General features: G+C 59.8%; 48 protein-coding genes and 1 tRNA gene (1 of these 49 running past the window's edge). 30 read left to right on the top strand and 19 right to left on the bottom strand.

The annotated features are described in order from the left end of the window. Positions 1-918: the 5' portion of an isocitrate lyase gene (gene aceA, locus AC1DF8_RS29145; RefSeq protein ID WP_113211406.1), read on the bottom strand. 372 nt of this gene lie to the left of the window's left edge; the window shows 918 of its 1,290 coding nt (coding positions 1-918); its start codon is at positions 916-918; the stop codon falls past the left edge of the window. A 180-nt stretch (positions 919-1,098) separates the two neighbouring features. Between aceA and AC1DF8_RS29140 the strand changes: the two genes are divergently transcribed. The 5 genes from AC1DF8_RS29140 to AC1DF8_RS29120 all read left to right on the top strand — a co-directional run bounded on the left by AC1DF8_RS29140 (position 1,099) and on the right by AC1DF8_RS29120 (position 6,689). Beyond that, positions 1,099-2,493, top strand: coding sequence for a helix-turn-helix domain-containing protein (locus tag AC1DF8_RS29140; RefSeq protein WP_478156030.1), 1,395 nt, complete (start codon positions 1,099-1,101; stop codon positions 2,491-2,493). A 127-nt stretch (positions 2,494-2,620) separates the two neighbouring features. Next, on the top strand, positions 2,621-3,718 hold the full coding sequence (locus tag AC1DF8_RS29135; protein ID WP_018115090.1) for a polyamine ABC transporter substrate-binding protein: 1,098 nt from the start codon (positions 2,621-2,623) through the stop codon (positions 3,716-3,718). A 90-nt stretch (positions 3,719-3,808) separates the two neighbouring features. Beyond that, complete coding sequence (locus AC1DF8_RS29130; RefSeq protein ID WP_183848018.1) at positions 3,809-4,951, top strand: ABC transporter ATP-binding protein; 1,143 nt, start codon at positions 3,809-3,811, stop codon at positions 4,949-4,951. A gap of 4 nt (positions 4,952-4,955) precedes the next feature. Beyond that, on the top strand, positions 4,956-5,867 hold the full coding sequence (locus AC1DF8_RS29125; RefSeq protein WP_018115088.1) for an ABC transporter permease subunit: 912 nt from the start codon (positions 4,956-4,958) through the stop codon (positions 5,865-5,867). 3 nt (positions 5,868-5,870) lie between these two features. Beyond that, entirely contained in the window at positions 5,871-6,689 is an 819-nt protein-coding gene (locus tag AC1DF8_RS29120; protein ID WP_018115087.1) for an ABC transporter permease, read from the top strand. A gap of 12 nt (positions 6,690-6,701) precedes the next feature. Here AC1DF8_RS29120 and AC1DF8_RS29115 read toward each other — a convergent pair whose 3' ends face one another. After that, on the bottom strand, positions 6,702-8,600 hold the full coding sequence (locus tag AC1DF8_RS29115) for an AsmA family protein (protein ID WP_183848020.1): 1,899 nt from the start codon (positions 8,598-8,600) through the stop codon (positions 6,702-6,704). Positions 8,601-8,762: 162 nt separating this feature from the next. Here AC1DF8_RS29115 and AC1DF8_RS29110 point away from each other — a divergent pair, with 162 nt between their 5' ends. Further along, positions 8,763-10,715, top strand: coding sequence for an acetoacetate--CoA ligase (locus AC1DF8_RS29110; protein ID WP_183848022.1), 1,953 nt, complete (start codon positions 8,763-8,765; stop codon positions 10,713-10,715). 277 nt (positions 10,716-10,992) lie between these two features. On the opposite strand, the gene AC1DF8_RS29105 is transcribed toward AC1DF8_RS29110, so the two are convergent. After that, on the bottom strand, positions 10,993-14,715 hold the full coding sequence (locus AC1DF8_RS29105) for an ATP-binding protein (protein WP_478156025.1): 3,723 nt from the start codon (positions 14,713-14,715) through the stop codon (positions 10,993-10,995). Between the two features lie 215 nt (positions 14,716-14,930). On the opposite strand from AC1DF8_RS29105, the gene AC1DF8_RS29100 reads away from it, so the two are divergent. The 5 genes from AC1DF8_RS29100 (at position 14,931) to AC1DF8_RS29080 (ending at position 16,856) form a co-directional block, all read left to right on the top strand. Then, positions 14,931-15,380: a phasin gene (locus AC1DF8_RS29100; RefSeq protein ID WP_018115083.1), complete on the top strand. Its 450-nt coding sequence runs from the start codon at positions 14,931-14,933 to the stop codon at positions 15,378-15,380. Positions 15,381-15,511: 131 nt separating this feature from the next. Further along, positions 15,512-15,588: transfer RNA gene (locus AC1DF8_RS29095), tRNA-His, on the top strand. Positions 15,589-15,812: 224 nt separating this feature from the next. Then, positions 15,813-16,052, top strand: a complete 240-nt coding sequence (locus AC1DF8_RS29090; protein ID WP_018115082.1) for a helix-turn-helix domain-containing protein — start codon at positions 15,813-15,815, stop codon at positions 16,050-16,052. Positions 16,053-16,163: 111 nt separating this feature from the next. Further along, positions 16,164-16,601 (top strand): DUF4174 domain-containing protein, encoded by a 438-nt coding sequence (locus tag AC1DF8_RS29085; protein ID WP_478156023.1) that lies wholly within the window; start codon positions 16,164-16,166, stop codon positions 16,599-16,601. A 30-nt stretch (positions 16,602-16,631) separates the two neighbouring features. Continuing rightward, positions 16,632-16,856 (top strand): hypothetical protein, encoded by a 225-nt coding sequence (locus AC1DF8_RS29080; RefSeq protein WP_478156021.1) that lies wholly within the window; start codon positions 16,632-16,634, stop codon positions 16,854-16,856. Here the strand turns inward: AC1DF8_RS29080 and AC1DF8_RS29075 are convergent. Then, positions 16,804-17,685, bottom strand: coding sequence for a LysR family transcriptional regulator (locus AC1DF8_RS29075; protein ID WP_478156019.1), 882 nt, complete (start codon positions 17,683-17,685; stop codon positions 16,804-16,806). The two genes, AC1DF8_RS29080 and AC1DF8_RS29075, sit on opposite strands and share 53 nt — an antisense overlap. Continuing rightward, complete coding sequence (locus AC1DF8_RS29070; protein ID WP_112969822.1) at positions 17,682-17,996, bottom strand: putative quinol monooxygenase; 315 nt, start codon at positions 17,994-17,996, stop codon at positions 17,682-17,684. Before AC1DF8_RS29070 ends, AC1DF8_RS29075 begins: the two co-directional genes overlap by 4 nt. 172 nt (positions 17,997-18,168) lie before the next feature. Between AC1DF8_RS29070 and AC1DF8_RS29065 the strand changes: the two genes are divergently transcribed. From AC1DF8_RS29065 to AC1DF8_RS29030, 8 genes are all read left to right on the top strand, one after another. Beyond that, complete coding sequence (locus tag AC1DF8_RS29065) at positions 18,169-19,665, top strand: CoA-acylating methylmalonate-semialdehyde dehydrogenase (protein ID WP_113015372.1); 1,497 nt, start codon at positions 18,169-18,171, stop codon at positions 19,663-19,665. A gap of 197 nt (positions 19,666-19,862) precedes the next feature. Then, positions 19,863-20,336, top strand: coding sequence for an iron-responsive transcriptional regulator RirA (rirA, locus tag AC1DF8_RS29060; protein WP_018115077.1), 474 nt, complete (start codon positions 19,863-19,865; stop codon positions 20,334-20,336). Positions 20,337-20,686: 350 nt separating this feature from the next. Next, the gene (locus AC1DF8_RS29055) at positions 20,687-22,282 is read left to right on the top strand and encodes an ABC transporter substrate-binding protein (protein WP_018115076.1); all 1,596 of its coding nucleotides are present in this window, start codon (positions 20,687-20,689) and stop codon (positions 22,280-22,282) included. A gap of 85 nt (positions 22,283-22,367) precedes the next feature. Further along, positions 22,368-23,372: an ABC transporter permease subunit gene (locus AC1DF8_RS29050; protein ID WP_112541478.1), complete on the top strand. Its 1,005-nt coding sequence runs from the start codon at positions 22,368-22,370 to the stop codon at positions 23,370-23,372. A 9-nt stretch (positions 23,373-23,381) separates the two neighbouring features. Continuing rightward, the gene (locus AC1DF8_RS29045; protein ID WP_112541477.1) at positions 23,382-24,272 is read left to right on the top strand and encodes an ABC transporter permease subunit; all 891 of its coding nucleotides are present in this window, start codon (positions 23,382-23,384) and stop codon (positions 24,270-24,272) included. Position 24,273: 1 nt separating this feature from the next. Further along, the gene (locus tag AC1DF8_RS29040) at positions 24,274-25,125 is read left to right on the top strand and encodes an ABC transporter ATP-binding protein (protein ID WP_112541476.1); all 852 of its coding nucleotides are present in this window, start codon (positions 24,274-24,276) and stop codon (positions 25,123-25,125) included. Continuing rightward, a complete protein-coding gene (locus AC1DF8_RS29035) occupies positions 25,125-25,967 on the top strand; it encodes a dipeptide ABC transporter ATP-binding protein (protein ID WP_478156015.1) in 843 nt (280 codons plus the stop codon). Before AC1DF8_RS29040 ends, AC1DF8_RS29035 begins: the two co-directional genes overlap by 1 nt. Before the next feature lie 42 nt (positions 25,968-26,009). After that, positions 26,010-26,546 (top strand): gluconokinase, encoded by a 537-nt coding sequence (locus AC1DF8_RS29030; protein WP_478156013.1) that lies wholly within the window; start codon positions 26,010-26,012, stop codon positions 26,544-26,546. Here the strand turns inward: AC1DF8_RS29030 and AC1DF8_RS29025 are convergent. The 3 genes from AC1DF8_RS29025 to AC1DF8_RS29015 form a co-directional block, all read right to left on the bottom strand. Next, the gene (locus AC1DF8_RS29025; protein ID WP_478156012.1) at positions 26,536-27,783 is read right to left on the bottom strand and encodes an NAD(P)/FAD-dependent oxidoreductase; all 1,248 of its coding nucleotides are present in this window, start codon (positions 27,781-27,783) and stop codon (positions 26,536-26,538) included. The genes AC1DF8_RS29030 and AC1DF8_RS29025 overlap by 11 nt on opposite strands. A gap of 76 nt (positions 27,784-27,859) precedes the next feature. Then, positions 27,860-28,363: an isoprenylcysteine carboxyl methyltransferase family protein gene (locus AC1DF8_RS29020; RefSeq protein WP_478156010.1), complete on the bottom strand. Its 504-nt coding sequence runs from the start codon at positions 28,361-28,363 to the stop codon at positions 27,860-27,862. Next, positions 28,360-29,412 (bottom strand): type III polyketide synthase, encoded by a 1,053-nt coding sequence (locus AC1DF8_RS29015; protein ID WP_112541472.1) that lies wholly within the window; start codon positions 29,410-29,412, stop codon positions 28,360-28,362. Before AC1DF8_RS29015 ends, AC1DF8_RS29020 begins: the two co-directional genes overlap by 4 nt. Positions 29,413-29,586: 174 nt before the next feature. Here AC1DF8_RS29015 and AC1DF8_RS29010 point away from each other — a divergent pair, with 174 nt between their 5' ends. Genes AC1DF8_RS29010 through AC1DF8_RS29000 form a run of 3 tightly spaced genes read left to right on the top strand, consistent with a single transcriptional unit; the run spans position 29,587 to position 31,570 of the window. Continuing rightward, on the top strand, positions 29,587-30,123 hold the full coding sequence (locus AC1DF8_RS29010) for a tetratricopeptide repeat protein (protein WP_113015368.1): 537 nt from the start codon (positions 29,587-29,589) through the stop codon (positions 30,121-30,123). A 49-nt stretch (positions 30,124-30,172) separates the two neighbouring features. Further along, complete coding sequence (locus AC1DF8_RS29005) at positions 30,173-30,775, top strand: RNA polymerase sigma factor (protein WP_478156007.1); 603 nt, start codon at positions 30,173-30,175, stop codon at positions 30,773-30,775. Then, on the top strand, positions 30,776-31,570 hold the full coding sequence (locus tag AC1DF8_RS29000; protein WP_112969813.1) for an anti-sigma factor family protein: 795 nt from the start codon (positions 30,776-30,778) through the stop codon (positions 31,568-31,570). It abuts the gene before it with no gap. 31 nt (positions 31,571-31,601) lie between these two features. Here AC1DF8_RS29000 and AC1DF8_RS28995 read toward each other — a convergent pair whose 3' ends face one another. The 6 genes from AC1DF8_RS28995 to AC1DF8_RS28970 all read right to left on the bottom strand — a co-directional run bounded on the left by AC1DF8_RS28995 (position 31,602) and on the right by AC1DF8_RS28970 (position 37,428). Continuing rightward, positions 31,602-32,249, bottom strand: a complete 648-nt coding sequence (locus tag AC1DF8_RS28995) for a hypothetical protein (RefSeq protein WP_478156004.1) — start codon at positions 32,247-32,249, stop codon at positions 31,602-31,604. A gap of 232 nt (positions 32,250-32,481) precedes the next feature. Beyond that, positions 32,482-33,039, bottom strand: a complete 558-nt coding sequence (locus AC1DF8_RS28990) for a hypothetical protein (protein WP_478156002.1) — start codon at positions 33,037-33,039, stop codon at positions 32,482-32,484. 371 nt (positions 33,040-33,410) lie between these two features. Then, complete coding sequence (locus AC1DF8_RS28985) at positions 33,411-34,604, bottom strand: (R)-mandelonitrile lyase (protein WP_478156000.1); 1,194 nt, start codon at positions 34,602-34,604, stop codon at positions 33,411-33,413. 69 nt (positions 34,605-34,673) lie between these two features. Then, complete coding sequence (locus AC1DF8_RS28980) at positions 34,674-35,753, bottom strand: alpha/beta hydrolase (protein ID WP_478155998.1); 1,080 nt, start codon at positions 35,751-35,753, stop codon at positions 34,674-34,676. A 29-nt stretch (positions 35,754-35,782) separates the two neighbouring features. Then, complete coding sequence (locus AC1DF8_RS28975; protein WP_478155996.1) at positions 35,783-36,250, bottom strand: cyclophilin-like fold protein; 468 nt, start codon at positions 36,248-36,250, stop codon at positions 35,783-35,785. Then, positions 36,247-37,428, bottom strand: a complete 1,182-nt coding sequence (locus tag AC1DF8_RS28970; RefSeq protein WP_478155994.1) for an MFS transporter — start codon at positions 37,426-37,428, stop codon at positions 36,247-36,249. The genes AC1DF8_RS28975 and AC1DF8_RS28970 overlap by 4 nt, the downstream gene beginning before the upstream one ends. Before the next feature lie 120 nt (positions 37,429-37,548). Between AC1DF8_RS28970 and AC1DF8_RS28965 the strand changes: the two genes are divergently transcribed. Next, positions 37,549-38,448 (top strand): LysR family transcriptional regulator, encoded by a 900-nt coding sequence (locus AC1DF8_RS28965; protein WP_165132759.1) that lies wholly within the window; start codon positions 37,549-37,551, stop codon positions 38,446-38,448. A 360-nt stretch (positions 38,449-38,808) separates the two neighbouring features. Here the strand turns inward: AC1DF8_RS28965 and AC1DF8_RS28960 are convergent, their stop codons facing one another. The 4 genes from AC1DF8_RS28960 to AC1DF8_RS28945 all read right to left on the bottom strand — a co-directional run bounded on the left by AC1DF8_RS28960 (position 38,809) and on the right by AC1DF8_RS28945 (position 42,728). Beyond that, entirely contained in the window at positions 38,809-39,552 is a 744-nt protein-coding gene (locus tag AC1DF8_RS28960) for a GntR family transcriptional regulator (protein ID WP_478155991.1), read from the bottom strand. A gap of 166 nt (positions 39,553-39,718) precedes the next feature. Then, on the bottom strand, positions 39,719-40,849 hold the full coding sequence (locus AC1DF8_RS28955; RefSeq protein ID WP_478155989.1) for a sugar phosphate isomerase/epimerase family protein: 1,131 nt from the start codon (positions 40,847-40,849) through the stop codon (positions 39,719-39,721). A gap of 68 nt (positions 40,850-40,917) precedes the next feature. Further along, entirely contained in the window at positions 40,918-41,793 is an 876-nt protein-coding gene (locus AC1DF8_RS28950; protein ID WP_478155987.1) for an amino acid ABC transporter permease, read from the bottom strand. Positions 41,794-41,798: 5 nt separating this feature from the next. Next, a complete protein-coding gene (locus AC1DF8_RS28945) occupies positions 41,799-42,728 on the bottom strand; it encodes an ABC transporter substrate-binding protein (protein ID WP_478155985.1) in 930 nt (309 codons plus the stop codon). Positions 42,729-43,305: 577 nt separating this feature from the next. Here AC1DF8_RS28945 and AC1DF8_RS28940 point away from each other — a divergent pair. From AC1DF8_RS28940 to AC1DF8_RS28910, 7 genes are all read left to right on the top strand, one after another. Further along, the gene (locus tag AC1DF8_RS28940; RefSeq protein WP_478155983.1) at positions 43,306-44,418 is read left to right on the top strand and encodes an ABC transporter ATP-binding protein; all 1,113 of its coding nucleotides are present in this window, start codon (positions 43,306-43,308) and stop codon (positions 44,416-44,418) included. Between the two features lie 47 nt (positions 44,419-44,465). Continuing rightward, positions 44,466-45,509, top strand: a complete 1,044-nt coding sequence (locus tag AC1DF8_RS28935; RefSeq protein WP_478155981.1) for an ABC transporter substrate-binding protein — start codon at positions 44,466-44,468, stop codon at positions 45,507-45,509. Between the two features lie 10 nt (positions 45,510-45,519). Further along, complete coding sequence (locus AC1DF8_RS28930) at positions 45,520-46,347, top strand: ABC transporter permease (RefSeq protein ID WP_478155979.1); 828 nt, start codon at positions 45,520-45,522, stop codon at positions 46,345-46,347. Beyond that, positions 46,340-47,158 carry an ABC transporter permease gene (locus AC1DF8_RS28925; RefSeq protein WP_478155977.1) on the top strand — a complete coding sequence of 273 codons (819 nt, stop codon included), beginning with the start codon at positions 46,340-46,342 and terminating at the stop codon, positions 47,156-47,158. Before AC1DF8_RS28930 ends, AC1DF8_RS28925 begins: the two co-directional genes overlap by 8 nt. Positions 47,159-47,192: 34 nt before the next feature. Beyond that, entirely contained in the window at positions 47,193-48,617 is a 1,425-nt protein-coding gene (locus AC1DF8_RS28920; protein ID WP_478155974.1) for a M24 family metallopeptidase, read from the top strand. Position 48,618: 1 nt separating this feature from the next. Further along, positions 48,619-49,269 (top strand): flavin reductase family protein, encoded by a 651-nt coding sequence (locus tag AC1DF8_RS28915; RefSeq protein ID WP_171430976.1) that lies wholly within the window; start codon positions 48,619-48,621, stop codon positions 49,267-49,269. A 522-nt stretch (positions 49,270-49,791) separates the two neighbouring features. Next, a complete protein-coding gene (locus AC1DF8_RS28910) occupies positions 49,792-54,918 on the top strand; it encodes a RecQ family ATP-dependent DNA helicase (RefSeq protein WP_478156062.1) in 5,127 nt (1,708 codons plus the stop codon). Positions 54,919-55,591: 673 nt separating this feature from the next. Here the strand turns inward: AC1DF8_RS28910 and AC1DF8_RS28905 are convergent. Continuing rightward, positions 55,592-57,508, bottom strand: a complete 1,917-nt coding sequence (locus AC1DF8_RS28905; RefSeq protein WP_478155972.1) for a phospholipase D family protein — start codon at positions 57,506-57,508, stop codon at positions 55,592-55,594. Positions 57,509-57,671 lie beyond the last annotated feature (163 nt).

The following is a 57,671-nucleotide window of genomic DNA, read 5'->3' as shown; positions in this document are numbered from 1 at the left end:
AAGCAGCTTGCCGGGATGCACCTTGTGTACGCCTTCGGCAAAGCGGCGCGCCTGCTCCAGATCTGGCTTCGACGTTTCACACCAGATGAGGTCGCAATGCGGTGCATAGGCGACGGCACGCGCGATGCAGGGTTCCAGCCCATTGCGCACCTGATAGAAACCCTCGACCGTTCGCCCGGCATCATAATCGACGAAAGGCTGGTCGCGCTCGTCGATATCTGAGGTCAGAAGCTTGGCGGCTTCTGCGTCGGTGCGGGCGATGACGAGCGTCGGCACACCCATGACATCGGCCGCAAGCCGCGCCGCGTCGAGATTGCGGATATGGGCGGCGGTCGGGATCAGGACCTTTCCGCCGAGATGGCCGCATTTCTTTTCCGAGGCAAGCTGATCCTCGAAATGAACACCGGCTGCTCCCGCCTCGATATAGGCTTTCATGATCTCGAAAGCGTTGAGCGGCCCACCGAAACCGGCTTCGGCATCGGCGACGATCGGTGCAAACCACGTTTCGACCGAAAGCCCGTCGCCTTCGGATGTCTCGATCTGGTCGGCGCGCTGGAGCGTGCGGTTGATGCGTTTGGCAAGCTCCGGCCCGGCATTGGCGGGGTAGAGCGATTGATCCGGATACATCGACGAGGCGGTATTGGCGTCGGCGGCGACCTGCCAGCCGGAAAGATAGATCGCTTTCAGCCCGGCGCGCACCATCTGCATGGCCTGGTTGCCGGAAAGCGCGCCAAGCGCGTTGACGAAGTCCTCCTCATGCAGAAGTAGCCACAGACGCTGAGCTCCCATTTCGGCCAGCGTGTAGCGGAGTGCCACCGAGCCGCGCAGGCGTTCGACATCGGAAACGGAATAGGGCCGCTCGATACCGGCAAAACGTCCCTCGGGGGCATTACGGATGAGTTTGTAAAAATCTGTCATGCCAATCTCCTCTTTGGCTTTCAATGCTTGAGCGCTGATGACAGATTTTACAGAAACGAACAAAATGGCCAGAAAAACCTTTGATTTCAGACGAGGAAAGAGGTTAGAATGAGAAGGATTTACAGGATGAATTTGTAACTTTGTAAAAGATTGTAAATTGCGGCATGTAAAGGATGTGACATGGCGGAGCGGAAGATATTTGCGGGACCGAAAGTCAGGCGCATCCGCAATGCGCTGGCACTGACGCAGACGGCCATGGCCGAGGCGCTGGAAATCTCCCCCTCCTACCTGAATCTGATCGAACGCAATCAGCGCCCATTGACGGTGCAACTGCTGCTCAAGCTCTCTTCCGTCTACCGCATCGATCTTGAGGAATTACAGGGCGAAACCGCCGGCGGTCTTGGCCAGTTGAAGGAAGTGTTCGCCGATCCGTTGCTGTCGGGTGAACTGCCGGGTGAGCAGGAGCTTGTCGAAGTGGCTGATGCCGCGCCCAATGCGGCTGGCGGTATGATCAAGCTCTACCGGGCCTATCGCGAGCAGACTGCCCGGCTTTCCGATTTGACGGCCTTGATGGCGGGCGAAGGCCCTGCGCCCGTCGCCTCCGGCCGCCTGCCTCTGGATGAAGTCAGGGAAGTGCTGGAGCGCCGCCCCGCCTATTTCGGCGAGATAGACGCGGCGGCGGAAGGCTTTGCCAACGGACTCGCCGGTGGCCCCGGTCTGAAGGATTGGCTGAAGAGCGAACGGGGGATCAGCGTCCGGATTCTGCCTGTCCATGTCATGCCGGACCTGCGCCGGCGTTTCGATCGTCACTCGATGCGTCTTTTTCTGTCCGAGCGTCTATCGGGGGCGGACCAGGCGCAGGAAATAGCCATCGAAGTCGCAAGGCTCGCGCTAAGATCTCAAATCGAAGCCGCGCTTGACGAATTGCCGTTGTCATCCGACGAGGCGCGGCGCATTGCCCGTTTCGAGCTGACGCGGACTGCGGCGCTCGCGCTACTGATGCCCTACGGGGCCTTTCTTCTTGCCGCCCAGAATACCCGATACGACATCGATCTCATCCGCGCCCGTTTCGCTGTCTCCTTCGGCCAGGCCGCCTCGCGCCTCGCCATGCTGCAGCGTCCCGGATCTGCCGGCATTCCCTTCTTCCTGATGGAAACCGATGCTGCGGGCCATGTCATTCGCAGAACGGGCGCCCAGGGTTTTCCGCAGGCCCGCTTTGGCGGCAACTGTCCGAAGCTCAATGTCCACACCGCCTTTCTTGAGCCGGGCAGGGTGTTGTCCGAGACGGTCACCATGCCTGACGGGTCGGCTTTCCTGACGATCGCGCGCACGCTCGAAGGGCCGGTTGTGGAGTACGGCGAACGGGCGCGGCGCACGGCTCTGCTGATCGGCTGCGATGCCGCCCTGCGCGACAGTCTGGTCTATGGCAGAAGCGATGCTCTATCGGTCGCGGTCGGCCCCGCCTGCCGTCTTTGTGAAAGGCGCGGATGCCTTTTCCGGGCCGAGCCGCCACTGACACGTCCACTCGCTCTGGACGAGACCTCTGCCGGTCTCGGAAGCTTCGATTTCCAGTGATTGTGAAATCATTGACGCCGCAGGATTTTGAGCTTGTAGGCGTAGAAATTCCTTTCTAGTCTGCAGCCAAACCAGAGGGAATAAGAGGTGTCCGGGGGCGCGATACCTTTAAAAAACAGGAGATATCATGAGGTCAAGAATAACTAACCTGACGGCAGTTGCCGTTGTCGCTCTTCTTGCCGCTGCGCCGGCCTTCGCCCAGGAGCGTGTCGTCAACGTCTACAACTGGTCCGATTATATCGACAGCTCGATCCTCGAAGACTTCACCAAGGAAACCGGTATCAAGGTCGTCTACGACACCTTCGATTCCAACGAGACGCTGGAAACCAAGCTCCTGGCCGGCGGCACCGGTTATGATGTCGTCGTTCCCACAGTTTCCTTCATGCAGCGCCAGATCGCTGCCGGCGTTTACCAGAAACTCGACAAGTCGAAACTGCCGAACCTGTCGAACATGTGGGACGTCGTGACGAAGGGCGTCGCCACCTTCGATCCGGGCAATGAATATTCCGTCGACTATATGTGGGGCACGACCGGCATCGGCTATAACGTCGACAAGGTAAAGGCCGCACTCGGCACGGACGAAAAGCCGAACTGGGATGCGCTGTTCGATCCGGCAAAGGCCGCCAAGCTCAAGGATTGCGGCATCTACATGCTGGACTCTCCGACAGACGTCATTCCGTCCGTTCTGGCCTATCTCGGCCTCGATCCGAACAGCAAGAAGCAGGAGGACCTGAACAAGGCGCAGGAGGCCCTGCTCGCCGTTCGTCCCTTCGTTCGCAAGTTCCACTCGTCTGAATATATCAGCGCGCTCGCCAACGGCGATATTTGCATTGCGCTCGGCTTTTCGGGCGACGTCTTCCAGGCGCGGGATCGCGCAGCCGAGGCAAAGGCCGGCGTGAATGTCGACTATTCGGTTCCGAACCAGGGTGCGCAGATTTTCTTCGATGTCTTCGGCATTCCGAAGGATGCGCCGCATGTCGAAGAGGCGCATGAATTCATCAACTACATGATGAAGCCCGAAGTCGCCGCCAAGGCATCCAACTTCGTCTTCTACGCAAACGGCAACAAGGCCTCGCAGCAGTTCCTCGACAAGGAAGTGATCGACGATACGGCGATCTATCCGACGCCGGAGATCATGGCCAAGCTCTTCACGGTGCCGCCGCTCGATCCCAAAACGCAGCGACTGGTGACACGAATCTGGACCAAGGTCGTCACCGGCCAGTAACGAGATTTCGGCCCGGACGGAAACGTCCGGGCCTTTCCATTCCCGGCCCGGGTCGAGGCCGGCTGAAACCTTGTATTTTCGGGGAATAATATGAAGTCTCTTGGCAATATTCGCCGCGCATTCGCACCCTGGTCCGATCCATCAGCAAAACCGTTCATTGCCTTCAGGAATGTCGCCAAGCGCTTCGGCGATTTTACCGCCGTCAACGATCTGTCGCTGAATATCTATCACCGCGAGTTCTTCGCGCTGCTCGGCGCCTCCGGCTGCGGCAAGTCTACACTTCTGCGCATGCTGGCCGGTTTCGAACAGCCGACATCGGGCGAGATCATTCTCGATGGCACCGATCTTTCGGGTACGCCGCCCTACAAGCGGCCGGTCAATATGATGTTCCAGTCCTACGCTCTTTTCCCGCACATGACGGTCGAGAAGAACATCGCCTTCGGGCTCAAGCAGGACGGCATGCCGAAGGACGAAATGGCCGAGCGTGTCTCGCAGATGCTGAAGCTCGTGAAGCTCGAGCAGTTCGCTTCCCGCAAGCCCAACCAGCTTTCCGGCGGCCAGCGCCAGCGCGTCGCCCTTGCCCGTTCTCTTGCCAAGCGCCCGAAGGTGTTGCTGCTCGATGAACCGCTTGGCGCGCTCGACAAGAAGCTGCGCGAGGAAACCCAGTTCGAACTGATGGACCTGCAGCAGAGCCTCGGCCTGACCTTCGTTGTCGTCACCCACGACCAGGAAGAAGCCATGACAATGGCCGACCGCATTGCCGTCATGAGCCATGGCAAGGTCGTGCAGGTTGCCACGCCGGCGGAAATCTACGAAGCGCCGAACTGCCGCTTCGTTGCGGATTTCATCGGCGACGTAAACATTTTCGACGGCAAGGTGACCACGACCGCAAACGGTGCTGTCGAGATTGCCGTCGACAGCGGCTTCACGGTCCGCACTGCCTCGACCGATGCGCCTGCCATCGGTGCCGCGCTCGGCTTCGCGATCCGCCCGGAAAAGCTCCGCGTCACGCGCACGGCGCCCGCCAATGCCTCGATCAATGCCGCCAAGGGCGAGCTCTGGGACATCGGTTATCTCGGCGACATGACGGTCTTCCACGTCAGATTGTCGAACGGCAATGTCGTCAAGGCCTCCTCTCTCAACGCACAGCGCTCCGTCGATGACCCCTTCACCTACGATCAGGAAGTCTGGGTCTCCTTCGATGAGGACGGCGGCGTGCTGCTGAAGGATTGAGACCATGGGAACGCTGGCCGCACGCTTCTACAACCGCCTCGTCATCATCATTCCCTATGCTTGGCTGCTCCTCTTCTTTTTGGCGCCGTTCTTCATCGTGTTCCGCATTTCGCTGTCGGCGACGGCGATCGCCATGCCGCCCTATGAGCCGGTCTTCGCGCTCGCTGATGGCTGGGCCGGTTTCTGGGACAAGATTTCGACCTTCTCGCTCGACAATTACGGCTACCTGACGGACGATCCGCTCTATTTCAACGCCTATATCTCGAGCGTCGTCATCGCCGGCATCTCCACCTTGCTGACGCTTCTGATCGCCTATCCGATCGCCTATGGCATGGCGCAGGCGCCTCGCAACGTGCGCCCGACGCTCTTGATGCTGGTGATCCTTCCCTTCTGGACGAGCTTCCTGATCCGCGTTTATGCCTGGATTGCCATCCTGAAGCCGGAGGGGCTGCTGAACCAGCTTCTGTTGTCGCTGCATCTCATCGACAACCCGCTGATCGTCCTCAACACCAATACCGCCGTCTATATCGGCATCGTCTATTCCTATCTGCCCTTCATGGTGCTGCCGCTCTATTCGGCGCTGGAAAAGATGGACGGCACGCTGATCGAGGCGGCGCAGGATCTCGGCTGCACGCCGATCCGGGCCTTCTGGCGCGTCACCTTTCCGCTGTCGATCCCCGGCGTCATTGCCGGCTGCATGCTGGTCTTCATTCCGGCCGTCGGCGAATTCGTTATCCCGGATCTGCTTGGCGGCTCGCAGACGCTGATGATCGGCAAGACGATCTGGAACGAGTTCAATTCCAATCGCGATTGGCCCGTTTCCTCGGCCGTGGCGACGATCCTGCTTCTCATTCTCGTGATCCCGATCGTCTTCTTCCAGAACGTGCAGGCGAAAGCCGATGAGGCAGGGAGATAAGCCGTGCTCAGATGGACCCGTTTCAACATCATCTCCGTCGTGCTCGGCTTTGCCTTTCTCTACCTGCCGATCGCGCTTCTGGTGATCTTCTCCTTCAATGAATCGAAGCTCGTCACCGTCTGGGGCGGCTTCTCGACCAAGTGGTATGTCTCGCTACTCTCCAATCAGGCCCTGCTCGATGCTGCCTGGGTGACGATCCGTGTCGGCCTGCTGTCGGCCACATTCGCGACGATCCTCGGCACGATGGCGGCGATCACCCTGGTTCGTTTCACGCGCTTCCGCGGCCGCATCCTTTTTTCAGGGCTGGTCTACGCGCCCCTCGTCATGCCGGAAGTCATCACCGGCCTGTCGCTGCTGCTGCTCTTCGTCGCGATCGGCTTTGACCGCGGCTTCTGGACCATTACGCTGGCGCATACGACACTGACCATGTGCTTCGTCGCCGTCGTCGTGCAGTCGCGGCTTCTGAGCTTCGACCAGTCGATCGAGGAAGCGGCCCAGGATCTCGGTGCACCGCCGGTGCGCACCTTTTTCGAAATCACGCTGCCGATCATATCGCCGGCAGTTTTTTCAGGCTGGATCCTGGCTTTCACCCTGTCGCTGGACGATCTGGTGATTGCAAGCTTCACGTCCGGGCCGGGCGCGACCACGCTGCCGATGAAGATCTACAGCCAGGTACGCCTCGGCGTGACGCCGGAGATCAACGCGGTCTGCACCATCCTGATCGCGATCGTAGCGGTCGGCGTCATCTGTGCATCCGTCGTCACCAAGCGTCGCGAGGTTCAGCGCGAGCGCGATGAGAGGGCTGCGGCGGCGACTGCTTAAAGCTGAATTGCGTTAGGGCTGGGTTTTCGTCGGTGTGTTGAACAGCGGCACCGGCGAAATGACCGGGTTTGGCCACGAGCCGCCGATGAAGAAGGGTAGCAGCGGCAGATCGGCCACTTTGGCCGGGTCGGTCGCTTCCAGTGAGCCGGAGAGCGCAAGTCCGTTGGACTCATAAGTGATGAGACCCGACAGCGTCAGCGATTGATCCAAACCGGCAAAACGCGCGTCGTGGATTTCTGCTGTGCCGTTGGTGAAGTCGGCCTGGAGATCGAGCTTGTTGAAGGCGAAAGACCCGTTTGAGGCAGAGCTGAGGGCGAAGAAAGGCTTCTGCGCAGCCTGAGTACGAAATGCTGTAATATCCACGCCGGGAATGGATCCTGCTCCCGCCGAGAATTTCAGCTTGCCGGTGACATCGGCAAGTCCCGTCGTCCAGATCGCTTTCGGGGTCTGCAGTGAAAGGTCGAGAGAGCCGGTCGCATGTGGTAGCGGCCCCTTGAGCTGCAATTTTTCGGCAAGAGCATTGAAATCCGCATTGCGGATCGAAAGCTGCAATTTGCCGCCACCGTCGAAATCGCGGCGGGTCGCCTCCAGATGGGCAGTCATTTCGCCGCCCTCGAACTGGCTGTCGCCGATATCGAATTTCGCTTCCTCGCCGGCGACGATCACGCTGGCCCCGACATCCGCGAGCGAAAAGATCCCCATCTGCGCCTGTCGCGCGGAAAGCCGGACGTCCAGATCGAGAAGTTGCAGCGGTCCGAGAGGGCTCGGTAGCAGCATGTCGCCCAGGCCGCCGGCCGCAAGTCTGAGCGCGAAGGCATCGAGGAACGGCTTGAGGTTCATCTGATCGAAGGCAAGCGTCCCACCAATCTTCGGCCGCTTACCAGGTGCAACGGTCAGATCCATCACTCCGGTGGCGCTTGCATCGTTCAGCGTCATGCTGACATTGTTGAAGCGGAAACCGTTGGATACCGACGCCACGTCCGAGGTCACCGATGCGCTCTTGAGCGACTCGATGCCGGGGATCGACCGGCCCGACCATTGCAAGAGGGCCGGCACGTCCGGAAAGCTGGCGTTGATATTGCCTGAGACCGACGAGAGGCTCACCATGCTGCCGACGCCCTGGAAGCGCGCGGTCATCAGGTTCGAAGCGATCGAGGCCTTCATCTCTGCATTCTTGCCGGCAAAGACGAGCAGTGGCGCAGCCGAGGAAAAATCGACCTTCAGGTCCTGACCGTTGAGCCGTGCAATAAGGACGGCCGAAATCGCTCTCGACAGCTTCGGCCAGGCGATATCGGCTGCGACGTCGTCGAAGCGGTAGACATTGCCCGTCTGTGTGTCGGTCAAGGTCAGCATGCCGTCCTCGACCGTCACGGCGCCGATATCGGCGTCGAGCTTCGGATCAAGAACCTCGGTGCCGCTTTCGTCCCGCACCCCACCGATGGCCCGCGCCAGAAGGCCGGCGTAACTCCAGTCGATCAGACCGTTTTCATCACGCGTCAGCGCGAGGCTGGGCCGCAGAAGGTGAAATTGGTGGAAGCGTGTTCGGCCGCGCAGCGCATCGATAAGGCTGAAATCGGCTGAAAGGCTTTCGATGCGGCCGAGCAGCTTGTCGCCGCTTTCACGCGGTTGCCGGATGGTGACGTCATTTAGCGTGATGCGCGGCGTCGGCCAGAATTCGAGAACCGGATTGCCCTTGATCTCGGCGTGATAGCCCGTCCATTTCGACAGGGCGTCCTCGATGCCGGAGCGCACGAAGCCGGTGGAAATAAGATAGGGCGCGGCGATCCTGAGCGCGAGGAAGAAGGCAAGGCCGGCTAGCAATACGATGGTGGAGACACGGGCAAAGGCCGGCAGCCAGCGCGAGGCGGGGCCAATCCTTTTTCGCCATCTGCCTTCTCTTGACGTACCCATGAGCTCCGCCGGAATTTCAGTCGGTTACCGGTTATTTTCTGATTTTGCCGGATATATGAAATACCGGGCATATGCAAATCCAACGCGCAGCGGATCGGGCCGTTGCACACTTTATAATGCAATGCAGCATGATATAAGTTCTGCATTGGGGAGGAGGATTGAATGCAGGAGAATCAGCCGCTTTGGCAACCCACGGAAGATGGGATCGAAAATAGCCCGATCCATGCCTTCATGCAGCGCTGTGACGCAGACTTCGGTCTCGGCCTGAAAGGCTTTGAGGATCTGCATGCCTGGTCGATTGCCGATCGGGAAAATTTCTGGTCGGCATTGTGGGATTTCTGCGGCGTGAAGGGAGAGCGCGGCGCGGATATTCTCGTTCACGGCGACCGCATGCTGGAAGCGCGCTTCTTTCCTGGGGCGCGCCTGAACTTCGCCGAAAACCTGCTGAGCGGAAGCGGGCAGGGCGATGCCATCATTTTCCGCGGCGAGGACAAGGTCGAAGACCGCTGGTCATGGGATCGGTTGCGCGCGCTTGTATCACAGCTCCAGCAGGGCTTTCGCGTGCTCGGCATCGGCGAGGGCGACCGTGTTGCCGCCATGATGCCGAATATGCCGGAAACGGTAGCTGCCATGCTGGCGGCAACCTCGATCGGCGCCATCTGGTCGTCCTGTTCTCCGGATTTCGGCGAGCAGGGTGTCCTGGACCGTTTCGGCCAGATCGAGCCGAAGCTGTTCATCGCCTGCGACGCCTATTGGTACAATGGCAAGCTGCAGGACGTGAAGTCGAAGGTGGCAAGTGTCGCAAAGAGCCTCGGCGTGCCGACGCTGGTCGTCCACTATGCTGGCAACGCGCAAGACGTTGCGAGCGAAACCGCCGGCGGCGTGACGCTTTCGGAGTTCATCGCTCCCCACGAACCGAAGCCGATCGACTTCGTGCAACTCCCCTTCGCTCATCCGGCCTATATTCTGTTTTCTTCGGGCACGACAGGCGTACCGAAATGCATCGTGCACTCGGCCGGCGGCACACTGCTCCAGCATCTGAAAGAGCATCGCCTGCATTGCGGATTGCGGCCGGGGGACAAGCTTTTCTATTTCACCACCTGCGGCTGGATGATGTGGAACTGGCTGGCGAGCGGGCTAGCCTCCGGCGCCACGCTCTGCCTCTTCGACGGGTCGCCTTTTGCGCCTGATGGCAACGTGCTCTTCGACTACGCCGCCAAGGAGAAATTCGCGATCTTCGGCACCTCGGCCAAATATATCGACGCAGTACGCAAGAGCGGACTGACGCCGCGTGTGAGCCATGATCTGTCGAGCCTGCGGTTGATTACTTCAACAGGTTCGCCACTGTCGCCTGAAGGTTTCACCTTTGTCTATGAAGGGATCAAGGAAGACGTCCAGCTTGCCTCGATTTCCGGTGGCACGGACATCGTGTCCTGCTTCGTGCTCGGCAATCCGCTCCAGCCCGTCTGGCGCGGTGAGATCCAGGGGGCGGGCCTCGGCCTTGCCGTCGACGTCTGGAATGACGAAGGCAAGCCGGTCCGCCGGGAAAAGGGCGAACTGGTCTGCACCAAGGCATTTCCGTCAATGCCGGTCATGTTCTGGAACGACCCAGATGGCGCCAAGTACCGCGCCGCCTACTTCGAGCGCTTCGACAATGTCTGGTGCCACGGCGACTTCGCCGAATGGACCGAACATGGAGGCCTCATCATCCATGGCCGTTCGGATGCGACGCTCAATCCCGGCGGCGTGCGCATCGGCACGGCGGAAATCTACAATCAGGTCGAGCAGATGGAAGAAGTGGCCGAGGCGCTCTGCATCGGCCAGGACTGGGATGACGATGTGCGCGTCATCCTCTTCGTCCGCCTCGCCTCCGGCGTCGCCTTGGGTGAAGATCTGATCAAGGCGATCAAGACCCGCATCCGTGTCGGCGCTTCTCCCCGCCATGTGCCCGCCAAGATCATTGCGGTGGCAGATATCCCGCGCACCAAGTCCGGCAAGATCGTCGAACTTGCCGTGCGCGAGGTTGTCCACGGCCGGCCGGTGAAAAATCAGGAGGCACTCGCCAACCCCGAAGCACTCAAGCTTTTTGCTGGACTGGACGAACTGAAGGTCTGATAGCGGCTGCTAAACTACAAGCTTTTGCCGTTGATCAATTCCGCGTACTGGAAACCTTTCATTAAGAAAGGTTTGTCAAAGGTGAAGCCAACTTGGAGACCATACATGAAGAGATGGTCTGGAACCGCGGTTCCCGAAACATGACGTTCTCAGACTAAGCTCTTGTTTTACCAGCACCAACTCTCGAAGGCAGCCATCGGCTGCCTTTTCTTTGGCGAGCGTTTCCAGAAGAGACGCAAAGCGGGTCTGCGTTTGAAATTGCGCGGAGAACGAGGCTTTAACCCGCCAGCACACGTTGTGACGGAAAAGTGATCTCCACCAGCGTACCCTCATTCGGCGCAGAATTGATCGAGAAAATCGCCCTGTTGGCATCGACCATTGCCTTGGTGAGCGGCAGGCCGAGACCGGTGCCGTCGCCGCGATGACGCGACTGCGTGGAGGACACCTGCCGGAATGGCTTCATTGCCTGGTCGAGTTCGCTGCGCGTCATGCCGATGCCGGTATCGCGCACCCGCACCGCCACGCTGCCGTTCGTCTCATAGGATGTGGAAACGACGATCTGCCCGCCTGATGGCGTGAAGCGGATGGCGTTCGACAGGATGTTCAGTGCGATCTGCTTGATCGAGCGCAGGTCGGCGACCACATCCGGAACCGATTGCGATAAGGCGGTGCGAATGATGACTCGCTGGCTGTTTGCCTGCGGCTGCACCAGTGCCACTGCTTCCGAGATCGCTTCGTTGAGGCCGACGGAGGCGAAGTCGAGATCCATCTCACCCGCCTCGATCTTGGAAATATCGAGCAGGTCGTTGACGATATCGAGAACATGGCGGCCGGAACGGCCGATGTCGTTTGCATATTCGATGTAGCGCGGATGGCCGATCGGCCCGAAGCGCTCGCTCGCCATCATGTCGGAAAAGCCGATGATGGCGTTGAGCGGCGTGCGGATTTCATGGCTGACGCGGGCAAGGAAATCCGTCTTGTGGGCATTGGCGGTTTCGGCTGCGCCCTTGGCATTGCGCAGCTCATCCTCGGTGCGCTTCCACTGGGTGATATCGCGGATGACGGCGCAATAACCGTTGGAAGAGGTCAGTTGCCCCATGGTCATGAACAGCGGCACGAAGCCGCCTGCAGCCTCGCGACCGATCACCTCGCGCCCATCATTCAGCACGCTTGCGACACCGTGGCCGGAAAGCCCGTGCAGATAGTCGAGCACCGCTTTCTGGCTCTCATGGGCAAACAGCATGACGAAGGGTTTGCCGCGCGTTTCCTGTTCGTCGTAGTTGAAGAGGGCGCTTGCCGAACGGTTCATCGAGCGGATATCGCCTTCCGTGCCGATGACCACGACGCCATCGGTCGCCGTCTCCAGGATCGAGCGCAATTCCTCCACCTCGACCTGCAGTTTGGCGACCTTCTCCACCATCCGGTCGGTGCGCTGGTCGAGGCGGATAACCTCGCCTTTGCCTTCTTCGCGGCTTTCGACCGGCATCAGCGCCAGCATCAGGGCGTTGGAATCTTCCCAGCGAACCGATTGCAGGCGGGCCGTGACCGGTACCAACCTATCATCGGCTTTGACGAGCATCATCGTACCCGTGCCGTTTTCGAGGTCGTGGCGCTGCAGCAGTGCGTCGATGCCGCCTACTTCGGAGAGGGCTTCGACGGAATTATAGCCCGTCAGCCGCATGAACTCCGGATTGCCATGGATCAGCTGGTCGCCGGCATGGATCAGTACCGCAACAGGCAGCAGATCGACGGTCGCAGCCGAAAGCCCGTCCGTCATCTTCACGCGCGGCGGAATGAAGCTGGTCAAGACTTCGATCTGGCTGACCGTCTCTTGCAGACCTTCCGTCACCTCGTCTTCCGCTTCAGCTGCAGGAATTTCTTCCACTTCGGCGGCAGCCTCTTCCGCCAGCGGTTCTGCCGCGGCTTCGTAGATTGCTTCCTGAGGTACTGTCGGTTCGAAGACGGAAGGCTGGTTAACTGTCTCTTCTGGGGCGGATGCCTGTTCGGCATCAGGCTCCGGCTGCGGCGGCGTGACCGGCTCGTCGTTGCGCGCGCCGAAGGCCTCGAGGCGCTTGGCGATTTCACGGAAATTTGCCTGCTCGGCAGCCGTCAGACCGCTGCCCGCACTGTGCAACTGTACGATCTTGTCGGTGAAGCGGCGGCTCGGCGTCTCGGAAAGACGCAGCGCTGGCGGCTCGTCCTGCCCGTCGCGCGGCTCGTGACGATGCTCGGCAACTGGCTCGGCGGCAGATTGCTCCTCGTCGACAGGTTCCGAAGCAACCGTCTCTTCCGGGACGGTTTCTTCTTCTGCTGCTTCCACTTCCGAGCCGGTGTTTTCGTCGACGGCAGCTACTGCATCTTCGCCCTGTGGCGCAGCCTCGGCAACCTCGTCAGATTGCTCTCGCGGCAGTTCAGCCTCTTCCGGCACCGTTTCGTTGGCCGGTCCAAGATAGGAGGCATCATGGCCGATGCCGTCTGGCCCCAGCGTCAGTCCGAGCGCCAGAGGATCTTCCTGCGCGTCCGACAGACGCACCACCCCGAAGCCGCGGAAACCATCGAAGTCGCGGTTGCGTGTGTAGGTCGGCAGGGCGGCAAGATCGACCGGTACGACGAGGCTCGTGCCCTCGATCGGCCAGTAGATCGTCTTGCCGGACCAGGTGTCGCGACGTGCCAGGGCCTCGGAGAGCTTTGATTCCGGATCGAGGTTGAAGAGGGCAGCGATGTCCGAGAAAGCGCTGCCGATGATGTTGCTCGCGTGCGGGCCGACAGCTTCGGCGAACTCATGCGAAACTTCGCTGAAACGGCCTTCCGCATCGATCTTCCAGACGAAGCGGGTGGCGCGGCTGTTCGGCTTGAAGACGAAGCTGCTTTTCAGGGCGCTGTCAGGCTCATCCGGAACCACGGGTGCTGCCGCGAAGTTTTCGGCGACGGAAGCGGACGGCTCGATCTGTTCGGCAACCGGAGCTTCTGCATCTGTCTCCACGGTTGCTTCGGTTGCAGCAGACGCCTCGATCGGCTGCTCCATCTGCCCGTCGGTATTCTCGACGTCGACTTCAGGACCGGAAACGCCTTCATCCACCTGCGGCTCGGCTTGGGCTTCGATTGCTGCCGGTTCGCTGACCTCGACTGGGTCCTCCGTCTCGCCGGTAATGTCTTCCAGCGTTTCCTCGACTTCTTCGATGCCGGAAACGGCATCGATCGCCTCGGCTTCGGTAAAGCCGGCCGCAGGCGCCGCGACACCAGCGATATCAGCCACTGCGGTTTCTGCCGGTGGAATTTCCTGCGGCGCAGGCTCTTCGACATTGGCGGAGGGCTCGATCGGGTCGAGATGACCGATTGCCGTCTCGACGGCGAAGAGAAGATGGAGTGCGGGCTCGTCGTTGAGTTTGCCGACGGCAGCCGGCAGATAACCACGACCGGTTGCGACCGGTCGCTTCACCAGCCGGTCCGGATGGGCTCCGGCAAGCGTGATGAGTGTCCTTGCCGCCTGCTGAGTGATGCCGAGCGAGGCGAAACCTGGCGAAGCGGCTATGACGTCACCTTCGGCCCCGATCACCGCCATATGCGTGTCCGGATCATCGAGTCCCTGCAGCATCTGCGCAGCGCTTGCGCCCGCTGTCAGTGGACGAGTGGAGACCGGGACGGAAAACAGGATTGCCTTCTCGCCCGAGGCGAGACGGATGAGCTCCGATGAAGCCGGAGCCTGAACGCGCTGGAAGCCCTTGGCGATGCGGATGACAAAGGTTTTCTGGTCGCCGACTTCGCTGAGCTGGCGGGCAGTCGCTTCGAGCTGGCGAAAGGTGATATCGGCGTGGCTGATGCCCTGGTCGAGCAGATCATAGACCGCAGTATGGCCAAAAAGCTCGGCTCCCGCACCGTTTGCCCACAGCAGACGGGAAAGGTCGCCCGAGAACAGGACCATGGCCTCGCCACGCGAAAATCGTTCACGAACCCGCGCATGAACGGCAATATCGATGAACGGATACTGGACTGCGGGCATGATCGAACCTGTCGCTTTCGGCCTCTTCAAATTAACTGCTTATTAATAACTGCAGGTCTGCGACCGGTCCAGAAGAGCCGGGAGCTTTCGGCCGGAAAGGTTAACGTATTGTGCGTCGCACAATAATGTTGCAATGCACAACGGAATGCCTTATATAAGATCCATCCAATTTATCGCGGGCAGGAGCTTTGCCCATCTTAAAGGAACGCGATCCGATGGCTACCATAAAGACCGATGACGTTTTTTCAATTGCCTCTTTCGACCCGAGCAAGCTGGCTGAGTCCTTCCGTGACTTCGCCGAAAAGGGTGCTCAGCAGTCCAAGGAAGCCTATGCCAAGCTGAAGTCTGCAGGCGAAGAAGCCGGCAAGACCTTGGAAGCAACGGTGCAGACCGCGCAGGCCGGCAGCGTTGAAATCGGCCTCAAGGCGATCGACGCGCTGCGCGTCAACGCCGAAAGCTCGCTCTCCCACATGGAAGCGCTTCTCGGCGTCAAGTCCGTCGCCGAATTCTTCGAGCTGCAGACCTCCTTCCTGCGCAAGCAGGCTGAAGTGACCGTCGAGCAGGCGAAGGCGCTGCAGGAAACCACCAAGCAGGTTGCCGAGAAGGTTGCAAAGCCTTCCAAGGAAGCAGCTGAAAAGGCCATGGCATCCTTCAAGGTTGCCTGATCGACAATCGCCATATGCAATAAAGGCTGGACCGCGTGTTTGGCCTTTTTGTATATTGAAGGCAAATCGGGGCTTGAATTAAAGTTCAAGTCCTCGTATGTGACCCCCGTCGCGCCGAGCGCGGCAATTGTGCGGTTGTAGCTCAGTTGGTTAGAGCGCAGGTTTGTGGCACCTGAGGTCGGAGGTTCGAGACCCCCCAACCGTACCATTCTCTCCCATAAGTAGGTATTCCTGTTCGGCAGTGCACGGCATCGGCGCTTTTTGACGTCAAAATGATGCCTCCTCGCATTTTGCTATTGCCGTTAACATTAGTTTACCTATTTATGTGCGGTGCGATGCAGCAATTGCCCAATGTTTTCGTTGCGTCGCGAAATGCTGGCGGCTTGCCGCCTGGGGGTAGGGACAGTCCACCGAGGCATTAAGGAGAATTTGATGTCCATTTCTGTTCAGAATATAGAGGAATCGACCGCTGTTTCCCCGATCGACGTGGCAGCTGCGGTTAAGGGCGCACGCAGTGCGGTTGGCTACAGTATTGAAGACCTCGCAGTGACCTGCGGTCTGGCCAATGGCGAAATCCTCGAAATTGAAAACGGCGAAAGCACCGATCCCGCAAAGCTGAGGCGTATTGCTGCAGCCCTGCAGGTTCCGATTTCTGCGTTTCTGCATATCTGACGTAGCGACGGGGCCGATCAGCAATTTCTGATCGGCCGTCGTCCCTTTTAAAGCAACATGGTTGGAACTCTTGCGGCTCCCGCACCGTTCACCGGTGACGGGAGTATATGTATGTCCAAGACCCTTCTTTACGGCGCAACGAAGATCGACGAGACCAATGCGGCTTACGCAGCCGTCGCCAGCCTCGAACAGTTCCAGTGGAAGAACCGCGTCTTCGTTGTGATTGCCGACCGGGATAATTCCCGCGCAGCACGACAGGAAAACCAGTTACTTGCCGATCGCGATGCGCTCGACGAACGCGATATGGTCGTCCTCAAGCTCGTTGGATCGAGCATAAAACCGGTCTTCGGAAGCAGCGACGGGCTGGATGGCGAAGCGCTCCGGAAAGAACTCGGTGCGCCTGACCTGGGTGAATTCGCCGCCTTCCTGTTCGGCAAGGACGGCACGGTGAAGCTGAACGTCAGCGAGCCGATCACATCATCGGAACTTTTCGCCATCATCGACAGCATGCCGATGCGCGCTGCCGAAGCCGTCAGCCAAGATAAATAACCGGATATTGTTATCGTAAAGGAGCCGGCCATGTCCGTCCCGAACGAACCCATTCCCGACCACCCGCCGATGCCTTCACCGGGCTGGAAACCGGTGCCGCCGATCAAGGAGCCGGAGCCTGACCGGTTGCCGGATGAAACACCGCTTCCCAATCCTGATGAGAACGAGGAACCGGCGAAGCATCTTCGAACCAGAAAAGGCTTCAAAGGAAGATTTGCCTCTCCTCGTCGACGAGTTCCTGCAGGAAGTCGATGACGCTGCGCACGCGCACAAGATCGCGTGCGCTTTCGTGATAGGTCGTCCAATAGGCGCGGCGAATGGAAACCAGCGGCAGGATTCGTACGAGTTCCTCATGCTGCCGGGCGATATAGTCATGCAGAATGCCAATCCCCGCACCCGAGCGCACGGCCTCCGTCTGGCCTATCGCCGTCGAGATCTCGAAACCCGCGTCCCAGCTGCGCATCACTTCGCCCGAAAAATTCAAGGAAGCAGTGAAGATCAGGTCTTCGACGTAGCCGATGCGCGGATGCGCTTTCAGGTCATCGATATCGCCGGGCTTTTTGTGTTGCGTCAAATATTCCGCCGATGCGTAGAGCCCAAGCGTGTAATCGGTAAGCTTGGAGGAAACCAGCCGGCCCTGTTCCGGTCGTTCCAGCGTGATGGCGATATCCGCTTCGCGTTGAGACAGCGAAAAGGAGCGCGGCACCGGCACCAGCTGGATCTTCAGTGCCGGATGGCGCTCGATCAGCCTGCCCATGCGTGGCGCAAGAAAAGAAACACCGAAGCCGTCAGGCGCGCCGACGCGCACCGTTCCCGCAATGGCCGTATCGGTGTGGCCGAGATTGGCCTGCGCGGCGAGCATTTCTGTCTCCATCCGTTCTGCCGAGGCAAGGAATATGTCGCCTTCTGCGGTCAGCTCRCACCCATTTGTGCGGCGGATGAAAAGACGTGTCTTCAACGCCTCTTCCAGCGAGGTCAGCCTGCGCGAGAGCGTGGCGTGATTGAGCCCCAGCCGCTTCGATGCGGCTAGGATTTGCCCTGTGCGGGCGACGGCCAGGAAAATTCGTACGTCATCCCAGTTCATGGTTTTGAGCGCATCGCAATCGGATCGACGTCGATCAGCGTCAGCGATGTCACCATGCCTGATGTCTCCTTCTTGTATTTGAGGAAATGCGGCGTCTGCAGATGAGCCTCGTATGCGTCCCGGTCGGCGTAGACCTCAAGGATACGGATTATGTTCGGATGATCCTTGATGGAGACGGCATTCAGAGAAAGGACACCGTCTTCCAGCGCGACTGATGCCTCGATTTCCTCGATCAGCAGCGCCCGGTAGGTTTCGATCGTATCTGGATCGATCTCCAGCTCCGCCATTCTGACAATAGGTTTCTCACTCATCGGTTCGATCTTCCCTTTGACTTGTTCCTATGTGGTGCCAGTTTTGTAGCAGGAGCACTCACTGCAGTCGTAGAACTACAATTTACGCACAACGGTTGCTTATTATAGCGCATTGATTTGTGAAAATTGAAGTGCGATTGTTGTGCGATCCAGAATATCAGGAGGAATACCCATGCGTGAGATTGGTCATTTCATTGGCGGCAAGAAGGTTGCCGGCACCAGCGGCCGCACCAGCGACGTCTTCAATCCGGCGACCGGCGAAGTGCAGGCAAAGGTGGCGCTCGCAAGCGTCGAGGAACTGCGCGCCGCCGTTGCAAACGCCAAGGCCGCGCAGCCGAAATGGGCTGCCACCAACCCGCAGCGTCGTGCACGCGTCTTCTTCAAGTTCGTCGATCTCCTGAACCAGCACATGGATGAGCTTGCGACGCTGCTCTCCAGCGAGCACGGCAAGACGGTCGAGGATTCCAAAGGCGATGTGATCCGCGGCCTCGAAGTCTGTGAATTCGTCTGCGGCATCCCGCATCTTGCCAAGGGCGAGTTCACCGAAGGTGCCGGTCCTGCGATCGACATGTATTCGATCCGCCAGCCGGTCGGCATTGGCGCGGGCATCACGCCCTTCAACTTTCCGGGCATGATCCCGATGTGGATGTTTGCTCCGGCGATCGCCTGCGGCAATGCCTTCATCCTGAAGCCCTCCGAGCGCGATCCCTCTCTGCCGATCCGCCTTGCCGAGCTGATGATCGAGGCTGGTCTGCCGGCTGGCATCCTCAACGTGGTCAACGGCGACAAGACTGCCGTTGATGCGATCCTCACCGATCCCGATATTGGTGCCGTCTCGTTCGTCGGCTCCACGCCGATCGCCCGTTACGTCTATGGAACGGCTGCATCGAACGGCAAGCGCGCGCAGTGCTTCGGCGGTGCCAAGAACCACATGATCATCATGCCCGATGCCGATATGGACCAGGCCGTCAACGCCCTGATGGGCGCCGGCTACGGTTCGGCCGGCGAGCGCTGCATGGCCGTCTCCGTTGCCGTCCCGGTCGGTGAGGAAACTGCCAACCGCCTCGTTGAAAAGCTGGTGCCGAAGATCGAGTCCCTGCGCATCGGCCCTTACACCGACGACAAGGCCGACATGGGTCCCGTCATCACCAAGGATGCCTATAACCGCATCCAGGGCCTGATCAGCAAGGGCATCGAAGAAGGCGCCAAGCTCGTCGTCGATGGTCGCGATTTCAAGCTTCAGGGTTATGAAGACGGCTATTTTGTCGGCGGCTGCCTGTTCGATCACGTCACGCCCGAGATGGACATCTACAAGACCGAGATCTTCGGACCGGTCCTCTCGGTCGTCCGCGCCCATAACTATGAAGAAGCGCTGTCCCTGCCGATGAAGCATGAATACGGCAACGGCGTTGCGATCTTCACGCGTGACGGCGATGCGGCCCGCGACTTCGCCTCCCGCATCAATATTGGCATGATCGGCATCAACGTTCCGATCCCGGTACCGCTTGCCTACCATTCCTTCGGCGGCTGGAAGGCTTCGAGCTTCGGCGACCTCAACCAGCATGGTACGGATTCCATCAAGTTCTGGACCCGGACCAAGACTATCACCGCGCGCTGGCCCTCGGGTATCAAGGGCGACGCCGAATTCGTCATGCCGACGATGAAGTAAGGCTAAAGAGACCTGAAATCAGAAATTGAGGGCCGAGAGGCCCTCTTTTTCTTTGATTGTAGTTTCGCGGTTTTCACAAGGCTGAAGCCAGCGGCAATCGGCCTCAGTTAAGCTGAATGTGAATTTCATATTTTGGAATTGTTCAAAACTGCGAATGCCACTATATACCCCTTGCAAAGACGATTCAGGAGATTGGCATGCGGTTGACGAAGCAGACCAACTATGCGGTTCGCATGTTGATGTATTGTGCAGCCAATGAAGGACAGTTGAGCCGGATCCCGGAGATTGCCAGGGCATATGGTGTTTCCGAGCTCTTCCTGTTCAAGATCCTGCAGCCTCTCAACAAGGCGGGCCTGGTCGAAACCGTGCGCGGCCGCAACGGCGGCGTGCGCCTTGGCAGGCCGGCGACTGATATCAGCCTTTTCGATGTCGTGAAGGTCACCGAAGACAGCTTCGCCATGGCTGAATGCTTTGAAGATGGTGCCATCGAATGCCCTCTGGTGGACAGTTGCGGCCTCAACTCTGCGCTGCGCAAGGCGCTGAATGCTTTCTTCGACGTGTTGACCGAATATTCGATTGACGATCTGGTCAAGGCGCGGCCGCAGATCGGTTTTCTGCTTGGCCTCACCGGTGATCTGCGCAAACCGGCTGTTCCGGCACCAGCTGCCTGATATCAGAATTATTCCGATTGCCTTATGAACCACGGTCGCTTTCGATGGCCGTGGTTTTTTTGTTGGCGCTCACGGAGTAGTGATATATCAGGCCGGCTTGAAACCGCTTTCAAAGCCGTTTCGCGACGCGAAATTATACCAAAAGCGACGGGAATCGGATGAAATCTGCCTCAATCTTGCAAATTTTGGCCTATTTTTGACCGAAAATTTCTAAAATTGCTTTTCTGGAAAAATTTTCTGCGGATGCCGTTGCTTTCAGCAAATAAATATCGTTCCATCGGCCCGCTGATCGGGGTAATGAGCTCCCGATCTCTAAAGATCAAAAAAGAACAAACCTGGGAAACGACATCATGAAAAAGTTCTCTGTCCTGCTCGCAGCGACAGCCCTGGCTTCGGTCATGGCCACCGCCGCGTATTCCAAGACGCTTGTCTACTGCTCCGAAGGATCGCCGGAAGGCTTCGATCCGAGCCTCTACACGGCGGGCACGACCTTCGACGCGTCTTCGCGCACGGTTTACAGCCGCCTCGTTGAGTTCAAGCACGGTGGTACGGAGATCGAGCCTGGCGTCGCCGACAGCTGGACGGTTTCCCCGGATGGCAAGGAATATACGTTCAAGCTGCATCCTGGCGTGAAGTTCCAGACGACCGATTTCTTCACCCCGTCGCGTGATCTGACCGCTGACGACATCGTCTTCTCCTTCGAGCGCCAGATCAAGTCCGACAATCCGTGGAACAAGTATGTCGAAGGCGGTTCCTACGAATACGCTGCCGGCATGGGCTTCCCCGATCTCATCAAGTCGGTCGAGAAGGTTGACGACCTGACGGTCAAGTTCACGCTGAACCATCCGGAAGCGCCATTCCTGGCTGACCTCGCGATGGACTTCGCTTCCATCGTTTCCAAGGAATATGCCGACAAGCTCGCTGCTGACGGCAAGATGGCCCAGTTCAACCAGCAGCCGGTCGGCACGGGCGCYTTCACCTTCGTCGCCTATCAGCCGGATGCCGTTATCCGCTACAAGGCCAACGAAGCCTATTTCAAGGGCAAGGAAAAGATCGACGATCTCGTTTTCGCGATCACCCCCGACGCTGCTGTTCGCGCCCAGAAGCTCAAGGCCGGCGAATGCCACCTGATCCCGTATCCGAACGCAGCCGACGTTGCCGAGCTGAAGAAGGACACGAACCTGACGGTTATGGAACAGCCGGGTCTGAACGTCGGCTTCCTCGCCTACAACACCCAGCAGGCTCCGTTCGACAAGCCGGAAGTTCGCCGCGCGCTGAACATGGCGATCAACAAGCAGGCGATCATCGACGCCGTTTTCCAGGGCGCAGCCCAGGTTGCCAAGAACCCGATCCCGCCGACCATGTGGTCCTATAACGACAAGGTCGAGGACGACAAGTACGATCCGGACGGTGCCAAGAAGGCTCTCGAAGCCGCTGGCGTCAAGGATCTGTCGATGAAGATCTGGGCAATGCCGGTTTCGCGTCCGTACATGCTGAACGCTCGCCGCGCCGCCGAACTGATGCAGGCCGACTTTGCCAAGATCGGCGTCAACGTCGAGATCGTCACCCATGAATGGGCTGAATATCTGAAGCTCTCCTCCGATGTGAAGCGCGATGGCGCCGTCATCCTCGGCTGGACCGGCGACAACGGCGACCCGGACAACTTCATGGACACGCTGCTCGGCTGCGACGCTGTCGGCGGCAACAACCGCGCTCAGTGGTGCAACAAGGACTACGACGCTCTGATGACCAAGGCCAAGCAGACGGCTGACGTTGCTGAGCGTACGAAGCTCTACGAAGAAGCACAGGTGATCTTCAAGAAGGAAGCTCCCTGGGCAGCACTCGACCACTCGCTGGTTTTCGTACCGGTCAGCAAGAAGGTGTCGGGCTTCTTCATGGACCCGCTCGGCATTCACCGCTTCGACGGCGTTGATATCGCCGAATAAGAAAAATGATAAACTGCCCGGCAAAACCGGGCTTGACCGGCGGTCAGGTTCTACCTGACCGCCGGAAACTATTGGACAACCTGCTATGTTGCGATTTTTCATCGGGCGCCTCGCAGTCCTGATACCGACCTTCCTAGGCGTTTCGCTCATTGCCTTCTCGTTCATCCGCCTGCTTCCTGGCGACCCCGTCATGCTATTGTCGGGCGAACGTGTCATGGCACCCGAACGTCATGCACAGATCATGCACGATCTCGGTTTCGACCGGCCCATGTATGCGCAGTATTTCGACTATCTCGGAAAAGTGCTGCATGGCGATCTCGGCACCTCGATCGTCACCAAGCGCCCTGTACTCGGCGAGTTCTTCACGCTTTTCCCGGCAACGCTCGAGCTGTCGCTCTGCGCCATCCTGGTGGCCGTCCTTCTCGGCGTGCCGGCGGGTGTCTTTGCAGCCGTCAAACGCGGCACATGGTTCGACCAGGGTGTAATGGGTGTTGCCCTCATCGGCTATTCGATGCCGATCTTCTGGTGGGGCCTGCTGCTCATCATCTTCTTCTCCGGCTATCTGGGCTGGACGCCGGTCTCCGGCCGCATCTCGCTGATGTATTTCTTCAAGCCGGTCACCGGTTTCATGTTGATCGACAGTCTTCTGTCCGGCCAGAAGGGCGCCTTCGCCTCGGCCGTCAGCTATCTCATTCTGCCGACCGTGGTGCTTGCCACGATTCCGCTTGCGGTGATCGCCCGCCAGACCCGCTCGGCCATGCTCGAAGTGCTCGGCGAGGACTATGTGCGCACGGCCCGCTCCAAGGGTCTCGCGCCGCTCCGTGTCGTCGGTGTTCATGCACTCAGAAACGCCATGATCCCTGTTATCACCACGATCGGCCTGCAGGTTGGCGTGCTGCTCGCAGGCGCCATTCTGACCGAGACGATCTTCTCCTGGCCGGGTATCGGCAAGTGGATGGTCGATGCTGTCTTCAAACGCGACTATGCAGTCGTCCAGGGTGGTCTCCTCTTGATCGCCGGCATCATCATGCTGGTGAACCTGATCGTCGACCTGGCCTACGGCTTCATCAATCCGCGTATCAGGCACTAGGAGCGGTTCATGAGCACGGTTACTGCAAAATCCGACCAGCCCTCCGGCCTCACGGAATTCTGGTACTACTTCTCGCGAAACAAGGGCGCCGTCATCGGCCTCTTCGTTTTCCTCATCATCCTTCTGCTGGCGATCTTCGCACCGCTCGTCTCCCCGCATGCGCCGAACGAGCAGAACCGCCAGCTCCTGCTCTCCGTCCCTTTCTGGATGGATGGCGGCAGCTTCTCCTATCCGCTCGGCACGGATGCCGTCGGCCGCGATATCCTGTCGCGTCTGATCTTCGGCGCACGCTTCTCGCTGTTCATCGGCGTCGTGGTCGTGACGCTGTCGGTGGTTGCTGGCGTTCTGATCGGCCTCGTTGCCGGTTATTTCCGTGGTCGCGTCGATATCGTCATCATGCGCCTCATGGATATCATCCTGGCCTTCCCGTCGCTGCTTCTGGCCCTCGTGCTCGTTGCGGTTCTCGGGCCTGGCCTGCTCAATGCCATGATCGCGATCTCGATCGTCAACCAGCCGCATTTCGTGCGCCTGACGCGCGCTGCCGTCATGGCCGAGCGTGAAAAGGAATATGTGGTCGCCTCCCGCGTCGCAGGCGCCGGCACGTTCCGGCTGATGTTCAAGACGATCCTGCCGAACTGCCTGGGACCGCTGATCGTCCAGGCGACGCTTGCCTTCTCCGCGGCGATCCTCGATGCCGCCGCCCTTGGCTTCCTTGGGCAGGGCGCCCAGCCGCCGACACCCGAATGGGGCACGATGCTTGCCGAAGCCCGCGAGTTCATTTCGCGCGCCTGGTGGGTCGTAACATTTCCGGGTCTTGCCATCCTGATTACCGTTATCGCCATCAACCTGATGGGCGATGGCCTGCGTGATGCGCTTGATCCCAAGATGAAGAGGTCCTGAGATGGCGCTTCTCGAAATCGAAAATCTCGTCGTCGAATTCCAGACCTCGACCGGGCCTTTCCGCGCCGTCGACGGCGTCTCGCTTAAGGTCGATGCCGGCGAAGTTCTGGCGATCGTCGGCGAATCCGGCTCGGGCAAGTCCGTCTCGATGCTTGCTGCCATGGGCCTTCTGCCCTGGACGGCAAAGGTGACGGCCGACAAGATGCTCTTTGACGGCCAGAACCTGCTCGGCATGTCCGGCGCCAAGCGGCGCGAGATCATCGGCAAGGATATGTCGATGATCTTCCAGGAGCCGATCGCCAGCCTCAATCCCTGCTTCACGGTCGGCTTCCAGATCGAGGAAGTGCTGAGAATCCATCTCGGCCTCGACAAGGCGGCCCGCCGCAAGCGCGCGATCGAGCTTTTCCAGGCGGTCGGCATTCCCGATCCGGAAGAACGGCTCGGCCATTTCCCGCACCAGATGTCGGGCGGCCAGTGCCAGCGTGTCATGATCGCCATTGCAATTGCCTGCAATCCGAAGCTTCTGATCGCCGACGAGCCGACCACCGCGCTCGACGTGACCATCCAGAAGCAGATCCTCGATCTGCTGATGCGCCTGCAGACGGAACATCGCATGGGCCTGATCATGATCACCCACAATATGGGCGTGGTTGCAGAAACGGCCGACCGGGTGATCGTTCAGTACAAGGGCCGCAAGATGGAAGAGGCCGATGTTCTCTCGCTCTTCGAATCCCCGAAGAGCGATTACACGCGGGCCCTGCTTGCAGCACTTCCCGACAATGCGACGGGCGACCGGCTGCCGACCATCGGCGAACTTTTCAATCCGAACAAGACTGTGGAGGGAGCGGCCTGATGACGCCAGTCCTCGAAGCAAAGAACATCGTCCGCGACTATTACCTGCCGGGCGGCATGTTCAAGAAGGCGAGAACGGTCCATGCCGTCAAGGGCGTGAGCTTCTCCGTCGAGCAGGGCAAGACGCTGGCAATCGTCGGCGAAAGTGGTTGCGGCAAGTCGACGCTCGCCCGTATCGTAACGATGATCGACCCGGCAACCTCGGGTGATCTTCTGATCGACGGCAAGAAGGTCGATATCTTCAAGGGCGACCTGACGCCGGAAATCCGCCGCAAGGTCCAGATCGTCTTCCAGAATCCCTACGGATCGCTGAACCCGCGCAAGAAGATCGGCGATATCCTGATGGAGCCGCTGCTCATCAACACCAATACGCCGGCGGCCGAACGCCGCGATCTGGCGATGGCGATGCTGAAGAAGGTCGGCCTGCAGGACGTCCACTTCAATCGCTATCCGCATATGTTCTCGGGCGGCCAGCGCCAGCGTATCGCGATTGCCCGCGCGCTGATGCTGAAGCCGCGCCTCCTGGTTCTCGACGAGCCGGTTTCCGCACTCGACCTGTCGGTGCAGGCACAGGTGCTGAACCTGCTCGCCGACCTGCAGGACGAGCTGAACCTCACCTATGTCTTCATCAGCCACGACCTTTCGGTCGTGCGCTACATGGCGGACGAAGTGATGGTGATGTATTTCGGGGAGGCGGTGGAATACGGCACGCGGGAACAGGTTTTCAACGACCCGCAGCACAACTATACCAAGACCTTGTTTGCAGCGACGCCGCGCGCGGATGTCGAAACGATCAGGGCGCGTCTTGCACGCAAGAATGCTGCGTTGCCTGCGGCTTCATAAACCCGTAGGCATTCCACGCAGCAACGATGAGCGAGATCAGCGATGACCGAGAATAACGGAACCCTCCATGCAGTCATCGTCATGGGTGTCAGTGGTTCCGGCAAATCCTCGATCGGCGAAAAGATAGCGGCAGGCCTCGGCCTGCCGTTCGTCGAAGGCGACGCGCTGCATCCCGCTTCCAATGTCGAGAAAATGTCGAAGGGTATTCCGCTGACCGATGAGGACCGGATGCCTTGGCTCGACCGTATCGGCGAGACGATGAACGCGTCGCTTGCCAAGGGCGAAGGCATCATCGTCTCCTGCTCTGCGCTGAAGCGTATCTACCGCGACCGTTTGCGGGCGGCAGCTGGCGACAACCTTTATTTCGTCTATCTCGAAGGCTCGAAAGAACTGCTGACGGATCGTATGGCGCACCGCAAGGGTCACTTCATGCCGACGTCGTTGCTGGAAAGCCAGCTGCAGACACTGGAAGTGCCGACAGGCGAAAAGGGTGTCGTAACCGTCGATATCGACGATACGATCGAGGATATAGCGGCGAAGGCCCTGCAGGCTCTCGCCGCCATTGGCATTACGGGTTGAACCGATTGGGCGAATAGGCCGCGATATTGATGAACGGCGTCTCTCCGGTCATCAGTTCGGCCAGCACGCGTCCGGTCACCGGCCCGAGAGTCAGCCCATGATGGGCATGGCCGAAGGCAAACCACAGGCCCTGATGGCGTGGTGCCTTGCCGATGATGGGCATCATGTCAGGCGTGCAGGGCCGTGCACCCATCCACGGTTCCGGATCCAGCCTCTCACCCAACGGAAATATCGTCCGCGCTACGGCTTCGGCCCGGTCGAGCTGCACCGGCGTTTTCGATGCCTCCAGCGTTGCGAATTCGGCCCCCGTCGTCAGGCGCACGCCACGGTTCATCGGGGCCAGGAAGTAGCCGCGCTCAGAATCGAGCGTCCAGTTGTTGAGCACCGCATTGCCTTGCACACCGTAGTGCATGTGATAGCCGCGCTTGACGCCGAGCGGGAAGGAATAGCCGAGACGGCGCGTTGCGACGGCTGCCCAGGGACCGAGCGCCAGTACGGCATCATCGGCCTCCAGCGAGCCCTCTGACGTCATGATCTTCCAGCCGGATCCGACCGGCCCGAGCGATGCCGCATCGCCGGTCAGGAACCGGCCGCCGAGGCTTTCGAAGTAACTGCGATAGGCGCGTGTCAGCGCATGCGGATCGAGAACCGACCAGGGATCGACCCAGCGCAAACCGCCAACGAAATTCCCTGTGATGCTCGGCTCCAGACGGGCAATATCGGCAGATGTCAGGCTCTCGTAGCTGACACCGAACTGATCCTTCCAGCCGGCAGCTTCCACGAAGGCCTCATCGCGCTTGGCCTCGGTGCGGAAGATCTTCATCCAGCCGTCCCTGCGGATCAGAGCCTCGGCATGCGACGCCTCGATCAGGTCCTTGTGCTCGATGATCGAATTCTCGATCAGCGGCGCATAGGCCTTGGTAATCATCTCGTGCCGCTTCGGATTGGAGTTCCACCAGTAGCGGGCGAGGAAGGCGAGCTGGCTCGGCAGTGCCTTAAGGTGATAATGCGCATCGATACGGTTGTTCAGCGCATAGCGCAGCAGCAGCCCGAGCTGCTGCGGAAAACCGTAGGGCATGACCCCTTCACGCTGGATCAGGCCGGCATTGCCGAAGGAGGTTTCGTTACCCGGCTCCCTGCGGTCGATGAGCGTCACCTGCCGACCGCGGCGTTGAAGATGAATGGCCGTCGAAACCCCGACGATACCAGCGCCGAGCACGATTGCGTTTTTGGTCATTTTCGCCTGCATTCCACTGCATTTTGAGAGCTAAAATGCCCATCTCGATGCGGCGGCGCAAACGAAAAATCGCATTTCATTTCAAAATCATTGCGCTTTTCAGTGCGGCATTTTCAGCCCTGATGCGCACCGTCAGGATGGCGGCATTGAGGAGTGAAAAGACCAGCGCATAAAACGGCATGCCGAAGGCAAGAGGCAGGGCTGCGATCTCGCCTGTCACGATCATGTAGTTGGGGTGTTTGAAGAAGCGGTAGGGGCCGCCTTCGACGAGCGGGGCGCCAGGCAGGATGATGATGCGCGTCGTCCAGCGCTCCCGGAGCGTCGCCAGCACCCATAGCCGCAACACCTGCAGCAGCATGAAAACACAGAACCAGAAGAACTGGATCGGCTGTCCCGCCGCCAGCATCCAGAGCCCGACGAGCCAGCCCGTATGGAGCGCCACCATATAGGGGTAATGGTCGGGCGCGATCTCGCGCGCTCCCCTTGCAAAGAGTGCCAGCGTGTTTCGGCGCGCTATGACGAGTTCGAAGAGCCTCTGGGCGGTCACGAAGGTCAGGAGAGCGATGGAAGGCCACATCATGCGACCCTCCGCAATGTTACGCAGCTTGCCGTAAATCCCGGCCCCATGGCGATCATAGCCGCCCGGTCGGGCAGGCCTTTGTTGATAGCGCGCTCGAGAACGAAGAGCACTGTCGGCGAGGACATGTTGCCGTAATCTGCAAGCACCGAACGCTCGATGTCGAGCGTATCGGGCGCCATTGAAAGCGTGCTCTCCATCGCAGTCAGCACCTTGGTGCCGCCGGGGTGACAGATGAAACGGTCGATATCGCCGCGCTTTAGCCCACTGCGCGCCAGAATGCCATCGATTGCCGGGCCGAGTTCCTTTTCTGCGAAAGGCGGTAGTCCCTGCGCCAGCAGGATGCCGAGCCCGGTATCGTCGATCTTCCAGCCCATGATATCGAGCGTATCGGGAAACAGGTGATCGCCGGCCGATTCCACTTCCGCCACGCCGCCTTCGCCCGATCGCAGCACGCAGGCTGCAGCCCCATCGCCGAAAAGCGCTGTGGCGATGATGTTCGGTTTGGTCAGCTCGTCCAGACGGAAGGCGAGCGTGCAAAGCTCGATGGCGACGAAGAGCACGACAGCACCCGGGCGGCTGCGCGCCAGCCGCGAGGCGATGCCGAAACCGGAAACGCCGGCAGCGCAGCCGAGACCGAAGACGGGCACGCGCTCGATATCCGCGCGAAACCCGAGCCGGCCGGCGAGCCGCGCATCGAGGCTGGGCGTAGTAATGCCGGTGGAGGAGACCGTCACCACGCAATCGACCTGATCGACGGTTAGCCCGGCCTGATCAAGCGCGCGCTTTGCCGTTGCAACGAACAGCGCACCGGCGACCTCTTCATAGGCTTCCATCCTGTCTTGCCAGCCATGCGTCTCTTCGAACCAGGAGAGGGGGCGGGCGGCATGACGCTTTGCGATGCCGGCATTCTCGAAGACGCGCGCGAGGTGACGGAATTCCTTGAAGCGGTCGGCGAACAGGCGGGCCGAGGCTTCGGCAGCCTGGCTCTGCGGGATGATATGGTCTGGAACTGCGGTGACAAGACTTAAGAGTCTAACGGATTGCGACACAATATTCTCCTTGGTCGTTCCCGGCGGAACAAGCGGAAAACACGCCGGCTGGCGAGTTTATTCGACTTGATGCATTTCACGAAGCAGTGATCCGAAAAATTCTGGAGACGGCCGAATAAAGCTGCTGGCAGCGGTGTTCACTCCTCGCAACGTCATTTTCCGAGGAGTTATCCCATGACGACCAAGACTGTCCGCATTGCTTCCCTCGTGCTCGGCAGCTGCATTGCCGCTTCTGTCTTCTCCGGCCCCGTCTTCGCGATCGGCGACGACAGCAGCACCATGCCGGTCTGCAAGAAGGGCGAGATCTACGACAAGAAGGCAAAGAAATGCGTCAAGCAGCAGAGCGCCAATGTAACGGACGACAACCGTACCGATTACGCCTACTCGCTCGCCAAGGCCGGCCGCTATGAAGAAGCGCTCGCCATGCTCGACACGGTCCAGGACAAGAACAACGCCGAATGGCTGAACTATCGCGGTTATGCCACCCGCAAGCTCGGCCGCACGGACGAGGGCATCTCCTACTATCTGCAGTCGGTGAAGCTCGATCCCCAATACGCCAAGGTCCGCGAATATCTCGGCGAAGCCTATGTCATCAAGGGTGAGCTCGACCTCGCCAAGGAGCAACTGACGACAATCAAGGCGATCTGCGGCACCGGATGCGAGGAGTATCAGGACCTCAACGCTGCCATCATCGATCCGTCGAAGATCTGAGCTTGCGCGAGGCAGGAGAGAGGCAAGGTTGATTGAAGGGTATTTCCGGATGTCGGTCGCACATACCACATTTCCTGCCTATAGTCGCGCCAGAACAGAATCGCCGGCCCGACCGGCGATTCTGAAACAGCCAGTCAGCGCGGAGGCGACCATCGCGAGCGAAGCGGATATCAGGAGCGGCCTGGCGGAACATCTCGACCGTCTGTGGCGCTATGGTTTCGTCCTTTCGCATCAGCGCGACGTGGCTGACGATCTTGTGCAGGCAACCTGTGTTCGCGCACTGGAGCGGGTCGATCAGTTCGTAGCAGGCACAAGGCTCGACCGCTGGCTGTTTTCGATCCTGCATTCGATCTGGCTGAATGAAATCCGCGCCCGTCGCGTGCGCCAGGGTCAAGGGTTCGTCGATGCAGACGAGGCGCTCACCTTTGACGGCGCCCGCGACACCGAAACGCATGTCATGGCGAACCAGGTTTTGAAACAGGTGAACGCGCTGCCCGAGGCGCAGCGTTCGGCGGTTTTCCTCGCCTATGTGGAAGGGCTTTCCTACCGCGAGGTCGCCGCCATACTCGATGTTCCGATCGGCACCGTGATGAGCCGGCTGGCAGCTGCCCGCGCGAAGCTCTCCGAGGCCGTACCGGTAGGGGGGATTTGAATGAACACGAAGCACTCAATGCCCTCCGACGAGGAACTGACCGCCTTCATCGACGGTGAACTTGGGCCTGAAGAAGCTGCCCGGATCGAGGCCATGGTCGAGAAAGACGAGGCTGTCGTCGAACGGCTGGAATTCCTGGCGCGGGCAAGCCTGCCTTACAAGCAAGCCTTTGCGCCGCTGCTCGATGCTGCTCCGCGGGCAAGGCTCGTAGCCATGTTATCAGCCATTCCCGCCGCCCGACCTGCAAGGCCGGCTGCCTTCGTGAGCCGTCGAGGCTTTCTCGGCGCGCTTGCCGCGTCGGTCGTTGCCGGCGTCGCCGTCGACCGCGCCATGATCGGTGTCGGAGCAAGTTTCTCGCGCAAGGATGAAAACAGCGAATGGCGCGCCGTCGTTGCCGAATATATCTCGCTCTATACGCCTCAAACGCTCGCCGGTCCCGTTCCGGCCAGAGATGTGCAGGCAGCGCAGCTCGCCAGCCTGGACGGCAACCTCGGCCTGCAACTCTCGCCGGAGCAGGTCGCCCTGCCGGACATCGATTTCAAGCGCGCCCAGATCCTGCAATATGATGGCAAGCCGCTCGCCCAGATCGCCTATCTGGATCCCGAGACCGGCCCGATGGCGCTCTGCATCGTCGCCTCCGACGGCGGCCCGAAGGCCCCCGATATCGAAGGCCGCAAGGGCATGAATGTCGTCTATTGGGCGAACGCCACCCATGCCTTCATGCTCATTGGCCACGCACCCGTAGACCGCATGACCGAGATCGCCGATGCGGTACGGAGCAAGATTTCCGTCTGACGAGCAGCTGACGGCTTCTGGCCGTCATCCGTCAATTCGCCGTCTTGGCAAGCAGAAGATTTGTCCGTGATGCGCCGCCATCCGATTCCGGCGGCTGAGCGTTGACCTCGATGATATCAGAGGTTTTCGGCTTCAGGGTCGGTCGCGCCGCCTTGGCGGGCAAGGGTGCGCCCGCTGCCTTGCCGGCCGAGCAATTTCCGGACGTGCTGCTCTCGACATGCGGTTTGCCGTCAGCGCCGCCGAAGTAACGGACGCTGCGGGTGCAGACGCCGTTGCCGGACATCGTCGAAACCATCGAATAGCCCTGCATGCCGGCCGGCAGCCCATTGAGGTCGACATCAGTCTGATTGCCCGGCGATGTCCGCATCATGCTGTCTGCCTGTTGCATCATCGCGGCAGCCTGGCGGTCCATGGCCGCGGATATTCGGTCCAGATCGGCAAAGGGAGCGGAAGGCCAGAAGGGATCGAAAAGGCCCGAATCCGGCTCACTGTCGAACCGGATTTGCGGCGGTCGGTCACCGGCGTAGCGAATGCGCTCGAGCGAACCATCGGGTAATCGCACGACGAGGACATGGGTATCGGGTGATTTGTGATCGAGGCTCTCGGCCACAGCCGGGCCGGTAAGCGCGGCGGCGATTGCCGCGGCGCTCATGAGAAATGCGATACGAAGCCTTTGCATAAGGGCCTCCTGAGATGGGAAGAACACCAATCCAACTGTCCGCACGAACCAAGTGCAGCGGGGACGACGGTGAGGATCATTGTGGCGCAGGCCGAATTTGTGGCGCGCTGCTGCGGCGTGGCGACGCAGAACGCGGGCATCGAAAGCATATCGCGCAAAAGTGTTCGGCGGTTTTGCGGGGGAGATGACGAGGTAAAGCCTGGCAAGCGAATCCGCGTGATCGCAACGCGCTCTAGAACGGCTGTGTCTTGTCCGAAACCTGGCTGGCCCGATTGACCGGGACGAGGCGGTTCAGGCAGTTGACATAGGTCGTATACATCTGTTGCAACCGCGAGAAAGGCACCACCCAAGGCTCTTCATTTCCGGCAAAATCCAGCTCGATATCCGGCGTGCCGACAAAGGAATTCTTCAGGACCTTCTTGATCTGAGCCACGCCCGTCTTCTCGGTTGCCGGCAGGATGCGAAGCGTTTTGCTGTCGAAGGCTTCGGCCGCAACAGCCTTGGTGCCGGAATAGCCGATGAGCGTCACCTTGGTCGTCGTGCCCTCGGGAATATCCCAGCCATCCTTCGAAACCAGCCACATGGCACTATCGAGGCTCTGGCGGAATTCGACCGTCTTGCCGAGCTCGTTGTTCCAGACCAGCCGGCAATAAGATGGTTTCTCACCGACGAACCCGACCGACCACTGTCGCGCCTCGCCCATCCATTCTGTCTCGCTCTGGGTCGTCTCGCTTCGGGCGGTGGCCGGAAGGAGAAGTGCCGCCAGCAATATCGCAGAAAAGGTCTTCATGGCTCGAATCGTCTCCAGGGAGCTGGGGTGATTCTAGCGGCGGAAGGTTGAGGTTTTGCTACTGCGGTTGGCGCAAATTGGGCGCAGAAAAGATATGAACTGAAGATCGCAGAGTTTAGCGGGAGAGAAATTTTGGCTGGGGAACCTGGATTCTCACATGATTTCAATGACTTAGAGAAATCACCTTTGTTTTCCTTATCTTTTCCCATCGCGAGCGACCGTGGATGCCACCTTTGTGCCCTGGCTTTGGGCATCAGTCAACAGGACGGTCGAGCGGCAATAATTTCCGCTTACTGGGCGGAAATTATGCGGCAGAATAGAGGACGTTGGAAAGTGACGACGGGAAAACAGATCCCATCGTGACACGCCTTTCAATCAGCGAGCGAACCTTTTTCGTATTCCTCGTCTGACACCTTCTCCATCCATGTCACGGAACTTCCGTTCATCGCCTCGGCCACGGCGAAGTGCGCCATCGCTTCGGTACTTACCGCTCCGTGCCAGTGTCGGACATGGGGCGGAATCCAAACTACGTCTCCCGGCCCAACCGTCTGGACCTCTTCGCCCTCCCTCTGCACCCAGCCGCGGCCGCTCACGATGAACAGCGTCTGACCGAGGGGATGGGTGTGCCAGGCGGTACGAGCGCCTGCCTCGAAGGAGACCCTCGCGCCGCCGACGCGGGCCGGCGCTTCGGCCTGGTAAAGTCCCGAGATTTCCACCTGTCCGGAGAAATACTGTAGGGGCCCCGGCGTCCTGCCGCTGCCCGCCTGGGTGATCTCGATGTCCTGCTGCGGTGTAGTCATAGTGTTTTCCTTCCTTTTCTCAAAGACATGCTTGAGCACGGGCACGGCGGACATGGCTCGGGGCCATCCTGCGTAGAAGGCGATATGGCTCAGGACTTCGGAGGTCTCCGCGGCCGTCAGTCCATTGTCCATGGCGCGGTTGGCGTGGAAGGGCAGTTGTTCGGGCTGCCCGATGGCGATCAGCGCCGACATGGTCACGAGGCTCCGGTCACGCGCCGAAAGATCCGGCCGCCGCCACAGGTCGCCGAACAGAACGCGATTGGTGAGATCGGAAAGTACCGCCGCCGTTGGCGCGACGGTCGTGTCGACGGTGGCCTTGCGGGCAGCCTCGGCCGTGGCCTCGAGTTCCATGCGTGCGTCTTCGCTGTTCCGGACGGCTCCGATCTGTCGAGCATCAAAGACCTTCTTCGTCTCCTCGACCGCGGAGATGGCATTCGGCCAGCCGGAATAGAAGGCGAGCTGGGTGATGAGCTCGCCGATCTCCGCAGGCTTTACTCCGTTGTCGAGGGCGCGGCCGACATGTGCCGCGATCTGCGCCGTTTTCCCGGTAGAAACGATTGCCGAGACCGTGACGAGGCTGCGGTCGCGCGGGGCGAGTTCCTTTCGTTCCCAGACCTCGCCGAACAGGACCTCGTCCGTGAAGTGGCCGAGGCCGGGTGCGACGTCGTATACAGCCGGCGGAGCTATCCTGCGGCGTTCTTCCTGGGCTTCGACGCCTGTCGCGGCGATCGCCGAGATTGCGATGGATGCAGCGATATTCTTCATCTTCAAATCCTTCTCAAGTAGTACAGCGTCCTCGCAGCCACCGGCTCGACGACGTCCGGCGAAGCGGGCTTATGCCAGATGCTGTCCGAAGAAGTCGGCCATCCGGTCGAATGGTATCTTGTCCATCCGGTCGTACAGGTCTGTGTGGCTCGCACCGGGGATGATCATAAGCTCCTTCGGCTCCGCTGCCGCGGCGAAGGCGGTTTCCGCGAAGTAGAGGGAATGCGCCTTCTCGCCATGGACGAACAGGATCGGTCGTGGCGAGATTTCAGCAATGTAGGTCAGGATCGGCATGTTCATGAACGAAAGCGGGGTTGTCTGCGACCAGGCATTGCCAGAGTTGACGGCGCGGGCGTGATAGCCGCGCGGCGTCATGTAATAGTCGTGGTAGTCGACGAGGAATTGCGCTTCGCCTCCCTTGAGCTCGTTGTAAGGGGGCTGATAGGCAGGGGCGCCTTTCTCCGCATCGGTCCAGCGCTGCCGGCTCATTTGATCCAGCGCTTTCGTCCTCTGCTCGAGCGTCACGCTGTCGTTGTAGCCCTTCGACATGACGCGGGTCATGTCGTACATGGTGCTCGCGACGACGGCCTTGATCCGCTTGTCGACAGCCACTGCATTGAGTGCCATGCCGCCCCAGCCGCAGATGCCGATCATGCCGATGCGCTCGCGGTCGACGAAGGACTGAAGGCCGATGAAGTCGACGGCTGCGCTGAAGTCCTCGGTGTTGACGTCGGGGGAGGCGATGTTGCGGGGCTCGCCGCCGCTTTCACCGGTAAAGGATCCGTCGAATGCGAGGGTCGCGAAACCACGCTCGGCCATCGTTTGGGCATAGAGACCGGAAGACTGCTCCTTCACGGCGCCGAACGGGCCGCCGACGACGACTGCTGCGAGCCTGCCGCTTCCCCTTTCTTTCGGAAGATAAAGATCGCCCGACAGCGTGACGCCATACCGGTTCTTGAACGAGACCTTCTGGTGGTCGACCCTGTCGCTCTTCGGGAACACCTTGTCCCACGAGCTCGTCTGTGCGAACGCCGGCGTTGCGGCAGCCACTGGAATGACGCCGAGTGCTGCGACGGCGACGCCTGTCGCCTTCATAAGGCTCCGCCGGCCGGCGTCGAATCCTTCGGTATTGTCGGTCTTCCTGTTCATCCGTGATCTCCTTGGATAGAAGTTTTGTCTTACTGGATGCGTTCGATGCGCAGCGGGAATTTCCCCCGGACGTGCAGCGCCTCGTAGCCCTCGTCGAAGCGGCCGAGGCGCACGAGGCCCGGATGCTTGTAGTCGGCGTAGAACATCGCCAGATTGCCCCAGGGCATGTAGTAGCAGAGGTCGTAAGGCCGCTCGTTCGAGAACGACCCGTGCCCGTCCACCGTCAGTTTGCGGGGCAAGTAGGCGATCTTCTCGTTGGAGCCGAAGTCGTCGATCTCCAACTGCAGTGGCAGCATCGAAACGAAGTCGCGTGCCGACGGGTTGTCGTAGAGGGTCGCGGTCATCGTGTGCGTGTCGAATATCAATCTGATCTTCACGTCGGTGCGCTCCTGATCGTTAGGGCCGTTTTGGCTGAACACTCTTGTCGGTAAGATTGCGGCTGCCGCCGCCGAGACGAGAAGGCCGCGGCGGGTCGAACCTATGCGCGACACGCTCATCGGGACCTCCTGATGGCACGCCATGTGGCAATGGACATAATCGACGAGCCGAGCAGCAGCACGGCGGCGAGCGTGAAAGTCGAGCGCCAGCCGAGCGTGTCGAAGAGCAGGCCGCCGAGGGATGCGCCAGCCGTGATCGCAAGCTGGATAACGGCCACCTGCAGGCCGCCGCCCGCTTCCGCGTCGTTGGGAAGTGCCCGGCTCAACCATGTGCCCCAGCCGACCGGAGCGGCGGTTCCGAGGAAACCCCATCCTATCAGGGACAGGATCACGGCGAGTTTCATCTCGCCAAAACCGATCATCGCGACAGCGATGCAGGCCATCAGCAGCGGAATGGCGACGAGAATGATGAACAGTCGGCGGGATAGAAGCTTTCCGATGACCCATGTGCCGACCGCTCCGGCCAGACCCATCACCAGAAGGGCGATGGAAAGGGTTTCGATGTCCAGTCTGGTGACCGTTTCCAGGAACGGCCTCAGATAGGTGAAGAGCGCGAACTGACCCATAAACAGGAGAAGGATCGCCGCCATGCCGAGCGCGACGGGTAGCCGTCCAAGAAGCCGGAACACGTTTCCTGATGCTTCTCCGCGTGGCGAAAGGCTGGGCAGGCTTATCCACTGCCAGATAAGAGCGAGCAGCGCGATCGGTACGACAAGGAAGAAGGCGCCGCGCCAGCCGATGTAGGCGCCGAGAAGGCTGCCAAGCGGAGCCGAAATCGTCGCGGCGATGGCATTGCCGGCGTTCAGCAGCGCGAGCGCCTTTGGTACCTGATCCCTGTCGACGAGGCGCATCACGATCGACGTCGACATCGACCAGAAGCCGCCGATCGAGATGCCGAGCAGCGCTCGGCCGAGCATCAGGACCGAGTAGGACGGTGCGATGGTGACGAGGATGCCGGACAACATCAGTAGCGCGGTCAAGGCCAGCACGAGCAGGCGCCGGTCAAGTCGACCTGCCAGGGTGGCGATGGACAGGCTCGTTATCACCGCGAAGATCCCGGAGATCGAAATCGCCTGACCCGTATTTCCTTCCGAAACGCCTAGGTCGAGAGCGATAGGGGTCAGCAGGCTGACTGGCATGAACTCCGACGCGATCAGCACGAACACGCACAGGGTCATGGATAGAACGGCCCCCCATGCCGACGGTTTCCGTTCGATGTTGTCTAAGGTGAGCGTCATGGCTTTGTCCTGGACCTTCACTGTTCAACGTTGCGCTGAAGATAGTCCTCATCTACTTTTCGGATTAGACGGACCAATCCGCATGGACCTATCGATTTTCAACATGAATAGGATGCGCAGATGCAACGCGAGGACATGAAGGACTTGTTGTGGTTCCTGGAGGTCGCGAAGGAAGGGAGCTTCACCAAGGCAGCCGCAAACCTTGCGACGTCTCAGTCTACCCTCAGTCATACAATCAAGCAGTTGGAGGCCCGCCTCGGCGTCCGTCTTCTTACAAGAACGACCCGCAGCGTCGCGACGACGGACGCTGGAGAACGCCTGTTCAGATCGATCTTACCTCGGTTTGAAGGCATTGAAGCGGATCTTGGAGATCTGGTCGCATTCCGCGAGAAGCCCTCCGGCACCGTCAGGTTGACCTTGTCCGATCATGCTCTGCAGACAACCGTATGGCCAAAGTTATCTGTCGTTCTCGACAAATATCCCGACGTCAAGGTGGAGCTCTACGCCGACAATGGAATGCGCAACATCGTGGAAGAACGCTTCGATGCCGGCGTTCGCCTTGGGGAAAACGTCGACAAGGATATGATCGCCGTCCGGATCGGTCCTGATTGGCGGCTCCGCGCAGTCGCTTCACCAAAATACTTCGCCAGACGCGGGCGTCCTCAGGCGCCTCAGGATCTAGTGGGTCACGTCTGCATCAACATGCGTCAGGCGACGCTCGGCGGCTTCTACGCGTGGGAGTTCGAAAAAGACGGCCGGGAACTGCGGGTGAGGGTGGATGGCCAGTTAAGTTTCAACTCCTCGATTTCGCAGCTAGAGGCCGCGGTCTCAGGCTTCGGCATCGCCTACGTTCCTGACAACCTTGTGGAGGAGCATATTGCCGATGGCCGTTTGCAAGCTGTCTTAGATGACTGGAGCCACCCATTCACCGGCTACCATCTCTACTATCCCAGCAGACGTCAGATGTCGCCTGCCATGGCGGTAATTGTGGACGCTCTTCGGCAGCGTGGATCAAATTGAGTTGAGCGAATTTCAGGTGCCGACCGGATACCAAGGTCCCCAGCCAATTTCCTAGCCGTCTTCGAACACGACGGATAGCCAACGGAACTGCGGCGGAGATCGCCCAACTTATTGAGAAGACGTCACTTTTCCGTGCGGGAGATAGTAGCCAGTTTGGATCGAAAAATCAGTCAAAAACGACTTGCCTGGGGACCCTGGATTCTCACATGATTTCAATGACTTAGCGAAATTGCCTTGAAATTCCCTCTGTTTTCCAATCGCGAGCGACCGTGGACGCCACCTTTGTGCCCTGGCTTTGGGCCTCAGTCAACAGGAGGACCCAGCGGCAATTATTTCCGCTGCTGACCTCGTTGGAGTGACTCAGGAAAAGTTCTCCAGTACTGCGAGGAACGTGTGCCGATCACCATGTCCCTCGGTCAGCCGCACCCGCCCCTCGATGTCCGCCAGATGATGATCCATTAGATCCTGTGCCTTGGTGAGATCCTTTGCCTTCAGCGCTGTAACGATCATACGGTGATGGTCGGCACCACAGTCGTCCTTGCGGTCTTCTTCGTAGAGCGACATGACGAGGGWGAGGCGGGCGACGATTTTGGAGAGCATTTCCGTCAGCACGGGATTGCCTGCGAGATCGGCGAGGACGATGTGGAACTTTCCTGATAGTACCGTTTTCGACTTTTCGTCGCCGTGATGGTGGATGTGTTCCTCCTCGTCCGTCAGCCTCTCCAGCGCATCAAGTTGCTCCGAGGTCGCGCGCATGATGACGAGTTCGAGAAGCAGTCGCTCCAGCTTCCGCCGCGCCTCGAACAAGCTCTTGGCTTGCTCGATGCTCGGCTCGGCGACGAAGGTGCCGCGGTTTTTCTTGCGTTCGAGAAGGTGGTCGCTTTCCAGCACGCCAAGCGCACCGCGAACGACGGTTCGGCTGACCCCGAAATGCTCGGCAATCGCTTCTTCGAGAATCTTGGTCCCCGGCTTGAGCGCGCCTTCGCCGATCGCCGCCGCCAGCGTGTTGCGGATGCGTTCGGAAACGTCGTCGTTGTCAACGGTGTCCGTCGCCCCGTTGGAGGTTGTGGACGGTTTCAGGCTTTGACGACGCGTCTTCTTCATCATTCCTCTCCGGGTTCTGCAGCCGCCGCCGGTTCACACCGGAAGTCGTGACATATCCGATATCGGTGCGCCGTAATTTTTTCCATAAGAATGTTTGTGCGCAATTTGATGTTTCCACCATAAGCTGATGATATCGGGCGGCCGAAGCCGCCGTCATTTCAGCCGATCAGGCTGCCTTCTTGTCCGCTGTTGCCGAATTCAGCGCGATGCCTTTGTCTTTGCAGATCGTCTCGATGTGACGTGCCGACTGCTTGATGAACACGATTGCTTCATTGAAGCCGTAGGACTGGTGTTCGTAGCTTGGATAGCCGTACTGGCTGGCTTCATAGGCCTCCCAGTTCGGGACCTCGCCGGATGCCACACGCTGTTCGTAGGCATCCACCAGCGCCATGTAAGCGTCGAGCTCTTCGGCTGTGAGGTCGGGATGGCCCGCGCGCCAGATGGGATCGTCGATCTGGATGCACTGGCGCGGGTTTGCCTTGCGCGGTTTGTCGGCGACGGAAGCCGCCACCTCCAGCGAGAGGTTGAGCGTGGGGTTTGTTTCGGCAAGGATTGGCAGGATCGTCTCGAAATCGACGATACCGCCGCCGACGGGGCGGGTCTGGAAGTCGAGGCCGCCGGGCGCGTGGCCGACATAGGCGTCCTTGATATGCGTCTGGCGGACGAAGGGGGCTAGGCGCTTGGCCGCAAAGACCGGATGCTCGGCGCGCTGCAGGCCATTGGCGGTGTCGAAGACCGCGCCGACGCAATCGGCGCCGACCTTCTCGATCAGCCGCAGGATTTCGAAGGAGGTGATCTCGTCATGGGTCTCGATGTTCAGATGCGCGCCATGCGCACGGGCAACGGGCGCAAGCTTGTGGAGCACCTTCTCGATGCCGATCAACTGGTCTTCCCAGGTGATGTCGGTACGGAAGCGGTCATTGGCGAGACGGCCGCGATACTCGGACTTAAAATTGCCCGGCGCGACCCAAAGCTCGAAGCAGCCGATAGCGGCGCTCGCCTCGATCATCCGCGTGAAGCCGGCAATGATGTCGCCGTCGCCGACAGCGCGAAGGGCTGGCTCCTCGGCGCTGCAATAGGGATTGATCTTGCCAACCCCGCTTTCGAGGTAAAGGCCGAGCTCATCTGCCTTCGCCCTGATGTCGCGCAGCTCACCCAAGTCGAGCGTCGGGCTCATGTCCAGCGCAGTGGAGAAGAAGATGCCTGAAAGGCCGAGCTCCTTGACGTGGTGGAGGCTGCCGAGTGGGCCGCGCTTCTTCGATTCCGGCAGTTTGATGTTGTCTATGCCAAGCTTCACGATGTGCTCCTTGTCGTTTCCTGAGAGGCCTCGCTGCTTCGGCGAGGCCCTCGGTTATTGGTTGGCCCTCAGGCGCGTTTCGCGGTGCGGGATCCGTCAGCGCCCCTGCGGTATTTCGGTTGGAGGCTCTTTTCGAGATAATGCTGGCCGATCGACGCCACCGTGGTGATCGCGAGGTACCAGATGGAGGCGACGAACAGCAGCTCGATCACCAGGAAGTTGCGGGCGTAGATAACCTGCGCTTGCGTCAGCAAGTCCTGCATGCCGATGACGGAGACGATGGCGCTGGCTTTCAGCATGCCGATCGCCTGGTTGCCAGTCGGGGGCACGATAAGGCGCGCCGCCTGTGGCAGGATGACGGTGCGGAATGTCTGCCGGGGCTTCAGTCCAAGTGCTGTCGCCGCTTCCCGCTGTCCACGGTCGATCGCAAGCAGGCCGCTGCGAATGATCTCCGACATGTTAGCGGCCTCGTGCAGACCGAGCGCCAGGAAGCCCGCGAGCGCCGGCGTGACGAGGTCGTTGATCGAGATGCTGTAGTGTCCCATCCCGACCTGCGGAATGAAGAGCGCGATATTGAACCAGAGGAAGATCTGGACGATCAGCGGCACGCCGCGAAACCACCAGACGAAGCCTGCGGCAATCGCCTTCAGAACGATGTTCGTCGATGTTGCCATCACGGCGAGAAGGCAGCCGAGGGCGATGCCGAAGACCATGGCGCCGGCCGTCAGTTCCAGCGTCAGCAGGACGCCGCGCAAGATCGAGGGATTCACGAGATAGCGCGGAATCTCCGACCATTGCACGCTCTGGCTCTGTGCCACGGTGGCTGCGAGAAGCACCAGCGCGAGGATCGCGCTGGCAGCCGTTGCGAACTGTCCCCACTTGATCGACCGCATGGCCGGTGGCGGCAGGCTCATTGTCGTTGTCGGCGTGGTGAACAGTGCCATGGGGTTCACTCCGCGGGCATGCTGGCGGCGTCGTTGACCTTGACGGTCTTGACGGCGAGCGCGCCGAGGCTCCACTTCTTCATGATCGTCTCGTAGGCGCCGCTGTCGACCATCTGCTGCAGGGCGGCGACGACGGTGTCGCGGAGTTCCGGATTGTCCTTCGATATCAGCATGCCGAGGTAGCCGACGGCGAGACGGATTTCCGGAAGCGCCTGCAGGCCCTTGCCGTTGCCGGTCTGGTGTTCGGTCGTGTAGACGCTGGTCGCATAGCCGTTGACGGTGGCGTCGGCGCGGCCGGTACGCACGGCCTGCAGCACGTCAGGCATCTTCGGGATCGCCATGATGTCGATCGGTGTCTTGCACTTTGCCGAGGCGGCCTCGACCATCTTGCCCTGGAAGGTGCCGACCGGAACCGCAACCTTCTTGCCGCAGAGGTCTTCCATGCTCTTGATGCCGAGCGGGTTGTCCTTGATCGTCATGATTGTGGTGGCGTCATACATGTAGTCGATGACATCGACCTGCTTCTCCAGCTCGACATCGTCGTTGATGCCGGAAATCGTCATATCGAAGCGCTTGGAGAGGATTGCGGGAACGATGGCGGCGCCGGCGCCGACATCCGTCATCTGGACATTGAGCCCGAGGATGACGCCGAGGGCCGCGGCGATATCGGCGTCGATGCCGACAAGCTTGCCGTCGTCACCGTGGAAGCTGATCGGCGGCGTCAGATCCGTCGCGACCTTCAGAACACCTGATGCCTTGATGGACGCGGGAAGACCATCCGCCAGCTTTTGGGTCAGCACCACGCCTGGGAGCTTGCTGACGTCAGCCGCTTCCATCTTCTCGGCCGCGCTCTCCGCTGCATGGGCGGAAAGTGACATGAGGGTGATGAGTGCCGTGGCGATGCCGGTCTTCAGAACTGTCTGCACGTTTTTCATGGGATCCCCTTTTTTTCGATTTTTGCTGTGCGTGAATTTTCAGGAATACCCAAGCAATCACCGTGCCAGTTTTGTTTTCGAGGCATCAAGCAATTGAATATGAACGGCTAAATTTCCTCCGCATTGGTCCGAATAAAGTTTCGAATATTATTTCGCATAATTATTCGCAATAAGAGTGATTAAAAAGTCGCCCTTGCGTCGATTTACTGAGCGAAACTGCCTTAAGTCTCGTCTTTTCCCTTATTCCTATTCTTTTCATGATGGCTAGTGGCCGGCGAAATTGCCTGTTTCTCGCCAGACGCTGCAGATATCCGGTCGATAAATGTGCAGAATTCTGCACGACATCGAACCTGCATGGCAAAACTTTAGACACATAACATTCCGAAATAAATGGCGGAACTTTATAATAATAAAGTTTCGAAACCTCATAAATCATAAAAATCGACTTATAATCAGGCACTTGAAACTGTGTCGCTTTGCGGTCTCTGAATCTGGCACGGCCCTTGCAACTCTCTTTTCATGAACGTGCTCCGGTGTTGGAGCGCTCGTTGCCACCACGCGAGATTAGGGAAGCCATATGCTGGACATCGCAAAGACTGCCGATCGCAAGCAGCTCAGTGTTCGGGGCGTTACCCATAGCTATGGCGGGCAGAATGCCGTCAACGACATTTCCTTCGATGTCGAGGCCGGCGAGATCGTCGCACTTCTGGGACCGAGCGGCTGTGGCAAGTCGACGGTGCTGAGGGCGATCGCAGGCCTCATCCAGCCGAAAGCGGGCAGGATCGTGCTCGGCGACGACGACCTCGCCAATGTCTCCGCCCGTGCGCGCGGTATCGGCATGGTCTTCCAGAATTACGCGCTCTTCCCGCATCTGACCGTCGCAGAAAACATCGCCTATCCGCTCGCTTGCCAAAAAGTGCCGCGCGCCGAGCGAAACGCACGCATAGCCGAAATGCTCGCGCTTGTCCGGCTCGACGGCTATGGCAACCGCCTGCCGCGCGAACTCTCCGGAGGCCAGCAGCAGCGTGTCGCCGTTGCTCGCGCCCTCGCGGGCCGCCCGTCGCTGCTGCTTCTCGACGAACCCTTCGGCGCGCTTGACCGGGCACTGCGCTTCGACCTGCAGGTCGAGCTCCTTCATCTGCAGAAGACGCTCGGAATCACCACCCTGATCGTCACCCACGACCAGGAGGAGGCGCAGAGCCTTGCCAGCCGCCTGGTGCTGATGAACAAGGGCAATGTCGAGCAGATCGACACACCGATGGCCGTCTACGACCGACCGAGGACCCTGTTCGTCAACACCTTCATCGGCCAGACCAACGTTCTCCAGGGGGCCGTTGCCGAACTGGGCGAAGGCAGCACGGTCATCGCCCTGAAGAGCGGCGAACGCCTCGTCCTGCCGCGCCGCCTGAGCTTCACCACGGGCTCGGATGTCACCATCACCTTCCGGCCCGAAGAGGTCCGCCTGATGACGCAGCCGGGCGTGAATGCGCTCGCCGCGCGCGTCACTGTTTCCGTGCCGCTCGGCCCGACGCTGATCCACGACCTCGTTCTTCGCGACGGCACAGGCCTGCGCGCCTCCGAGGTTCGCGGTCCCAGTACGGCAATCCCTGAAATCGGGGCCCAGCTTTTCGCAGAGATCGACACCCGCAGGTGTCACGCATTTCCGGCCGAACCGGAAAGCATCCAGTGAATGCCAACAACGGAATGACATCAACAACAACCAACAGAGGTGACAGCATGAACGACTTCAACATGACACGCCGCTATTTCGGCCTTCTCGCTGCCGGCGTCGCCGCAGCCTCCGCAATGCCCTACGCGGCTCGTGCTGCAGCGGGCGAAACCGCAATCGCCGCGACCTTTCCTGGCAACTGGGAAGATGGCTATCGCAGCGTTCTGGGCCCGCTTGTCAAGGAGGCCGGCTATGGCCTGACCATCGCCCCGTCGATGGCGCAGGATCAGCTCGCCAAGGTCATGGCGAGCCCCGGCAACCCGCCTTACGACACGCTGCTGATGTCGCCGGGCCAGGTGGCAGTCGCCATCGAGAACGACATCATCCAGAAGATCGATCCAAGCCGTCTAAAGAACTGGAACATGCTGGATCCTGCCTTCCAGGGGGAATACGGCCCCACCGTGACCATCGAGGTCAACGGCATTGCCTACAATCCCGACCTCGTGCCGCGCCCGAAGGGCTATCGTGACCTGTTCGAAAACCCGGCCTATAGCGGCCTTGTCTCCTGGACCGGCTTCGGCTCGAACACGGCCGTTATGGCTTATACGGAGATGGCGAAGATCTTTGGCACCGGCCCGAACGACATGGATGCGGTCTTCAAGCTGTTCAAGGAGCATCCGGATCAACTGAAGGGCGTGGTCGACAGCACCAATCACCAAATGACGCTGTTCCAGCAGGGCGAAATCGCGGTCTTCATGTGCTCGACCGGCAACGTCGCTCGACTGAAGTCGATGGGCCTCAAGGCTGAGTATGTCGCACCGGAAAGCGGCGCGCCGGCAGCCCCTGTCAACATCCACCTGACCAAGGGCGCGAAGAACCTTGATGCGGCCTATGCCTATATGGACGCCGCCATCTCCAAGACCGCGCAGGACAAACTGAAACTACCGCCGACCGAGATGTTCCCGACCAACAAGGACGTCGCGCTCACCCCCGAAATCGAGGCCTATGTGACGCGCGAGCAGCTCGGCAACATGGTCTGTCCGGACTGGGTTGCCATCAACAAGAACCGCGCGGACTGGATCCGCCAGTTCGACGCTCTCGTCGCCGGCTGAGGGCAACACGATGAAGGCGGGCGGTTTTCCATACGTTATCCCGATGCTGTTGCTGTCGGTGGCGTTCTTTGCGACGCCGCTCGCCGTTCTCGTCGGTTTCAGCTTCACTGGGCCGAACGGGGCCACGCTGGCTAATTATGGCCGATTCTTCGGGGACGCGTTCAATTTCCGCGTCCTCCTCAACACGGCACGGCTCGGTCTGCTAACCGTTGCGGCCACCACGCTGCTCGGCGTCCCGATAGCGCTTCTCTACTGGCACAGTGGCAGGACGGCGCGTCAGGTCATCATCTTCCTGACGCTCATTCCGATGCTGACCAGCAATGTCGTGCGCACCTTCGCCTGGATCGTCATCCTCGGACGGCAGGGGCCGATCAGTGAATCACTGCTCGGGCTCGGACTCATCGGCGGACCTATATCATTGATGTTCACCGAACTCGGTCTCGTCATGGCCATGTGCCAGATCGATCTACCGCTGATCATCCTGCCTCTCGTCGCCATCCTGTCCCGCACGCCGGTTCAATATACCGAGGCGGCGCAGGTGTCCGGTGCCGGTCCCTGGCGCATCTTCGTCACGGTGCTCATCCCGCTGATGCTGCCGGGTCTGCTGGCAGGCTGGATTCTGGTCTTCGCTAGCACCAGCAGTTCGTTCGTCACGCAGGCCGTCATCGGCGGTGCGCGCAATGTCTATGTTCCGCAACTGATCTATCGCGAGGTCGGCACGCTGTTTGACTGGCCGCTGGCATCGGCGATCGCCGTCGTGCTGTTGCTGTCCACCGGTTGCCTGCTCGTTGCAATGACCATGATTTCCCGTCACAGGAGACTTGTCGGCCATGGCTAACAGACGCGAAAACCCCATCCCAGGCCTGCTCTACAAGTTCTTCGTCTTCGGTTTCGGCACCTTCGCCGTGATCTATCTTGTGGCGCCGATCGTCATCGCCCTGATGATGTCCTTCACCTCGGGTCAGACTTTGAAATATCCCCCCGAGGGCTTCTCGCTTCGCTGGTACGAGGCGCTGCTCGATCCCGTTCGCTCGGCGACGGAACATGCGGCTGCCTTCAACTCGCTGAAGATCGCAGGCCTTGCGGTTCTGGGATCGCTGCTCTTCGCGGTGCCGGCCACCATCGGCATGAGCCGGATGCGCAAGGGCACCGTCGGCGCCATCGAGCCTCTGCTTCTGTCGCCGCTCGTCCTGCCCAGCCTCGTCTACGGTCTGGCGGCGCTGATCGTCGCCAATTTCATCGGCTTCCAGCCGTCGCTCTGGCTGACCGTTGCCGGCCATGTCGTGGTCTTCGGTCCGCTGATGTACCGCGCGGCCTCCGTCGTCGCGCAAGGACTCAATCCATCGCTCGCGGAAGCATCGACCGTCATGGGCGCATCCTGGTTCACCACGCTTCGCCGGGTGACGCTGCCGCTGCTGATGCCGGGCATTCTCGCCGGCGCGTTTCTCGTCTTCATCCAGTCGCTGGACAATGTCTCGATCTCGCTTTTCCTTGCGGATGCCAAGACCACGGTCCTGCCGCTCCGGATGTTCGCGCTGATCGAGGAGTCGCTCGACGTTCGCGTCGCCGCGATCTCGGGCATCCTCATAGGCCTCACCCTGATCGTCATGCTCGTCGCAAGGCGCGTTCTCGCGCCGCGGCAGGCCTGATCAAACTCCAATAATAATCTGGAAGGAAACACCCATGACCCCTAGCGCAACCAAGTCAGGCTCCTATCGCGTCGGTTCACTGCTCGCCGATTTCCAGCCGGACTTCGATTTCGATGCACCTCTGCCGCTGCCGGTCGAGGAGTTCGAGGATCGCCTGCGCCGCATCCGCCGTCACGCTGTGGAAGCCGGGCACGATGCGCTAATCGTCCACACTGGGGGCGTCGGCTGGTTCCATACCTCCAATCACTATCTGCGCTATATCTGCGACTGGATGCGGGAGGGTGTGCTGATTATCCCGACCGACAGCGACAAGCCGTTGACGCTTCTGTCCTTCTTCACCCAGTCGGTGCTACTGCCACCCGGCGGCGAGCCGGTTCTGGTCGAGGACATCTGGCAGATCGGCCCGATCGGCCGCGAATATGCCGACCGTCCGGGCGACAGCGTCGTCAAGACGGCGGAGAAATGTGCCGAACTCCTGGCGGGCATGGGGCTCGCCAAGGCCCAGATCGGCCGCATCGGCGATCGGACGTCGCTGACCTTCTGGGCGGCGCTCGAGGAATTGATGCCGAAGACCAAATTCGTCGCCGACAACGCCATTCTCGACCGGATGCAGAAGGTCCGCTCGCCGCGCGAGATCACCATGTTCCGCGCCGCAGCCCAGCTCATCAGCATCGCCACGCAGGCGGCCTGTCATGTCGCCAAGCCCGGCGTGATCGACCATGAAATATACGCCGCGTTCACGCAGGCGCAGCTCACCTATGGCGGCGAGACGGGCGACGGCTACCAGATCGGCATCAACGAGTTCGGCACCCATTGCGGCAAGCCCTATGGCCATATCGTCCGGCCGGGTGACCTGATCAACCTCTATGTTTCCAACATCACCTATCGCGGCTATACGGCCCAGACCGCGCGCATGATCGCGGTCGGCGAAATCACCACGCGACAGGAAGAAGTGCTGGCCGCCTGCACAGAAGGCGTCAAGCGCGCCGAGAAGCTGATCCGCCCCGGCGCCCTGATGCGTGACGTCAACAACGCGGCCTTCGAACCGATGATCGAGCGTGGCATGCTGGCCTCACCCGAGGCCCGCACAATGCCCTACAACTGGGCGCCGATGGACGACGGCAGCGCCCGTCTCATCCCGCGCCAATACGTAAAGAACATCGACTGGGAGGCGCAGGGCCGCAAGCTGATGCATGTCTACCCGGCGACCCACGGGCCGCATAACCCCAATCTCGGCCACTCGGTCGGCATGGCCGGTGGGCAGAACAGCTTCAACATTTCCTCGCACAATTACGACCGGATGGAAGAGGGCATGGTCTTCGTGCTTCATACGCAATGGCTGGAACCGCTGTCGGCCGGGTGCAATGTCGGCGACATGTATGTCGTCACCAAGGATGGTTTCGAGAACCTCTCCCGCCACACCCCGCTTGAAACCCACCGCATCGCAGCCGAGGCCTGATATGTACGATCATACCCATTTCGACTTTTCCAGCCTCAACGAGCGCGAGCGCTACAAGATCCTGATCGGCACCGTGATCCCGCGGCCGATCGCGCTGGTGACGACCGTCAACAAGGACGGCCAGCCGAACGCCGGCCCCTTCAGCTTTTTCAATGTGCTCACCCACGATCCGGCCATCGTCGCCATCGGCGTCGAGAACTACGCCGACATGCGCTTCAAGGATACCGCCCGCAACATCCGGGAGACTGGCGAGTTCACAGTCCACATCTGCGATAATGCCCTCGTCGACCAGATGGAGGTCTGCGCCATCAAATTCGGCCCCGAGGTTGATGAGATGGAGGAGGCGGGCCTCGCTACCGTGCCCGGACAGATGGTCCGCAGCCCGCGAATCCTTGCGGCGCCGGCAGCCTTGGAATGCCGCCGCCACACCACTCTGCAAGTCGGCCCCGCCCGTGAGATCATCCTCGGCGAGGTCGTCGGCGTCTTCGTCCGCAGCGACGCGATTAATGCGTCAAATCTGCACATCGACCAGCAAATGATGGACGCCGTCGGCCGCATGGGTGGCCACACCTACACCCGTACGCGCGACCAGTTCGACGTCAAGACGCTGACGCCACAGGAGTGGGAAGGCCGGAAAGTGGCCGCAGAATAAGCCACGGTTAAACAAGGATGTCCCTAGATACCAAACGGGGTCCCCAGCCAATTTTCCTAGCCGCCTTCGAGCACGACGGATAGCCAACGGACTTCACTTTTCCGTGCGGAGATAGTAGCCAGTTTGGATCAAAAAATCAGTCAAAAAACGACTTGCCTAGGGACCCTGGATTCTCACGTGATTCCAATGACTTAATGGAAGGTCCTTGAAATCCCCTCTGTTTTCCCATCGCGAGCGACCGTGGATGCCACCTTTGTGCCCTGGCTTTGGGCATCAGTCAACGGGCTAGGTGAGCGGCAATAATTTCCGCGTGCGGGCCTGATGATTGTGGTCAGGTGGTCATAACACGCCCGGCGACTTCGGGCCTTCAACGCAGATTTTGTCAGGTCACATTACGGAACTGACTTGTACACGTGGCCATCCGGCAAAGTTCTTGTGTGCTACAACTTGAACGTTGACCTTTCGCCAAACACACGATCATGATCGCTTATCGTTTCATGACGTGAATAAAACTTGATGCATATGGCTGAGCCTTTCCAACTCCTGCTGCAGAGTTGCGTTTCGATCGACTTGGAAGTTGATCCTGCAACCGCAAGCATCTTCGCTTTTGCAGCAGTGCGAGATGATACTCGTCCCGCCATCTTGGCAAAAAAGCGCGATCTCGTGAAAGCCCTCGACCGCCTGGAGGCAGAAGCAACCGAGGGCGTGCATCTGCTCGGCCACAACATACTTCGGCATGACTTGCCTCATTTGTTTGCCGTGCGGCCTGGGCTGGCGAATGTCCTGCGATCACCGATAGACACTTTATGGCTCAATCCCCTCGCATTTCCGCGCAATCCCTATCATCACCTGGTCAAGCATTACCATGACGGGCGTCTGCAGGCGGGTCATGTCAACGATCCTGAACTGGATGCGCGACTGGTGTTTCAGGTGCTGCGCAATCAACTGGCGGCTTTGACGCAGCAGAACGCCGACGAGCCCGATGCCGTTGCAGCCTTTCATTTCCTTGCGACGAGAATGGAGAATTCAGGTGGGTTCGACGCAGTGTTTCGGGAGGTTCGCGGGGCTCCCGCGCCCGATCCTCTTGCGGCACAAGAAGCGATTTTCCGGCTTCTGGTGGGTCGCGCCTGCGAGAGAAGGCTTGAGCAGACGCTGGACCGCCTTTCTAATCCTCAGCTCGGTTGGCCGATGGCCTATGCTTTGTCCTGGATCCTGGTCGCGGGCGGGGATTCCGTCATGCCGCCCTGGGTGCGGGCGCAGTTCCGCGAGGCTTCCCTAATCGTGCGGTACTTGCGCGACGCCAATTGCAAAAGCCCGGATTGCACCTGGTGTAGCGAGAGGAACGACCCGGTGCGCGCGCTGTCGCGCTGGTTCGGGTTCTATGCTTTCCGCGCCGAACCCGTCGATGACATGGGTCGCCCCCTCCAGGAGCGGATCGTCGATGAGACGATGCGCGGGGCAAGTGTTCTCGGCATTCTGCCGACCGGCACCGGCAAATCGGTCTGCTATCAGATTCCCGCCCTCTCGAAGTTCGACAAGACCGGCGCACTGACGGTGGTGATCTCGCCGCTGGTCGCATTGATGGCCGATCAGGTTCAGGGCATGGCACGGGCAGGGATATCCTCTGCCGTGACCGTTAATGGCATGCTTTCGATGCCCGAGCGTCAGGATGCACTGGATCGTGTCCGCATGGGAGAGGCTGCGATGCTGCTGATCTCACCTGAGCAGTTGCGCAGCAACTCGGTGAGATCGGTCCTGGCACAGCGCGAGATCGGACTCTGGGTGTTGGACGAAGCGCATTGCGTGTCGAAGTGGGGCCACGATTTCCGACCTGACTACCGATATGTTAGCCGCTTCATCAAGGAATCTTCTGGCGATGAAACGCCCGCTCAGGTGCTCTGCCTGACTGCCACCGCCAAGCCAGAAGTGGTGCGGGACATACGAGATCATTTCAAGTCACGGCTTGGACGCGAACTTTTGCTGCTGGACGGTGGCGCAGTGCGCACCAATCTCAGTTTCGAGGTCCGGGCAACGCAGCGCGGCACCAAGTTGGCGGACATCCTCGATGTGATCGAGACCAAGCTRCCACAGGAGGGCGCTTCCGGTGCCGTGGTCTACTGCGCCACCCGAAGTGAGACACAGCGAGTAGCCGAGTTCCTCAAGCAGCAGGGTCTGTCCGCGGAACGGTTCCATGCCGGGCTGACGTCTGAGGAAAAGCGTGACATTCAGGAGCGATTTCGCGTCGGCGAGCTGCGAATTATTGCTGCGACCAACGCTTTCGGCATGGGGATCGACAAGCCCGATATCCGATTGGTGGTCCATGGCGACATTCCCGGATCACTGGAGAACTATCTTCAGGAAGCGGGGCGAGCGGGCCGTGACCGTGCCCATGCCAATTGCGTGCTGCTCTTCACTGAGGAGGACGTCGAGCGCCAGTTTTCGCTTTCGGCACGCTCGCGTCTGGCCCGGCACGAAATCGGCGCGATCCTGAAGGCCCTGCGGCGGCTTGACGAGCGGTCCAAAAAGACCGGCACAGTCGTTGCCACGTCGGGCGAAGTCGTGCGAGCTGAACGCGATCAGGAATTCGAGCGCGACACCAACACCGACGACACCAGGGTGAAGACCGCGGTGTCATGGCTGGAGGAAGCCACGCTGCTGAGCCGCGAGGAGAACAAGGTTCAGGTCTTCCCTTCATCGCTCAGGATCCGCAATCTGGAGGAAGCCGAGGCGATTTTGGCCAGGGCCGCGATCACCGGCACCCGTCGCAAGCAGCTCCTGGATATCACGCGCCATTTGATGAATGCGCCGCCCGATCAGGGCATTTCCACCGACGAGCTGGCCGGGATCAGTGGATTCACAGGTGGTATGCTGAACAAGGCGCTGGCCGATCTTGAGGCGCTCGGGATCGCCCGCAACGACGTTGTGGTCACGATATTTGTCCATGTTGCGGTGGATGGTCATTCGCAGCAGCGTCTGGCGCAGGCCGCGCGGCTTGAAACGGCGCTGATTGCCCTGATGCGGGAGGCCGCCCCGGATGCTGAAGGCGCCGGAGACATTCCCTTGCATCTGGCTGAAACCTGCCAGGCGCTCCGCAATCAGGGGCACAGCGCAGTGCGGCCCGACATCGTGGAGAAGCTCTTGCGTAGCATGGGCCGCGACGGGCGCGATCAGGATGGTGGTAAGGGAAATCTGCGGCTGCGCAAGGCTTCGCGCAACACGTTGATGGTCACGCTGCAACGGTCTTGGCAGGCGTTGGAACAGACAGCAATCCTGCGGCAGCAGGGGGCAGAACGATTGCTAGGGCACCTTCTGGGCAAGTTGCCGAAGGGTAGCCGCGGCAAGGACCTCCAGGTCGAGACCACGATGGGTGACCTGCTCGCCACCCTGACAGGAGACGCTCTGCTGCGCGGCAGCGGCATTCAGGACATGACAAGACTGATGGAGCGCGCACTCCTGTGGCTGCACGAGCAGGAGGTTGTGACCCTCGGCAAGGGACTGACTATTTTCCGGCAGGCGATGACGGTTCACTTGAACCCTTCGGGCGGCCAGTTCACCGTAAAGGATTTCACACCCCTGGAGGATCACTACACGGAGCAGACCATCCAGACCCATGTGATGGCGGCCTATGCAGAAAAGGGCCTGGCCGCGATGGAGCAGGCGCTGCGGCTGTCCGAGGATTACTTTGTGCTAGACGGCGACGCCTTTCTGCGCCGCTGGATGCCCGGCAAGGGCGGGGAAATCCGGCGTCAGACTACTGGTAGCTCTTGGAAGACGATCGTCGAGGCGCTGAAGAATTCAGTCCAACAAGAGATTGTCGCTGACGACCGGGACCAGACAAATGTCCTCGTCCTGGCCGGACCGGGTTCGGGCAAGACGCGCGTTCTGGTGCATCGCATCGCCTACCTGATCCGTGTTCGCCGCGAGGATCCCCGCGGCATCCTGGTGCTGACCTACAACCGCCATGCCGCCGCCGAGATACGTATCCGGCTGCGGCACCTGATCGGCGATGATGCGGCTGCCGTGACCATATCCACTTGCCACGCGCTTGCGATGCGTTTGGTCGGTGCGAGCTTTGCCGGAACTGCGAGCGAGACGTCCCACGACTTCGACGGGATCGTTTTGGAAGCCGTGCGCCAGTTGAACGGCGAAGGACTGAGCAAACCGGAGGCAGAGGCACAACGTGATACCCTGATTCAAGGCTATCGCTGGATTCTGGTGGACGAGTATCAGGACATTGGCCCGGAGGAGTATGCGCTGATTTCCGCCGTCGCGGGACGCTCGTTGGACGATAAGGAGCTTCGGCTCAGCCTGTTTGCGGTGGGCGACGACGATCAGAACATCTACGCATTCGCCGGGGCATCCATCCGCTTCATCCGCCAGTTCGAGGTCGACTATAGCGCTCGACCGATGTTCCTAGTCGAGAACTATCGCTCGACTGGACACATCGTTGCGGCGGCCAATGCAGTCATCGCGCCAGCCGCCGCCCGTATGAAGGCCGGCCACGACATCGCCATCGATCGCAAGCGCAGCAAGGCGCCGCCCGGCGGAGAGATGGAGGCGCTCGATCCGGTGGCCCGTGGGCGTGTGCAAGTGCTGGACTGCCCATCGGGTGATGTGGCACAGGCGATAACAGCGATCGATGAACTCGTGCGACTATCGAACCTTGATCCGGAGTGGAGTTGGTCGCGCGCCGCGGTCATTGCTCGCGACTGGCGGCGTTTGGCTCCGGTGCGAGCCTATGCCGAAACGCTGGGCATTCCGGTGGAGATGGCAAATGAGAGCCTGCCCAGCATCTGGCGTTTGCGCGAAATGCAGCAGTTCATCGACGTCCTGCGCCGCGATACTACACGCCTGTTGGGCGTCCGCGATCTGGTGGATGTGCTGAACGCGATACCGGCCAACCGCTGGACGGACCTGATCGCCGAAGGCATCGCCGCGCTGGCCAAAGAGCTCGCGAACAAAACCATGCCCGTACCTGACCTCGTCGAGTGGTTCGCTGAGTGGACCCATGATGCGCGCGGGGATCAGCGCGCGTTGCTGCTGCTGACGGCGCATCGATCGAAAGGCCTGGAGTTCGACGCTGTTGTCATCCTGAATGGCGGTTGGGACAGGCCCTCTAAGGGTGAGGATCCCGATGCGCCGCGCCGACTTTTTTATGTCGCCATGACCAGAGCGCGACGTAGCCTAGCCATCATCGCCGAAGGACAGCATCCATTCGTCGCGTGCGACGAAGAGCATGTGTTGCGCCGCACGGCGCCAGCCATCTCCGATGGCGCCGATTTTCACGCTGCACTATACCAAGTGCCGAATCTAAAGACCGTGGACCTGTCGTGGGCCGGACGCCTCGGCCCTGGTCACCCCTCGCTTACCGCAATCTCGGAGGCAAAAGCCGGAGACCCAATTAAGATCGTGCACGATGGCTCCGCTTGGATGATGCAGAACTCAAGGGGGCAAGCGCTTGGACGCATGGCCAAAAGCTGGTCACCTCCCGAGGGTCTCAGCTTCCTCCGAGGCGAGGTCGGTGCGATCGTACGCTGGCGCAAGGCCGACAACCAAGAAGAGTTCCGGGTACACCTCCACAGAGATGTATGGGAGGCGGTCGTGCCAGAGCTTGTCTTCGGAAAACAGCTCAGGTTTGAGCCCGTTTGAGATTTTTGTCGTTCCCGACTAAATGTCTGCTTCCGGATCGGTTACACTGGAGCCGTTGAGTATGTTAGCCGTGACATTGCCGTAGCTCGCCGCTCCTTTTTGGGGATGCGCCAGAAAAGATCCCTAGCCAGCATTTACCAGCCACCCCTACACGAAGAATGGCCTAAGGAACTGCGGTTAACATCGTCCAAGCAGTTGAGAAGGCGCCGCTTTTCTGTGTGCGAGATAGCCGCCAATCTGGACAAAAAAATCGCTCACAAATTGTTTTTGCCTGGAGAGGCTTGGATTTTTACATGATTTCAACGACTTAGTGTAAAAGCCTGGAAATCCCCTCTGTTTTCCCATCGCGAGCGACCGTGGATGCCACCTTTGTGCCCTAGAGATCTGGGCATAGTCAACCGGGCGGGCGAGCGGCAATAATTTCCGCTTTCCAACCTCAGGTTTGCGGCGAGGCGGCCATAAAGCGCCCCGCCTCTTTGCGCCCCCTGTTCGGTCGTCAGCGCGAATTCGCCGCTCGCCGAAAGCCGCCGTCGCAGCGCGAAGCGTTAGGTCGCGCTGGCCATTTGCAATGGTCGAGGGCGCCAAAGCGGAGCGGTTCATGATCAGTGCCGTCTGCGCACGACGCGGCTTAATGGCTGCGCGGCCCAGAAATCTTCGTCATGGCCTATATCGCTCATGGTGATTTCCCCAAGGCCAATCGAGCTGCAAACCGCTCTGCGAGCTTAGCCTGAATTTGATCGTAGTAAAGCTGATCTTGCGACAGGACCGCCAATATTGCCTTCGTCTGCACCGCGAGGTCGGCCGTTACACGCAATAGAGGCTGCACGAGAGTGGCCGCCTTTTTCTCAGATTTCACGGCCTGCAGCGCGGCCTGGCCAGCCCAGTTCGCTAGAGCGAGGTACTCGATGACGCGGTGTTGCTCCGCCTCATCCGGCTGGACAGTCAGGTGTTGCAGCGCCCTGGTCGCTGAACCGAAATGCAGCAGCAGTAGACGCCCTATAAGTCTTGGCCAATCATGGCCGTCGATCTTATAAATAGGCAGGATTTGGGAGGAAGTAGCTTTTCCTGAGATAGGCTGCGCGTGAGCCAAAATGATCTGCAACAGCGCCCTCACCCTGACCATTTCAGAAGTTGTAATGCTTTGCCCTGTCAGAGCCTTACATCGCCTGCTGAACGCATCCACCGCATCTTGAAACTTCTTAGCGGTTGCAAGGTTTGCGGCGGCATCCGCCTTGCTTTCAAGACTTGTAGCCAGAGGCTCTTCTATATTGCACACGTCTTCGGTCGAGATGGGCTCTCTCGAACGCAAGTCGATGTTGTTTTCATTCTCAATCGCCTGGTCCTCAATCGCGGCAAGGTCCACGCCAACGAGATCTATCATTCGGTTCAGGCAAATGCTGAGCATGTTCACGGCTCGGTCTCGAGAACTGTGAAGATAAACTCCGTAGCGGCTGCCACTAAGTTCCGAGCGAGTTCGCGCCTTAATGAAGTCATCGTAGGTTAGCGGCTGATATGTTTTCGCCTCGCTGTCGGCCTTTTCATGCGCCGCTCGCGCGAGATCAGTCTGCTGTCCCGCGTGCACGGCATCCTCGATTTCTTCGAGGTCGCTAAGACACTCGTAGATGTCGAGCCCCTCGACGTCTGCCTCAAGAAGCTTATCGAAGAGACGCTTTTTCTTGCCACGCTTTGGCGGAAGCGTTGATTGGGCAAGCGTATCCAAATCCACTACAGCAATGGGTGCAGAAAAAGATCCGCCTGAGAAGACGGTCTTTCCGTAGCGCGGCTTTGACTCAGAGAGTACGGCGGCAGCAGCGATGCTTTCGCCGTGGGGCTCCAAGCTCGGAAGATAGTTCCCCTGCTTATCGAAGAGTTCTATCCGCTCTACACCGACATGCAGGTTCTGAGGCGCTTTCCATTTAAGGACGCCAGATTGAAGGGTCAGTGTGCCACCATCAGCCGCCACCTCGGCAGCTTCTTGCTCTGCGAGCGGTAGCTCTAGCTTCGCAACCTCCTCAATCCTTAGCGCGTTTTGCCGATAATCACTCAGGCCCAGCAGGCCAAGCGCCGTGCCGGGAAAGTTGCGTTTATAAATTGCTGCCTCGGCATTGCCTCCGGCAACTGGCCCCATCAGGGCCGGATAGGTGCAATTCATACTACCTGAAATGACGTGATCGAAGGCTTTCCCACGCGCGATGATCAGCTTGGCGTGTAAGAAGCGGTTCGCTGCGTTCTCGCTGATATCAAAAAGCGAAACGTCTGCGATCTTGGAGAGCGCGGCGGACGGGAACCCATTTTCTCGGTCTATCAGCAGATGTGTTTTTGGACTCTTAAGGACTGCCTGCAGTCGGGCCAAACCTTCAAGTTGAGTATCCCAATACGGTGATACTACAACGAGCTCGCTGATAGGGTCATCGCCAACCGAGAGCCTGATTTGTTCGAGAACGCTCAGGTCTTGCCGATCGAAGAGAACGTTTAGCTGTGCAGTTCCGGATGCGTTGAAAGCGGGTTCGCTTCCGTATCCTTGCAGCCAGTTTGCGCTCCCTAAAGCGCGCTCTAAGCTAATTCTGAACCACTGATCATCTTCAGGCACATAGCGCCTGAGATGTAAGCGCGATTTTCGATGCGCCTTGACGGCTTCTTCAGGGGTAATCGCGCACGGATGCTAGCGGTACCCAGCTTTATTGGGCATTTGTCTTGGAGTAGTTGAACGGCAAAAGGTCGCCGATTTCGGCCGCTTCTTTGCGCTGCGGCAA

The organism is Rhizobium sp. 05N49 (assembly GCF_056396805.1).
This window is presented reverse-complemented; position numbering and strand designations above follow the sequence as displayed.

Bases quoted from the DNA above. Each gene is read 5' to 3' on its own strand.
- AC1DF8_RS29140 (WP_478156030.1), top strand. From the start codon at position 1,099: ATGGCGGAGCGGAAGATATTTGCGGGACCGAAAGTCAGGCGCATCCGC.
- AC1DF8_RS29135 (WP_018115090.1), top strand. From the start codon at position 2,621: ATGAGGTCAAGAATAACTAACCTGACGGCAGTTGCCGTTGTCGCTCTT.
- AC1DF8_RS29130 (WP_183848018.1), top strand. From the start codon at position 3,809: ATGAAGTCTCTTGGCAATATTCGCCGCGCATTCGCACCCTGGTCCGAT.
- AC1DF8_RS29125 (WP_018115088.1), top strand. From the start codon at position 4,956: ATGGGAACGCTGGCCGCACGCTTCTACAACCGCCTCGTCATCATCATT.
- AC1DF8_RS29115 (WP_183848020.1), bottom strand. From the start codon at position 8,600: ATGGGTACGTCAAGAGAAGGCAGATGGCGAAAAAGGATTGGCCCCGCC.
- AC1DF8_RS29110 (WP_183848022.1), top strand. From the start codon at position 8,763: ATGCAGGAGAATCAGCCGCTTTGGCAACCCACGGAAGATGGGATCGAA.
- AC1DF8_RS29105 (WP_478156025.1), bottom strand. From the start codon at position 14,715: ATGCCCGCAGTCCAGTATCCGTTCATCGATATTGCCGTTCATGCGCGG.
- AC1DF8_RS29100 (WP_018115083.1), top strand. From the start codon at position 14,931: ATGGCTACCATAAAGACCGATGACGTTTTTTCAATTGCCTCTTTCGAC.
- AC1DF8_RS29090 (WP_018115082.1), top strand. From the start codon at position 15,813: ATGTCCATTTCTGTTCAGAATATAGAGGAATCGACCGCTGTTTCCCCG.
- AC1DF8_RS29085 (WP_478156023.1), top strand. From the start codon at position 16,164: ATGTCCAAGACCCTTCTTTACGGCGCAACGAAGATCGACGAGACCAAT.
- AC1DF8_RS29080 (WP_478156021.1), top strand. From the start codon at position 16,632: ATGTCCGTCCCGAACGAACCCATTCCCGACCACCCGCCGATGCCTTCA.
- AC1DF8_RS29070 (WP_112969822.1), bottom strand. From the start codon at position 17,996: ATGAGTGAGAAACCTATTGTCAGAATGGCGGAGCTGGAGATCGATCCA.
- AC1DF8_RS29065 (WP_113015372.1), top strand. From the start codon at position 18,169: ATGCGTGAGATTGGTCATTTCATTGGCGGCAAGAAGGTTGCCGGCACC.
- rirA (WP_018115077.1), top strand. From the start codon at position 19,863: ATGCGGTTGACGAAGCAGACCAACTATGCGGTTCGCATGTTGATGTAT.
- AC1DF8_RS29050 (WP_112541478.1), top strand. From the start codon at position 22,368: ATGTTGCGATTTTTCATCGGGCGCCTCGCAGTCCTGATACCGACCTTC.
- AC1DF8_RS29045 (WP_112541477.1), top strand. From the start codon at position 23,382: ATGAGCACGGTTACTGCAAAATCCGACCAGCCCTCCGGCCTCACGGAA.
- AC1DF8_RS29040 (WP_112541476.1), top strand. From the start codon at position 24,274: ATGGCGCTTCTCGAAATCGAAAATCTCGTCGTCGAATTCCAGACCTCG.
- AC1DF8_RS29035 (WP_478156015.1), top strand. From the start codon at position 25,125: ATGACGCCAGTCCTCGAAGCAAAGAACATCGTCCGCGACTATTACCTG.
- AC1DF8_RS29030 (WP_478156013.1), top strand. From the start codon at position 26,010: ATGACCGAGAATAACGGAACCCTCCATGCAGTCATCGTCATGGGTGTC.
- AC1DF8_RS29025 (WP_478156012.1), bottom strand. From the start codon at position 27,783: ATGACCAAAAACGCAATCGTGCTCGGCGCTGGTATCGTCGGGGTTTCG.
- AC1DF8_RS29020 (WP_478156010.1), bottom strand. From the start codon at position 28,363: ATGATGTGGCCTTCCATCGCTCTCCTGACCTTCGTGACCGCCCAGAGG.
- AC1DF8_RS29010 (WP_113015368.1), top strand. From the start codon at position 29,587: ATGACGACCAAGACTGTCCGCATTGCTTCCCTCGTGCTCGGCAGCTGC.
- AC1DF8_RS29005 (WP_478156007.1), top strand. From the start codon at position 30,173: ATGTCGGTCGCACATACCACATTTCCTGCCTATAGTCGCGCCAGAACA.
- AC1DF8_RS29000 (WP_112969813.1), top strand. From the start codon at position 30,776: ATGAACACGAAGCACTCAATGCCCTCCGACGAGGAACTGACCGCCTTC.
- AC1DF8_RS28995 (WP_478156004.1), bottom strand. From the start codon at position 32,249: ATGCAAAGGCTTCGTATCGCATTTCTCATGAGCGCCGCGGCAATCGCC.
- AC1DF8_RS28990 (WP_478156002.1), bottom strand. From the start codon at position 33,039: ATGAAGACCTTTTCTGCGATATTGCTGGCGGCACTTCTCCTTCCGGCC.
- AC1DF8_RS28985 (WP_478156000.1), bottom strand. From the start codon at position 34,604: ATGAAGAATATCGCTGCATCCATCGCAATCTCGGCGATCGCCGCGACA.
- AC1DF8_RS28980 (WP_478155998.1), bottom strand. From the start codon at position 35,753: ATGAACAGGAAGACCGACAATACCGAAGGATTCGACGCCGGCCGGCGG.
- AC1DF8_RS28975 (WP_478155996.1), bottom strand. From the start codon at position 36,250: ATGAGCGTGTCGCGCATAGGTTCGACCCGCCGCGGCCTTCTCGTCTCG.
- AC1DF8_RS28970 (WP_478155994.1), bottom strand. From the start codon at position 37,428: ATGACGCTCACCTTAGACAACATCGAACGGAAACCGTCGGCATGGGGG.
- AC1DF8_RS28965 (WP_165132759.1), top strand. From the start codon at position 37,549: ATGCAACGCGAGGACATGAAGGACTTGTTGTGGTTCCTGGAGGTCGCG.
- AC1DF8_RS28950 (WP_478155987.1), bottom strand. From the start codon at position 41,793: ATGGCACTGTTCACCACGCCGACAACGACAATGAGCCTGCCGCCACCG.
- AC1DF8_RS28945 (WP_478155985.1), bottom strand. From the start codon at position 42,728: ATGAAAAACGTGCAGACAGTTCTGAAGACCGGCATCGCCACGGCACTC.
- AC1DF8_RS28940 (WP_478155983.1), top strand. From the start codon at position 43,306: ATGCTGGACATCGCAAAGACTGCCGATCGCAAGCAGCTCAGTGTTCGG.
- AC1DF8_RS28935 (WP_478155981.1), top strand. From the start codon at position 44,466: ATGAACGACTTCAACATGACACGCCGCTATTTCGGCCTTCTCGCTGCC.
- AC1DF8_RS28930 (WP_478155979.1), top strand. From the start codon at position 45,520: ATGAAGGCGGGCGGTTTTCCATACGTTATCCCGATGCTGTTGCTGTCG.
- AC1DF8_RS28925 (WP_478155977.1), top strand. From the start codon at position 46,340: ATGGCTAACAGACGCGAAAACCCCATCCCAGGCCTGCTCTACAAGTTC.
- AC1DF8_RS28920 (WP_478155974.1), top strand. From the start codon at position 47,193: ATGACCCCTAGCGCAACCAAGTCAGGCTCCTATCGCGTCGGTTCACTG.
- AC1DF8_RS28915 (WP_171430976.1), top strand. From the start codon at position 48,619: ATGTACGATCATACCCATTTCGACTTTTCCAGCCTCAACGAGCGCGAG.